The organism is Corynebacterium sp. NPDC104732 (assembly GCF_055583565.1).
This window is the reverse complement of sequence record NZ_JBVJNS010000001.1, coordinates 114517-172187: the sequence shown is the minus strand read 5'-3', so window position 1 is coordinate 172187 and position 57671 is coordinate 114517. Positions and strand designations below refer to the sequence as shown.

Here is a 57671-nt window from a genome sequence, read left to right as displayed (position 1 = left end):
CCCGGTGCTCGACCACGTCACGAACAAGATCTACATCACCTCCCAGAACCACGGCTTTGCCCTGGAAGGTGAGGCCGGGATGGAGTTTGAATCACCATTCGGCCCGGCACACGTCACCCACACCTGCCTCAACGACGGCACCGTGGAGGGCGTGGCGCTGAAATCCGGTCGCGCATTCTCGGTCCAGTACCACCCAGAGTCCGCCGCCGGCCCACACGACGCCAACCCTCTATTCGACCAGTTCCTCGAGCTGCTCGGCTCCAAGTAACACCGATCGACCACGAAAGGAAAAACAATGCCAAAGCGCACCGACATTAAGCACGTTCTGGTCATCGGTTCCGGCCCGATTGTCATCGGCCAGGCCTGTGAGTTCGACTACTCCGGCACCCAGGCATGCCGCGTGCTCAAGGAAGAGGGCCTGCGGGTTACCCTCATTAATTCGAACCCAGCCACCATCATGACGGACCCTGAGTTCGCCGACCACACCTACGTGGAGCCGATTCAGCCGGAATACATCGAGAAGATCTTTGAAAAGGAGATCGCTCAGGGGCACCCTATCGACGCCGTCCTCGCCACCCTCGGTGGCCAGACCGCATTGAACGCGGCCATCCAGTTGGATCGACGTGGCTCACTGAAGAAGTACAACGTAGAGCTGATCGGCGCGGACATCCCGGCTATTCAGCGTGGTGAAGACCGCCAGATGTTCAAGGACATCGTAGCCAAGATTGGCGGCGAGTCTGCCCGCTCCCGCGTCTGCCACAACATGGAGGAAGTCCACGAAACCGTGGCCGAACTGGGCTTGCCGGTAGTGGTCCGCCCATCCTTCACCATGGGTGGCCTCGGCTCCGGCCTGGCTTTTAACGACGAAGACCTCGAGCGCATCGCCGGTGGTGGCCTCGCAGCCTCCCCAGAAGCCAACGTCCTGATCGAGGAGTCCATCCTCGGCTGGAAGGAATTCGAGCTCGAGCTCATGCGTGACGGCAACGACAACGTCGTGGTCGTCTGCTCAATCGAGAACGTTGACGCTCTCGGCGTCCACACCGGCGACTCCGTCACCGTCGCCCCATCCATGACCCTGACGGACCGCGAGTTCCAAGTCATGCGCGACCAAGGCATCGCGATCATCCGCGAAGTGGGCGTGGACACCGGCGGCTGCAACATCCAGTTCGCCATCAACCCGCGCGACGGCCGCATCATCACCATTGAGATGAACCCGCGCGTGTCCCGCTCCTCGGCGCTTGCTTCGAAGGCCACCGGCTTCCCAATCGCGAAGATCGCCGCGAAGCTAGCCATCGGATACACTTTGGATGAAATCACGAACGACATCACGGGTGTTACGCCTGCGGCATTTGAGCCAACGCTGGATTACGTCGTCGTTAAGGCGCCGCGCTTTGCCTTCGAGAAGTTCGTCCGCGCAGACGACACCCTCACCACCACCATGAAGTCCGTGGGTGAGGCCATGGCCCTGGGCCGTAACTACATCGGTGCGCTGGGCAAGGTCATGCGTTCGTTGGAGAACAAGCAGGCCGGTTTCTGGACCATGCCTGACGAATACTTCGCCGGCGACCGCGCCACCGACGTCGACGCCGTCCTGGAAGACCTCAAGCGCCCCACCGAAGGCCGCCTGTACGACGCCGAACTGGCCCTCCGCCTCGGCGCCACCATCGACCAGGTCTACGCCGCCTCCGGCATCGACCCGTGGTTCCTTGGCGAGCTGCAGGTGCTGGTGGACTTCCGCCAGCAGCTTATCGACGCCCCCGTCCTCAACGAACAGCTGCTGCGCAAGGCGAAGTTCCTCGGCCTGTCCGACCGCCAGATCGCAGCCCTGCGCCCAGAGTTCGCAGGTGAAGATGGCATCCGTCGCCTGCGCTGGTCCCTCGGCATCCGCCCAGTGTTCAAGACCGTGGACACCTGCGCCGCGGAATTCGAGGCACAGACTCCATATCACTACTCGGCCTACGAGCTGGATCCGGCAGCCGAGTCCGAGGTCTCGCCACAGACCGAAAAGGACAAGGTCATCATCTTGGGCTCCGGACCGAACCGCATCGGCCAGGGCATCGAGTTCGACTACTCCTGTGTCCACGCCGCCCTGGAGCTCTCCCGCGTCGGATATGAGACCGTGATGGTCAACTGCAACCCGGAGACTGTGTCTACTGACTACGACACCGCAGACCGCCTCTACTTTGAGCCGCTGACCTTCGAAGATGTCATGGAGGTCTACCACGCGGAGTGCCAGTCCGGAAACGTCGCCGGCGTCATCGTTCAGTTGGGTGGTCAGACTCCACTGGGCCTGGCAGAAAAGCTCCGCGACGCTGGAGTGCCAGTCGTGGGCACCAGTCCGGAGGCCATCAACCTGGCCGAGGACCGTGGCGAGTTCGGCGAGGTGCTCCGCGCAGCTCAGCTGCCAGCCCCAGCCTTCGGCACCGCTACCTCCTTCGAGGAAGCACGCTCTGTGGCTACCTCCATCGGTTACCCGGTCCTGGTCCGTCCGTCCTATGTGCTCGGCGGCCGCGGCATGGAGATCGTCTACGACGAAGCCTCCCTGAAGGATTACATTGAGCGCGCTACGGAGATCACCTCTGACCACCCAGTTCTGGTTGACCGTTTCCTGGACAACGCGATCGAGATCGACGTCGACGCGCTGTGCGATGGGGAAGAGGTGTACCTGGCTGGCGTGATGGAGCACATCGAGGAAGCCGGCATCCACTCCGGTGACTCCGCGTGCGCACTACCTCCAATGACCCTCGGTGCCGAGGACATCAACAAGGTGAGGGAATCCACCAAGGCTCTCGCCCACGGCATCGGTGTGAAGGGCCTGATGAACGTGCAGTTCGCGCTCAAGGACGACATCCTCTACGTCATCGAGGCGAACCCACGTGCATCCCGCACGGTTCCATTCGTCTCCAAGGCTACGGGCGTGCCACTGGCTAAGGCTGCCTCCCGCATTTCCCTGGGTGCTACCATCGCTGAGCTCCGCGCTGAAGGCATGATCCCATCCGATCACGACGGTGGCTCCCTGCCACTGGATACCCCAATCGCAGTGAAGGAAGCTGTGCTGCCGTTCAACCGCTTCCGTCGCCCGGATGGCACCATGCTGGACTCCCTGCTGAGCCCAGAAATGAAGTCCACTGGTGAGGTCATGGGTCTGGCTGATAACTTCGGCGCCGCCTACAACAAGGCCGAGGCTGCCGCATTCGGCGAGCTGCCCACCGAGGGAACCGTGTTCGTATCCGTAGCTAACCGCGACAAGCGCACCCTGATCTTCCCAATCCAGCGCCTGGCGACCCTCGGCTTCAAGATCCTGGCCACCTCTGGTACTGCGGGCATGCTGCGTCGTAACGGTGTGCCGTGTGAGACCGTGCTGAAGCAGTCTGAGGCCCGCGGCACCGGCCGCGAGTCGGTGGTGGACATGATCATCTCCGGTCAGATTGACCTGATCCTGAATACCCCGGCAGGGTCCGCCGGTGCCCGCAACGACGGCTACGACATCCGCGCAGCCGCTGTCAACGCCGGTGTCCCCCTCGTCACCACGGTCCAGGGCGTTACCGCTGCTGTCCAGGGCATTGAGGCGCTGCGCGCCGGTGAGCTCGGTGTACGTGCGCTGCAGGAGCTGGATCACTCGGCAGGGGAGAAGTAAGTGGAAACCTTCGGCAGTAAACTCCTGGCCGCGACCGCTGAGCGTGGCAGGCTCTGCGTCGGAATTGATCCGCACCCGTCGCTGCTCACCGCGTGGAACCTCCCGGTTTCTGCCGAAGGTGTGGCAGAGTTCTCCCGTATCTGCGTTGCCGCATTTGGGGACACGGTGGCCGTCGTCAAGCCGCAAGTAGCGTTTTACGAAGCTTACGGCGCGAAAGGATTCGCCATCCTGGAGGAGACCATCGGCGCGCTCAAGGAGAAGGGCACGCTGGTGCTTGCCGACGCCAAACGCGGCGATATCGGGTCCACCATGGCGGCATACGCAATGGCTTGGCTCCACCCAGAGTCAGCCCTCGTCTGCGACGCCGTCACGGTGTCTCCCTACCTGGGGGTCGGCGCCCTGCAACCGGCGTTTGAACTTGCGAACCAGCACGGCAAAGGCGTGTACGTGCTGGCGGCGACCTCAAACCCCGAGGGGCAATCCGTGCAGGGCAATCGCTCCGACGCCGACGTAACCCTGGCACAGCAGGTGGTGGACGAAGTGGCGGCGCTAAACCGCACTACTGCTCCCAGTGGCAAACCCGGCAACTTTGGTGTCGTGGTTGGTGCAACGCTCAGCCAGGCCCCAGACCTCTCGCGGTTGAATGGGTCAGTGTTGATGCCGGGCGTCGGTGCGCAGGGTGGCTCCGCGGCCGATGTGGCCCGATTAGCAGCGGGCGTTGAGCACCTGGCCATCCCGAATATCTCGCGCGCAGTCCTGCAAGCAGGACCTGATGTGGCGGATCTGCGTCACGCCGCGCGGGCGGCCGCCCAGGAATTTCCTGGACTATCGGCGCCCTAAAGCATAGCGATGACCTGGGATTATCCCAGGTCATTTTTGTCTGCTGCCTCCTTTGTGACATGCAGTTATGGTGGTGTCACCACGGCTTTTACGGAAGTAGTGCTAGACTGATCGAAGCTTGCCCGAAAACCAGCTGGAGATTCTCAAATCTTCCCTGGTGGGGCGGCAAGATGAAAAGGGCGATTATCGCCCAGACAATGGACACTTATTAGAATCGGAGGAACCCGTGGCCCTTCCAAAGTTGACCGACGAGCAGCGTAAAGAAGCCCTCGCCAAGGCAGCTGAAGCCCGCAAGGCACGTGCAGAGCTGAAGGAACAGCTCAAGCGCGGTGGCACGAACCTGAAGGAAGTTCTCGACAAGGCTCAGTCTGACGAGATCATCGGCAAGACCAAGGTTTCCGCTCTTCTCGAAGCTATGCCAAAGGTTGGCAAGGTAAAGGCTAAGGAGATCATGGAAGAGCTGGAGATTGCTCAGACCCGTCGCCTGCGTGGCCTGGGCGACCGTCAGCGTCGCGCCCTGCTCGAGCGCTTCGGTTTCTCTGAGGACGACTAAGTCAGATGGCCGGCGATAACCAGCGGGGAAATCTCGTCGTACTGGCGGGGCCCTCCGCCGTGGGCAAATCCACGGTGGTTCATCGCCTTCGGGAAGAAGTTCCCGGACTTTACTTCTCGGTCTCAATGACGACTCGTGCGCCACGACCAGGTGAAGTCCACGGACAGGACTACTTCTATGTCACTCCCGAACAGTTTCAAGAGCACATTGACCGTGGCGAAATGCTCGAATGGGCAGATATCCACGGTGGGTTGCAACGTTCCGGCACCCCCGCCGGGCCGGTGCTGGAAGCACTGGAGGCCGGCAGACCAGTTCTCGTCGAAGTTGACCTGGTTGGTGCCCGCAACGTCGTCGCAGCCCTCCCAGAAACCCAAACGGTGTTTCTTGCACCCCCTTCATGGGAAGTGCTGGTGGAACGTCTGACCGGCCGTGGGACGGAAGCCGAAGATGTGATCGCACGTCGGCTGGAAACCGCACGTGCTGAGCTGGCCGCTCAGGAAGAATTCGACCATATCGTGGTCAACGACAATGTCGATGAAGCTGTGAATGCGATTTCTGCTATCCTGCAAAACCCGCGTTAACGCAAGGGATTAGCGAAACACCCGGTGCGGTCGCTAGAATAGACGACCGCACTGCTTTTATGTACAACCTCAAACCTGGAAAAGGTGTAAGTGACCCAAGTGAGCAACGACAACGCCGCCACTGCTGCCGTATTTGACCAGCCAGTGGGTATTACCGATCCACCGATCGATGAGCTGTTGGACAAGGTTTCTTCCAAGTACGCTCTGGTCATCTTTGCTGCCAAGCGCGCACGCCAGATCAACAGCTACTACCAGCAAGCCGACGAAGGTGTATTCGAGTTCGTTGGTCCGCTGGTAACCCCTGAGCCTCAGGAGAAGCCTCTGTCGATTGCGCTGCGGGAAATCAACCGTGGCATGCTGGATCACGAGGAAGGTTAAACTTCCAGCATATACCGCCTGGCCCTGTCTGGTTCGCTGCCGGCGAATCGGACGGGGCTTTCGCGGGTTAAGGGACAAAATGTGTGTCCGAATTCCACAGTAAAGCCAGGTCAAGGCATGTAAACAGGTGCTATATATTGTTTCGGGCCTGATAAACCCACAAATCTTGTTCAATACCGCTAGTGATACCGCACCTGTGCTAGCAGGTGCGGTTACCTAACTCCGGTGACCCAAAAACGGACCTGATGCCCCGTCTGCCTGGGACAAAAGCAACAACAACGGCACCACCAACACCAAAGCTGATTACACACACGCGGCAAACTTTTCGGGCCTTCCATGCTTATGCTGTCAGCTCAACCGCAAAGACCGATGCTGCAGGCTCGTGAGGTAACTCCCGAAGGAGTCTAGACCGCAGGTTCGCACCCCTTGTGTTACTTAACCCCGCAAAACCCGGGAAGCATTCCCCGGGTTTCGGTGATTTTTAAGGCTTCACACCTGCTATTTCACTGTGTTGGGCCCGAGATCCGGGGAATGCTTCCCGGGTTTTAGTAAGAAACTTCAGGGGCCGTGATCAGAGCCCCCAGGGGTGAGGTAACAACTGACAACACACCGACCGGACACACATTTTGTCCCTTAACCAGCGTTTCGTCCGAAGCATCTTAGCGTTAGGTATCGTGATGGTGTGAATAAACCATTGAACATTGTCGTTGGTGTTGCAGGCGGGATTGCTGCCTATAAGGCGTGCGGGCTGGTCCGCTTTTTTAAAGAGCTGGGGCACGAGGTGACCGTGGTTCCTACGCCCTCCGCGCTGCAATTCGTGGGCGCTGCGACCTTTGAGGCGTTGTCCGGAAACCGCGTCTCCACCACGGTATTTGAGGCCGTTGATGAGGTGCAGCATGTGCGCGTCGGGCAGGAAGCTGACCTAGTGGTGATTGCCCCGGCGACGGCAGATCTCATGGCGCGCCTCGTTGCAGGTCGTGCCGACGACTTGTTGACGGCGACGTGCCTCGTAGCCACATGCCCCGTCGTAGTCGCACCCGCTATGCATACCGAAATGTGGTGGAATCCCGCCACGCAGCACAATGTGTCGGTCCTGCGCGAGCGGGGGATAACGGTGCTCGACCCGGCCCACGGCCGACTGACGGGCAAGGATAGTGGGCCGGGACGGCTGCCGGAGCCAGTACAGATTGGCAATCTAGCGCTGACCGTGGCTGCCCGCGGTGGGTTTAACCGGGATCTGGCAGGCAAGCGGGTGTTGATTACCGCCGGTGGCACGCAGGAAAATGTCGATCCAGTTCGGTTCTTGGGGAACCGGTCGAGTGGCCGTCAGGGGTTTGCGTTAGCTGAGGTGGCTGCGCAGCGGGGCGCCCAGGTGACGGTGATTGCTGGGCATACTGATTTCCTGGAAACACCGTGTGGCGCTGAGGTAGTGCGCGTTGTTTCCGCTCGTGAGATGGCGGAGGCCGTGGCGCAGCGCGCTGGGGGCGCTGACGTGATCATCATGGCTGCCGCAGTGGCTGATTTCCGACCTGCGAGCGAGGCCTCGGCGAAGCTCAAGAAGGGCGTCAACGACTCTGATCTCACCACGATCTCACTGGTGGAGAATCCGGATATTTTGGCGACGACGGTACAGCGTCGCGCTGCGGGCGAGATTGGGGCAAGTGTGATCGTTGGTTTTGCTGCGGAGACGGGGTCAGCAGATCAGGATCCGCTGGAGCTGGCTAAGGCGAAGCTGCAGCGCAAGGGCTGTGACCTTTTGATGTTCAACCACGTGGGACACGGAAAGGTGTTCGGTCAGTTGGATAATTCCGGCTGGTTGCTCGCCCCCGATCGCGCACCGCGTGAGGTACCCAGTGGCAGCAAGTTTGAGGTAGCAGACGCAATCATCGACGCTATTGTAGATCTCACGGTTTTGCCATCTTAGACAGCTTGGTCTATTGTGGTGAATATTCGATGACCACTCTTTTAGTGAAAGAAGCATCTTGACTAACGCGAACTCCGCAGTGCGACTGTTTACCAGCGAATCGGTGACCGAGGGCCACCCGGATAAAATCTGCGACGCTATTTCTGACACCATCCTCGATGCGCTGCTGACCGAGGACCCGCACGCCCGCGTGGCCGTGGAGACCGTGGTGACCACGGGCCTCGTCCACATCGTCGGCGAGGTTCGCACCAGCGGTTATGTAGAGATCCCGAACTTGGTGCGCACCAAGCTGAAGGAGATTGGTTTCACCAGCTCCGAGGTAGGGTTCGATGGCACGACCTGCGGCGTGACGGTAGCGATCGGTGAGCAGTCTCAGGAGATTGGCGCCGGTGTGGACAATTCCCAGGAGGCCCGGGAGCGCACGGATGTTGATGACGATGACCGTGCTGGTGCCGGTGACCAGGGGTTGATGTTCGGCTACGCCTCCAACGAAACTGAGGAATATATGCCGTTGCCGATCGCGTTGGCGCACCGCCTGGCTCGGCGGTTGACTCAAGTGCGCAAGGAAGGCATTGTCCCACATCTGCGCCCCGACGGCAAGACCCAGGTCACGTTCGCTTATGACCAGGATGACAAGCCAAAATTCCTGGATACCGTGGTTATTTCAACTCAGCATGACCCGACGTGCACTCAGGAGTGGCTGGCAGAGCAGCTGCGTGAGCACGTGTTGGACTGGGTGATTGCTGATACCGGGTTGTCTCACTTGGTGACTGACGAACTCACTTTGCTGGTGAACCCTTCCGGGTCGTTCATCCTCGGTGGACCAATGGGCGACGCCGGTTTGACCGGCCGGAAAATCATTGTGGATACCTACGGCGGCATGGCCCGTCACGGTGGCGGCGCGTTCTCCGGTAAGGATCCAAGCAAGGTCGACCGTTCCGCGGCTTATGCCATGCGATGGGTAGCTAAGAACATCGTGGGCGCGGGGCTCGCTGATCGCGCCGAGGTGCAGGTGGCGTACGCCATTGGCCGCGCGAAGCCAGTGGGCCTATACGTAGAGACGTTCGGCACTGCGCGCGAAGGCCTCACTGACGAGCAGATCCAGGCAGCGGTGGCAAAGGTGTTTGACCTCCGACCGGCTGCGATCATCCGTGCGCTGGACCTGTTGCGCCCGATTTACGCGCAAACCGCGGCGTACGGTCACTTTGGGCGTACGGATCTTGATTTGCCGTGGGAGCAACTGAATCGCGTCGAGGAGCTGCGCGCCGCAGCTCTGGGGTAAAATCCTTGGGCATGAAGACCCGCACCGCAGCACCGCATTTGCCTGTGGCGCGGGTTTTGCCGTTGCTGGGGCTGGCTCACCTGGATCGCACCTTCGACTACTTGGTAGACACCGAGCTGGATGAGGTGGCGCAGCCGGGGGTTCGCCTGCGCATCCGGTTTGCGGGCAGGCTTATCGACGCCATCCTCCTGGAACGCCTTCCCAGCAGCGATCACGAGGGCCAGCTCAGCTGGCTGGAACGGATTATTTCTCCCGACGTGGTCTACCCGAAGGAAACCGCCGAGCTGGTGGAGGCGCTGTGTCGTCGTTATGCTGGCACCCGCTCGGATTTGATCCGTTCCGCGATCCCTGCGCGACATGGGGGTGCGGAGTCAGCCGACACGTCCCTGGCATGGGAAGAGCTGGGGTCTACCCAGGAACCTGACTTGTCGGATTGGGCCTGTTATACCCACGGCCAGTCCTTTGTTGATGCCGTGCTGGGTGGCGCGACCGCACGTGGCGTGTGGCAGGTGTGTCCCGGAATACCGTGGTGGCGCTCGCTGGCAGCGCTAGCGGCCAAGACCGCCATCGATGGGGGCGGTGTCCTCATTGTGGTGCCGGATCAGCGTGACGTGGACCGGTTGGAGCGGGCGCTGCGGGAGCACGTCGCGGCAAAGCAGGTCACTACGCTTACCGCGGCGTTGGGACCGCAGGCCCGGTACCGGCGGTTCCTTTCTGTGGTGCATGGCCAGGCCCGCATTGTGGTTGGCACCCGTAGCGCGGCATTTGCCCCAGTGGCAGACCTCCGCCTCGCGGTAGTGATGTTCGATCAGGATGATAACCTGGTTGACCCCCGCGCTCCGTACGTGCATGCCCGGGAGGTGCTCACCACGAAGAGTCAGCAGCAGGGGTGCGCCTTCCTCATTGGCGGCCATTCTCGCAGCGCGGAAGCCCAGTTGCTGGTGGAGACGGGATGGGCGCATGACATCGTGGCACCACGGGAGACAATTCGGCAGGCAATGCCACGCGTGACCGGTATCGGTGACCACGAGTTGTCCCGGGACCCGCTGGCACACCAGGCGCGCATTCCCCACGTCGCGTTCACCGCGGCGCGCGCTGCGTTGGAGCGGGGCACCCCGGTGTTGGTGCAATCACCCCGAAAAGGGTATCTGCCGACGCTGAGTTGTGGCACCTGTCGCACCCCAGCCCGCTGTCGCGCGTGCAATGGTCCGCTGGGGATTCCGGCTGATGAGGGCAACGCCCCTGGCGTGGTGAGTTGCCAGTGGTGTGGCCGGCCGGAAACGCATTTTCGCTGTTCGTCGTGCGGATCACCGAAGCTCCGCGCGGTGGTCTTTGGTAGCGGTAGGACCGCTGAGGAGCTTGGTCGGGCGTTCCCGGGAGTACGCATTATCATCTCCGGAGGGGCCACTGTGATCGATGAAGTGCCGAGTGAGCCGGCAATAGTCGTCGCAACGCCCGGCGCAGAGCCGGTCGGCGAGTATGGAGCGGCACTGCTGCTGGACCCCTGGGCGCTGCTCACCAGGGCAGATCTGCGGGCCACGGAGGATACGTTAGCGAAGTGGTTCCACGCAGCCTCGCTGGTGCAGTCGCATCGGGCGGGTGGGGAAGTTGTCGTCACAGCAGAATCGCGCGTGCCCGCGGTCCAAGCCTTGGTGCGGTGGGACCCCGTGTGGGCGGCCCGAGGGGAGCTGTATCAACGCAAGGAAGTCTCGCTACCTCCGACGGTGCACATGGCCGTTATCGACGGACCCGTCCGCACCGTGGAGAAGTACCTGGAGCTGCTAGAACTTCCCGAGCAGGCTGAGGTGTTAGGCCCGGTACCGTTGCCGAGCGGCGTGACTTTGCCCGGCGAATACGATACGGACGCCTTGGGGCCTCCACAACGTTTCTTGGTTCGTGTCCCGCTCGGCCCACGCGACGAACTAGGTACCGCACTGCGCACCGGGTTGATTCGGCGCGCCGCGATCAAGGACTCCGCGCCACTTAGAGTACAGGTAGATCCGGTGAATATTGGGTAGTGGCTAAGATAGCCAGTATTAATGCAACCGGTTGAAAAGAAGTGAGGTTTCATGACTATTCGCGCCGTCCGCATCTTCGGCGACCCCGTCCTGCGCACCCGCGCCGAGGAGGTTACCGAGTTTGATGAGACCCTCGCGACGCTCGTCGACGACATGCTGGACACCATGGACGACGCCGACGGCGTCGGACTGGCTGCGAACCAAATAGGCGTCACCCGCCGAGTCTTCGTCTACGACTGCTCCCATGAAGTAACAGGCGCCCGCGGACACATCATTAACCCAGTATGGGAGCCAGTAGGCGAGGAAAAGCAGGTTGGGCCGGAGGGGTGCCTGTCTATCCCGGAGATCTCTAAAGATACTGAGCGGTACCAGAAGGTAGTGGTTCGGGGCGTCGATAAGCAGGGCGAGCCTATCGAGTTCGAGTGCGATGGCCTGCTCGCACGGTGCGTACAACACGAGACCGATCACCTGGATGGCGTGCTGTTCCTGCAGCGCCTCGCCCCAGCGCTCCGGAAGGAAGCCATGGCAGAAATCCGCAACTCGGAGTGGTTTAACGCATGAGAATCATTTTTGCTGGTACACCAGAACCCGCCGTCGTCGCGCTGCAGCGCCTGCTGGAATCCGACCATGAGGTCGTCGCGGTGCTCACCCGTCCAGATGCGCGGAAAGGGCGCGGCCGGACATTGCACCCATCACCCGTTGCAGCGTTGGCGCAGGAGCACGGAATTGAGGTGCTGAAGCCACAGTCGCTGAAACTTGACACAGAGGACGGCCAAGCAACGAGGGCGCGGCTAAAGGAACTGGCCCCGGACTGCATACCCGTCGTCGCATACGGCAACCTGGTACCAAAGGACCTGCTGGACATCGCGCCCCACGGCTGGGTGAACCTGCACTTTTCCCTGCTGCCTGCTTGGCGTGGCGCAGCCCCGGTGCAGGCGGCCTTGTTCGCAGGCGATGACATCACCGGCGCTACCACCTTCCGCATTGAAGAAGGCCTGGACACCGGCCCAATCCTGGGCACCCTGACCCACGCCATTGCGCCCACCGATACCGCGGACACCCTGCTGACCTCGCTGGCGCATGCGGGCGCAGAGTTGCTCGTGGCCACGATGGATGGTCTTGAAACCGGCGCGCTCGTCGCCGAGCCACAGCGGGGTGAGCCGAGCTACGCTGCGAAGATCACCAAAGAAGATGCGAAAATTATCTGGTCCCAGCCCGACTTTGCCATCGACCGTCTGATCCGCGCCTACACTCCAGCGCCCGGCCCCTGGACCGAGCTCGGCGGTCAGCGATTCAAGATCGGCAAGGTAGCGCTCACTGACCAAGACACTCTTGCACCCGGCGCCTTGGCCATCGGCAAGAACCAGGTGCTGGTCGGCACCGCCAGTAATGACCTGGAAATCGTCCAGCTGCAACCGCCGGGAAAGAAAATGATGGCAGCAGCTGATTGGTCACGGGGCGCGAACCTAGCCGAAGGTGCGGAGTTTACGTCATGAGTCTCAACGAAAGTGGTGGATTCCGGTCCCGTAGCAAGCGGGGCAACGCCCCGAAACGCCCAGCTCAGCCCCCGAAAAAGCAACAGCAACCGCGGCAGCGCCAGGCGAAGCTGCGACTGGAGGGCGTCGATAAGCCACGTGCGGTGGCGTTTGAGGTGCTCACCGCCGTCGCTACGCAGGATGCCTACGCCAACCTCGTGCTGCCTAAAACCCTCCGCGAGGCGCGCTTGTCTGGACGTGACGCGGCCTTCGCTACTGAGCTAACCTACGGCAGTCTGCGAACTCAAGGGGTGCTCGACGAGGTCATTGCTGCGGCGTCCTCCAGGGCGTTGAGCGACGTCCACGTCGATGTCCTCACTGCGCTGCGCCTCGGGGCATACCAGGTGCTGTACACCCGCGTGGAGCCCCATGCGGCCGTAGATACTACCGTGCGGATCGTGGGCGCTGCCGGGCAACCGCGGGCGAAAGGCTTCGCCAACGCAGTCATGCGCACCATCACGCGCAAAACGCCCGAGCAGTGGCTGGACCAGCTCACTCCTGCCGGTGAAGTGGCGGCCATGGCGTTTCGGACCGCGCACCCACAGTGGATCGCGGAAAGCTTCGCGCGGCACATGCCCACCGAGGAACTTGCCAGGGCGCTCGAGGAAGATTCCGCGCGTCCGATTGTGCACCTCGTTGCCCGTCCGGGGGAGATTTCCGCGGAGGAGCTCGCCCTCATCTCCGGGGGCGAGGAGGGTGCTTATTCGCCATATGCGGTGTACCTATCCAGCGGTGACCCCCGTGACGTGGAACCTGTGAAGCAGGGCCTGGCAGCGGTGCAGGATGAAGGCAGTCAGCTCATCGCGCGGGCGGTGACCATCGCCCCCATCGACGGTCAGGATCAAGGAAAATGGCTTGACCTTTGCGCCGGGCCGGGTGGAAAAGCAGCGCTGCTAGGGGCACTCGCGCGTATCGACGGCGCACACGTCGACGCCGTCGAAGTAGCCCCGCACCGGGCCAAACTGATTCAGAAAGTGACCGGAGACCTGCCCGTTACTGTGCATGTTGCGGATGGTCGCGAACCTGGCCTGGAACCGGGTTTTGACCGGGTCCTCGTGGACGCGCCATGTTCCGGGTTGGGTGCGCTGCGCCGACGCCCGGAGGCGCGGTGGCGTAAATCAGAATCCGACATCGCTGAGCTCAGCCAATTGCAGCGACAGCTCCTCGCCTCGGCGGCGAAGCTCGTGCGTCCGGGTGGCGTGATCGTGTATTCCACGTGTTCACCAGACCTGCGGGAGACGCGTGAAATCGTTAACCACGCCGTCGCTCACCTCGGGTTGGAAGAGCTCGATGCCCACGATCTAGCCTGCGGAATGGATAACGTAGGCACCGACAAATCCGTCCAGATGTGGCCACACCGCCACGGCACGGACGCTATGTTTTTCGCCGTTTTGAAGCGACCAGCTGACCTAGGATAAGACCATGACTTCTTACACTCGCCCGATCATCGCCCCGTCCATCCTGGCTGCCGACTTTTCCAAGCTGGGGGAGGACATCGCCGCCACCAGCAACGCAGACTGGATCCACGTGGACATTATGGATGGGCATTTCGTGCCTAACCTCTCCTTCGGCGCGGACATCACCAAGGCCGCCGGCCGGTGCACTGACAAGGAATTGGATGTGCACTTGATGATTGAGCACCCTGAGAAGTGGGTAGATAACTACATCGACGCTGGTGCCGCGTGCGTCATCTTCCACGTCGAGGCCACCAACGATCCGCTGTCGCTGGCTCGTTACCTCAAGGGCAAGGGGGTGAGGGCTGGTTTCTCGCTCCGCCCGGGCACCCCGATTGAGGATTACCTGGACATCGTCCCTGAGTTCGACCTCGTATTGGTGATGAGCGTGGAGCCTGGTTTTGGTGGTCAAAGCTTCATGCCAGAGCAACTGGAGAAGGTCCGCACGCTTCGCGCGTTGATTGATGAGAAGCAGCTGGAATGCTTCATTGAGATCGACGGCGGTATCAACGCAACGACCATTCGGCAGGCAGCGGAGGCCGGGTGCGACGCGTTCGTCGCCGGTTCGGCCGTTTACGGCGCCACTGATCCGGCAGCCGCGGTCGACGAGCTGCGAGCACTCGCGACGCTAAATTAATGGAGTGTTCGGAAGCCGTCCGCTCGGCCGCGTGGAATGCCGCCATCGCTGCCGGTGACAGCGTTCGCGGCACGACCTGGCCCAACCCTTCAGTGGGGTGCGCGATCGTCGCACCTGACGGGCGGATTGTGGGGGTGGGCGCGACTCAGCCCCCCGGCGGGACAGGCGAGCACGCTGAAGTGATGGCGCTGCGTCAGGCCGGTGAGCTCGCGCGCGGCGCGACAGCCTTTGTCACCCTCGAACCGTGCAACCACACCGGGCGCACCGGACCCTGCTCGCACGCGCTTTACGACGCCGGTATTGCAGCAGTCCACTACGCCACCCCGGATCCCAACCCCACCGCCTCCGGAGGCGCAGACTTTTTGCGCCAGCACGGGATACCCGCCACCCATGAGCCGCGGGAGGTTTCGGCCTTGGAACCGTGGCTGCACGGTGTACGCCATAGGCGTCCGTTTGTCACGGTGAAGATGGCGCACACCTTGGATGGGTTTTCCGCAGCGCAGGACGGCTCGTCCCAGTGGATAACGGGGGAGCAGGCCCGAGCGCATGCGCACGAGATCCGGGCGAGCCGGGATGCGATCATCGTCGGCACGGGCACGGTGCTCGCCGATAATCCGCGCCTCACCGCGCGCAGGCTGGACGGGTCGCTGTACCCGCACCAGCCGCAACCGGTCATCATTGGTTCGCGCCCGATCCCCGCTAAGCTGCACCTAGGACAGGGCGGGGAGCTGCGCTACTCGAGTATTTCGGAGGCCCTGTCTGACCTGTTTGCCCGCGGCTACCGGGACATTTTGGTGGAAGGTGGACCTGGTCTGGTCGGAGCGTTTGTGTCCGCCGGGCTTGCCGACGCCATCCACAGTTACATTAACCCCTCCCTGCTCGGGGCGGGACTGAATCCGGCCCGACTCGTGCTTGATGAACCGACGAGTATGAAGGACATTAGACGTTTTCACATTCACCAGTTAAGACAGCTGGGAAACGATATCTTTATAGAATCACGACTGAGCTAAAGGAGTTAACGGGTGTTTACCGGAATTATTGAAGAATTGGGCTCGGTGAGCGACATCACCGCATTGGACGATTCCATCCGGTTGCGCATCTCGGCGAAGCAGGTGCTCAGCGACGCGCAGCTCGGCGATTCCATTGCCGTCAACGGAGTGTGCCTCACCGTAGCGGAACGTACCGAGGACAGCTTCGTCGCAGACTGCATGCAGGAGACCCTGGATCGGTCAAGCTTGGGGACCTTGTCCGTAGGCGACGCGGTGAACTTGGAGCGCGCTGCTCGGGTGGATTCCCGACTCGATGGGCACATCGTGCAAGGACATGTGGATGCGACCACTACGTTGCTCTCCCGGGAACATTCCCAAAACTGGGACGTGCTTCGCTTCGCGCTGCCCGCGCATCTGGCCCGATATGTGGTAGAGAAAGGCTCCATCTGTATCAACGGCACCTCGCTGACAGTGTCTGCGCTGGGCCCGGACTATTTTGAAGTGTCCCTCATACCGGTCACATTGCGGGAGACGGTCTTTGGTGAACTACCCGTGGGGGGCGTGGTAAACCTCGAGGTAGATGTGATCGCGAAATATGTCGAACGGATGTTAGGTCAACGGACGTAGCCTCCCGCAAAGGGGGCAATGACTCAATCACCAACAATGCAAGATTAGGCTAGGACAGCGTGGCTCAAACAGATTCTGACAAGCAGGGCGTTCAGGTTCGCCTGGACAGCGTCGAAGACGCAATTCTCGATATCGCTGCCGGCAAAGCGGTAGTGGTGGTGGATGACGAAGATCGAGAAAACGAAGGGGATCTTATCTTCGCTGCTGAGAAAGCCACCCCCGAGCTGGTGGCATTCATGGTGCGGTATTCCTCCGGTTATGTGTGCGCGTCGCTGACGGAAGCAGACGCGGACCGGCTGCAGCTGCCACCGATGATCTCTCACAACGAGGATGCCCGCGGCACCGCGTACACCGTGACCGTGGATGCCAACACCGGCACAACTGGTATTTCCGCCACCGCCCGCGCGGAAACCCTGAAGCGACTGGCATTCCCAGAATTCGGACCGGGCGATTTCACCAGGCCAGGCCACGTGGTTCCGTTGCGTGCACGTGAAGGCGGCGTCCTGGTGCGGGCTGGGCACACGGAAGCGGCGGTGGACTTGGCCCGGATGGCGGGCCTGCGCCCCGCAGGCGTGCTGTGTGAGGTGGTCAGTGAGATTGATCCCACGGACATGGCGCGTGGCCCCGAGCTGCGCGATTTCGCTGACAAACACGGCTTGAAGATGATCTCCATCGAGCAGCTCATCGCGTGGCGTCGCCTCAACGAGGTTCAGGTAGAACGGGTCGTCGAAACGCGGCTGCCCACCGACTTCGGCGAGTTCCGTGCTGTCGGCTACCAGAGCACGATCAACGGCGTGGAGCATGTCGCCTTGGTGGTCGGCCACCCCGAGGACGATGGGGGAGAAAACGTGCTAGTCCGCGTGCACTCGGAGTGCTTGACCGGCGACGTGTTCGGTTCTCGTCGCTGTGATTGCGGCCAACAGCTGCACGCCTCGATGAGGATGGTGCAGGAAGCTGGCCGCGGCGTGATTTTGTACATGCGTGGACATGAGGGTCGTGGTATTGGGTTGCTCGCCAAGCTCAAGGCCTACCAGCTGCAGGATTCCGGGGCGGATACGGTGGACGCCAACCTGGCGCTCGGGCTTCCTGCCGATGCCCGGGAGTTTGGCACCGGCGCCCAAATCCTGCACGACCTGGGTGTAAAGACGATGAATTTGATCTCCAACAACCCTGATAAGCGCGCGGGACTCACGGGGCATGACCTTCGGATCGTGGGACGCACCGCCATCAACGTGGACATCCATGAGGACAACATCAAATACCTGCAGACCAAACGAGACCGCATGGGGCACACCGTCCCAGGTCTGGACGAAGCGTTAGGAGCAACCCATGAGTAGTGACGGCCGCCCCGCACTGCAGCTTGTCGACGCCACCGGCCTCCGCGTCGCCGTGGTCACCGCAACGTGGAACGCGGACATCTGCGATCAGCTGCACGCTCGCGCGGTATCCGTGGGCAAAGAATGCGGCGCGCAGGTGTCCGAATACCGCGTGGTGGGGGCGCTGGAACTGGGCGTCGTGGTCCAAGAACTTGCCGAGCATTTCGACGCCGTCGTGGCACTCGGCTGCGTAATCAAGGGCGGCACCCCGCACTTTGACTACGTGTGTGACTCGGTTACGCAGGCGCTGACCCAGATTTCCTTGGCCACTCGCACCCCCATTGGTAATGGGGTACTCACCACGCTCACGCATGAGCAGGCAGTAGATCGCAGTGGCGTACCAGGCGCAATGGAAGACAAAGGTGGCGAGTCTATGGTGGCGGCGCTGAATACGGCGGTGCTGCTTTCTCGGATTCGGCAGGAGCAGGGTTAGACTTGGAAGTTGATTCTGCTAGCACAAAGGATGATGTGAACGTGACGGACCTGGAACGGGAGCGCGAGCACCTCGCGGCGCTTAATTCAGTAACAACTACCACCAAACCGTGGGAGTTTGAGCTTCGCTCAAAGTACTTGGCCCGCATGTCCTGGGTGGCGATCGCAGTGGTCATGGCGGTGCACATCTTCATGGCTGCTGTGGTGGGCATTGACTTTACCGGCGCTGCTGTGACCTTGATTGACAAGCTTGCGTTCGTCGGCATCGGCCTGGTGATCTCCTTCTTCGCGTTCCACCTGCGTCGCCCGCGGGTGCGTGCCAACGAGGATGGGGTAGAGGTCCGCAACTTTATCGGTACCCGCTTTTACCCATGGTCCGTGGTGTACGGCCTGTCCTTTCCAAAGAATGAGCGGATGGCTCGCCTGGAGCTTCCCGAATTCGAGTACGTTCCGATGTGGGCGTTTCAGTCTGGGGATTCCGCCCGAGTCGTCGCTGCGGTCGCGGACTTCCGCAAGCTTGAAGATAAGTACATGCCGGAAGATTAAGTTGTGGCTGATCCAACCACCTACCGCCCGGCTGCCGGAACCATTCCGACCCAGCCGGGCGTCTACCGCTTTCGGGACCCATCCTCGCAGGTCATCTATGTAGGGAAAGCGAAGAACCTGCGGGCTCGGCTATCAAACTACTTCCAGGATCTCACCCAGCTGCACCCGCGCACCCGCCAGATGGTGCAAATCGCGTCCAGTGTGGAATGGACCGTAGTGGGCAGCGAAGTGGAAGCGCTGCAGCTGGAATACACGTGGATCAAAAAGTACGATCCGCGGTTTAACGTGAAGTACCGGGATGATAAGTCCTACCCGTATCTAGCGATCACGATGAACGAGCCCTTTCCACGCGCCTACGTTTACCGTGGCCCGCAGCGTAAGGGCGTGCGCTATTTCGGCCCGTATTCTCACGCATGGGCAATCCGCGAAACATTGGACCTGCTCACGCGGGTGTTTCCGATGCGGACCTGCTCTAAAGGGGTGTTTAATCGGCATGCGCAGCTCGGGCGCCCCTGCCTGCTCGGGTACATCGACAAATGCGCCGCGCCATGCGTGGACAAGGTCACGGCACCCGAGCACCTCGCCATCGTGCGCGACCTCATCTCGTTTCTCTCCGGCAACACCAGCGCGGTGACCAAGAAACTGGAGCAGGACATGATGGCGGCCGCGGAAGAACTCGATTTCGAACGAGCAGCCCGATTGCGTGATGACCTCGCTGCCGTCAACAAAGTGATGGAGCGCCAATCGATCGTTTTCACTGATGGCACCGACGCGGATGTCGTCGCCACCGTGACCGACGAATTGGAAGCGGCGATTCAGCTGTTCCACATCCGCGACGGTAGGGTGCGGGGACAGCGGGGATTTGTCGTCGAAAAGCCTGCTCGTGCGAGCGAGGAGGACGGCGACGGTGCGATCATCGCTGATTTCCTCATGCAGTTCTATCACGACGATCCCACCGCCATCCCACGGGACATCCTGGTGTCCGCGCAGCCGCAGGACGCTGAGATCGTGTCCGAACTACTTGCGGAGATGCGCCACGGCCCCGTGCACATTCGCGTCCCGCAGCGCGGAGAGAAACGTGAGCTCATGGAGACCGTCACTGGCAACGCCACCGAAGCGCTGCGGCAGCACAAGTTAAAGCGCCAAGGCGACTTAACGACGCGCTCGGCTGCACTCCAAGAACTGCAAGAAGCCTTGTTTTTGGACACCGCGCCCCTGCGCATCGAATGCACGGATATTTCGCACATTCAGGGCACCGATGTGGTGGCATCACTGGTGGTCTTTGAGGATGGTTTACCCAAGAAGTCGGACTATCGGCGCTACCGCATTAAGGAAGCCGCGGGGGATGGGCACTCTAACGACGTCGCCTCCATCGCGGAAGTCACCTACCGGCGGTTTCTTCGTCATACCCAAGACAGCACGGCCGTACCGGATGACTCCGAGTTCGACGGCACTAGGTTTGCCGATGAAGCAGTAGTGGAAGAGTCAGCTGGTGGCAAGCGCTTTGCGTATCCACCGCAACTGTTCATCGTTGATGGTGGTCTGCCGCAGGTCAACGCAGCTCAGGCGGTATTTGATGAGTTGGGTGTACATGATGTCGCGCTCATTGGCTTGGCGAAGCGTCTGGAAGAAGTCTGGCTACCTGGAGAAGAAGATCCTCTTATCCTGCCGCGCAACTCCCAGGCGCTGTACCTGCTGCAGCATGTTCGCGACGAAGCACACCGTTTTGCTATCACCTACCATCGGCAACAGCGTTCCAAACGGTTGCGGGTATCTGAACTTGATGGTGTGCCCGGCCTGGGAGATCAGCGGCGGGCTGAGCTGGTCAAGCACTTCGGTTCCGTGAAAAAGCTTCGGGCAGCATCTTTGGAAGAGATTCAGGCGGTCAAGGGCTTTGGGCCTTCGTTAGCGGGGAAAGTTTACGACCACCTTCATCGCTCGGAGCCATAACTGGTCAGGGCGCGTTAGACTGAGGTGCATGACGCGCAACGACATTGTGGTTACACCTGAGTCCGATGACGAGCTAATCCGCGGTGCCGTGGTATCCACTGCACGCTCCGGGAGCACTACCGACGCTCCCGTTTTGATCACTGGCATGTCTGGGGCCGGCCTGAATTCCGCCGCCCGCGTGCTGGAAGATATGGGCTGGTATGTGGCTCAGAACCTGCCCTCCGCGTTGTTGTTGCAGATGGTGGAGATGGCGACCGCCCCAGATTCTCCTATTGCTCGTCTCGCGCTGGTGTCTGACGTGCGTTCCTTGCCGTTTAACCATGACCTCGTCCAGGTCATTGACGAGCTCGATGCTCGCGGGCACCGTCCAGTCATCCTGTTCATGGAAGCCCGGGACGACATCCTGATTCGTCGATTTGACTCCGTGCGCCGCACACACCCGATGCAGGGCCCTGATACCTTGCAGCATGGCATTACCCGGGAGCGGCGCGCGCTGTTCGAGGTCAAGGAACAAGCGGATATCGTGATCGACACCTCGGAGCTGTCGATCCATGACCTACGGCGTGCGATTGAATCCAGCTTTGAAAGCGTCGCGGAAAACAAGGAGCACGTCACGGTGCAGTCCTTCGGGTTCAAGCGAGGCGCACCGCACGATACTGACCTGCTGCTGGATGTCCGATTCTTACCGAACCCATATTGGGTTGGGGACCTGCGCAAATTCCGTGGCACTGACGCACCGGTGTCTGACTACGTTCTCGCGCAGAAAGGCGCGCGGGAGTTTATTGATAGCTTCGTTGCGATGTTCCGCACCATGATCAAGGGATACCGTCGGGAAGGCAAGCGGTTTATCACGGTGAGCGTCGGCTGCACCGGGGGCCACCATCGCTCCGTGGCAATTGCCGAAGAGATTGGGCGGATCTTGCAAGAAAACGGTGAGCTGGAAGTGGCGGTGATTCACCGCGACATCAAGCGCAGCTAACCCATTTTCGCTCCCCGTCACTTTAAGGTTTTCACATGACTTCCGATCTCTGGACCGTGCCTGAACATATCAAGTCGATGGTGTGTTTGGGTGGCGGCCACGGCCTGTTTCAGACTCTCCGCGCGGCCCGTGCCCTTCGCATTCCCGATATCAATGCCATTGTTACTGTCGCTGACGATGGTGGTTCCTCCGGCCGGATTCGGCGCGAACTAGGGCAGATTCCTCCTGGCGACCTGCGCATGGCTCTCAGCGCTCTTGCGCGCGACGATGCCGAAGGCGAAATGTGGGAGACGCTGCTACAACACAGGTTCGGTGGCACGGGGGCGTTGGCGGGCCACGCGGTGGGCAACCTGCTGCTCGCGGGGCTCACGGACGTTTTGGGGCATGAGGTGGCGGCGCTGGATGTTGTCGCAAAGCTGACGCGTTCCTACGGACGGGTGCTTCCTGTGTGCGCGCAACCACTCAATATTGAGGCGGAAGTCGCTGGGCTTGCCGACGACCCCCGCATCATGCGCATGATCCGCGGCCAGGTCGCGATTGCTACTACGCCGGGTGAGGTTCGGCGGGTACGACTCATGCCGGAGCATCCTCCCGCTGCACCGGAAGCGGTGGAAGCTATTCGTGGAGCGGACCTGCTCACGCTTGGCCCCGGTTCGTGGTTCAGCAGCGTGATCCCGCACCTGCTGGTCCCGGAGGTGGTGGACGCGATCAATGAATCTAACGCGTTGCGCGTGGTGATCCTCAATCTCTCGAACACGCAGCTAGAGACCACTGGGTTTTCCATGGAGCGGCACGTCCACATGTTGCAGCAGCACGCACCGACGCTTCGGGTGGATCGCTTCTTGGTGGATCGGTCCTCGCCGATCGATAGCACTGATCTCACCCACCTGGAGCGGGCGGCCGCAGCGATGGGGGCTATGGTTGTGGTTGATGACGTGCGGTTGTTCGCCGAAGACGGCACGATGACGGAACGTCACAGCCCCGATAAGCTCGCCCGGTCGTTGGTACAGCTATGCCAAACCCGCTAATATAGTCGCAATTTGCTCCTCAAGAAGAAAAGGACATTCGTGTCTCTCACTGCACAGGCCAAAACGGAACTCGCGGAAACGACGATGACGCGTGCCACTGCTCGTACTGCCGAGGTCGCCGCTATTGTCCGCTTTGCCGGCCAGCTAGATACGGTGGCGGGCCGCCCGGTGCTGGAGATTGAGCTGGACTCGCATGCAGCTGCACATCGCTTCTGTGAGGCCATCGATGAGCTGTTCCACAAGAAAGTCCAGCTCAACGTCATTGGGCCAGGGGGGATGAGCAAAAACACCAGGTATGTGCTGCGGCTTACCGACGGCGTCCCCGACATCATCCGCAGGCTCGGCCTCGTCACTCGTTCCGGGCACGCTGTCCGTGGCCTTCCCCCGGCGATCGTGTCCGGTACCGTGTCCGATGCTGAGGCGGCGTGGCGGGGTGCGTTCCTCGCGGCCGGCACGTTAACGGAACCGGGCCGCACCTGCACCTTGGAGATTGAATGTCCCTGCCAGGAAGCCGCATTGGCGCTGGTGGGATGCGCCCGTCGCATGGGTATTGCTACCAAAACCAAGGAAACCCGCGGCGTGGAGCGGGTTCTCGTTCGGGACGGGGACACCATCGGTGCGTTACTGACCCGGATGGGGGCGATGAGCACCCGGATCGAGTGGGAAAAGCACAGGGAGCGTAAGCAGCAACAACAAGGCGGGCACCGCCTAGCCAATTTTGATGACGCTAATTTGCGTCGTTCCGCGCGCGCCGCCATTGCCGCTGCTGCCCGCGTCGAGCGTGCCCTGGAAATCTTGGGTGATGACATTCCGCCACATCTTGCCGAAGCCGGCAATCTGCGTATCGTGCACCGGCAGGCGTCGCTCGAGGAGTTGGGTCGGCTCGCTGACCCACAGATGACAAAGGACGCGGTGGCCGGGCGCATCCGCCGGTTGCTATCGATGGCGGACACTCGAGCTGCCGAACTGGGCATTCCGGATACCAACGCGGCCGTTACTGAGGATCTTCTCGACGACGTGTAAATATGGTTTTTCTCACATGGCCCGGTGTTTTAAGCACAGCGCACTGTGCCATGTGGGGGTGCTGTTCACCCAGGTGTTAGCGCATATGCAGCTCTTTGCGACGACGTATGCCGAAAACCAAAAACACACCACATCCACATGTTGTTTAATGTCTGATTATGTTGCTTTTTGAGGGTAGGGGTAGCGGTAGCGCAACATCTCCTCCTGCACAGTCCACAAACCGTAGGTACGCTAAGAGGCATACGCGGATGCATCAACGCCAGCTCAATGACTGGACTAGAGAGCTTGCAGCATCCTCGGTGCATATAACGTCTACTTTGAGGAGAAAACTCGTGACCATTCGTGTGGGAATCAATGGCTTTGGCCGCATCGGACGTAACTTCTTCCGTGCTGTCCTGGAAAACGGATCTGACATTGACATCGTCGCCATCAACGACCTGACGGACAATGGCACCCTGGCACAGCTGCTCAAGTACGACTCGATCCTGGGTCGCCTGGGCAAGTCCGTTGAGTTCGACGACGAGTCCATCACCGTCGACGGCAAGAAGATCACCGTCTCCGCAGAGCGCGAGCCAAAGAACCTCAAGTGGGGCGAGCTCGGTGTGGACATCGTAATCGAGTCCACCGGCTTCTTCACCAAGAAGGAAGACGCTCAGGCACACATCGACGCTGGTGCTAAGAAGGTCATCATCTCCGCCCCAGGTAAGGGCGTGGACGGCACCTTCGTTGTTGGTGTGAACCACACCGACTACGACCCAGAGTCCATGACCATCATCTCCAACGCATCCTGCACCACCAACTGCCTGGCACCAATGGCGAAGGTCCTGAACGATAAGTTCGGCATCGTCAAGGGCCTGATGACCACCATCCACGCCTACACCGGTGACCAGCGCCTCCACGACGCTCCGCACCGCGACCTGCGTCGTGCCCGCGCCGCCGCTGTCAACATCGTCCCAACCTCCACTGGTGCTGCTAAGGCAGTTTCCCTGGTTCTCCCAGAGCTCGAGGGCAAGCTGGATGGCTTCGCAATGCGTGTCCCAGTGATCACCGGTTCTGCAACGGACCTCACCTTCGAGGCTTCCCGTGACGTCACCGTCGAAGAGGTTAACGCAGCTATGAAGGAAGCTGCTGAGGGCGAGCTCAAGGGCGTCCTGCTGTACTCCGAGGATCCACTGGTGTCCTCTGACATCGTCACCGATCCACACGCTTCCATCTTCGACTCTGGCCTGACCAAGGTCATGGGCAACCAGGTGAAGGTTGTGTCCTGGTACGACAACGAGTGGGGTTACACCAACCAGCTCATCAAGATGACCGAATACGTCGGCGAACGCCTCTAATCTTTCGCTAGACTTGATCAGTAGTGGCCCGCGCCTTCGACAGGCTGCGGGCCAGCTGCCTGTTTAGCCCAATTTCAGGAGAATTTAACACATGAAGAACCTCAAAGACCTGCTTGCCGAAGGCGTTGAAGGCCGCAACGTCCTCGTCCGCTCCGACCTCAACGTTCCTCTCAACGACGCCGGCGAGATTACCGACCCAGGCCGTATCAACGCCTCATTGCCCACCATCAAGGCTCTCGCAGAGGCGGGCGCCCGCGTCATCGTCATGGCTCACCTGGGTCGCCCAAAGGGCGAGGTGAACCCTAAGTTCTCCCTGGCTCCTTGTGCCGAGGCACTGTCCGAGGCCCTCGGTCAGTATGTAGCCCTGGCTGGCGATGTGGTAGGCGAGGACGCTCACGAGCGTGCGAACGGCCTTAACGACGGCGACGTGCTCCTCCTGGAGAACGTCCGCTTCGATGCCCGGGAAACCTCCAAGGATGAGGCAGAGCGTGGTGAGTTCGCAGACCAACTGGTTGCCCTGACCGGTGATAACGGCGCATTCGTGTCCGACGGCTTCGGCGTGGTCCACCGCGCTCAGGCATCCGTCTTCGACGTAGCCAAGCGCCTGCCGCACTACGCCGGTGGCCTCGTGGAAACCGAGATCGACGTGCTGAAGAAGATCGCCGACGAGCCACAGGCGCCATACGTGGTGGTGCTGGGCGGTTCTAAGGTCTCCGACAAGCTCGGCGTAATCGAAGCACTCGCACCAAAGACTGACGCCCTGATCATCGGTGGCGGGATGTGCTACACCTTCCTCGCAGCTCAGGGCTACAACGTCCAAAAGTCGATGCTGCAGGAAGAAATGCTCGAGACCTGTAAGGATCTGCTGGCACGCTACGGCGACAAGATCAACCTGCCAATCGACCTTGCCTGGGCTCCTGAGTTCTCCGCTGACGCTCCTAAGACCATCACCGGTCTGGAAGACACCCCTGAGGGTCAGCTGTCTCTGGACATCGGACCAAAGTCCGTGGAGAAGTTCGCAGCTGTTCTGGGTTCTGCTAAGACCATTTTCTGGAACGGCCCAATGGGCGTGTTCGAGTTCGAAGCATTCTCTGACGGTACCCGTGGCGTCGCACAGGCAATCATCGATGCCACCGCTAACGGCGCGTTCTCCGTTGTCGGCGGTGGCGATTCTGCTGCATCTGTCCGCGTTCTCGGCCTCGACGAGGACGGCTTCTCCCACATTTCCACCGGCGGTGGCGCTTCCCTCGAATACCTTGAGGGCAAGGAACTGCCAGGCGTCGCGGCGCTGGCATAGAAAGGTAAGAAACACATGTCCCGTAAGCCACTGATCGCTGGCAACTGGAAGATGAATCTGACCCACCTGCAGGCAGTAGGAAGCGCGCAGAAACTCGCCTTCAAACTGCCTAAAGACCGCTACGAAAAGGTTGACGTTGCCCTTATGGTTCCGTTCACCGACATTCGCAGCATCCAGACCCTCGTCGACGGCGACAAACTGGAGTTCACCTACGGTGCTCAGGACGTCTCCGTGCACGAGTCCGGCGCCTACACCGGCGAGGTCTCTGCCGAGATGCTCAAGGCCCTGGGCTGCACCTGGGTGGTCGTCGGCCACTCCGAGCGCCGTGAGTACCACGGCGAGTCCGACGAACTCGTCGCAGCCAAGGCCGCGATCGCCATCAAGCACGAGATAACCCCAATCGTGTGCGTGGGTGAGAAGCTGGATGTCCGTGAAGCGGGCAACCACGTCTCCTTCGTGGTGGAGCAAACCAAGGCATCCCTGGCTGGCATTGCGGACCTGTCCAAGGTCGTTATTGCCTACGAGCCTGTGTGGGCGATCGGCACCGGCAAGGTCGCCTCAGCAGCGGACGCTCAGGAAGTATGCGCCGCCATCCGAGGTGCCATCGAAGAGCTCGCTGGCGCTGAGGTCGCGGAAGGAATCCGTATCCTCTACGGTGGCTCCGTCAAGACTGATTCCGTCGGAGAGCTGGTTTCCCAGCCGGACGTTGACGGTGGTCTGGTTGGTGGCGCTTCGCTGGACGGCGAGCAGTTCGGTGAACTGTGTGCCGCAGCGGCAGCAGCTGTCTAAACTCTCCGCGCGTTAGTTAACTTCAGCCAAAGTGCCTCGTGTACAATGGCTGAAGTTAATTGCTTTTTACATTTAGAAGGAACCGTTCATGGCCCTCGCACTTCAGATCATTCTTGTTGCAGCCAGCATCATCATGACTATCTTGGTCCTGCTGCATAAAGGCAAGGGTGGCGGCTTGTCCAGCCTGTTCGGTGGCGGTATGCAATCCAACCTCGCTGGTTCCACCGTGGTGGAAAAGAACTTGGATCGTTTCACCATCATTACCGCGATGATCTGGATTGTCTGCATCGTAGGCCTGAACTTGCTGCAGGCGTACAGCTAGCCTAAAATGACATCGAGCCCCTCGGATACCGAGGGGCTTTTCCATCGGAATCTAGCGTACCGATGGGATTTCTGATGCTGAAATCGTCCCAACCGCACGCTAAATCCGGGGTGCTACCGCTATTTCGCCAAATACAGGCGCGTATCACGGCGACCGATAGCGCCAGCGGCCGGCCACTCGCGGTAGTCCGCCCCTTCGATCACGTGGCGGGCTGCCTCGGCTTTTTCCGCACCGGCAACAAGCAGCCACACGGCGTCTGCCTGCCGGATTGCTGGCATCGTCAAGGACACGCGCTCGGCGGGTGGCTTCGGGGAGTCAGTGACTGGCACGACCAACGCCTCGTTCTCATTCACGGCGGAGGTGTGGGGGAAGAGGGAATTGATATGGCCTTCTCCGCCCATGCCAAGTAAGTGCAGGTCAAATCCTTGCGGTGCCCAGGTTTCGATCTCTTGGCTGTACCACTTTGCGGATTCGGCTAGGGACAGTTCACCAAGCTGGTAGGAGTGCACGAAGTCGTCGGTGACAGCAACGTGGTCCAGCAGCGCTGCCCGGGCCTGGCCTTCGTTGGAGTCAGGGTGGTCGACTGGGACTGCGCGCTCATCGCCAAAAAAGATGTGGACGCGGGACCAGTCGATCCGCAGCGCTGGGAAGTCGGGTTGCTGCTGGGCAGCCCAGTCAAGTTCCCGTAGGCGGCTGAGCAGCCCAATACCGGCGCCACCGCCGGTGAGGACGATTCGGGCCACACCGTCGTCGTAAAGTCCTGCACCGGCCTGCGCCCGAGTGACAACGTCGATGACGTCGGACGCTGCGCGGGCGACGAGAGCGTCCAGATCGGCGACGGGGACAACGTTCACGCTCATGACATCTCCTGTACACGGTAGAGGCCACGCAGGGCCTTGGCATAGGCATTGTCGGGGTCGAGGTGGCGCAGCTCTTCAGCGAGGCTGTCAGAAAGCGCACGTCGCCCGATAGCCACGAGCGACGGCGGACAGTGCGGCAACTGTACCGACATAGTGTGCGCGTCCGCCACCTCGACGACGACCGGCCCCGACTCCCGGTGCAGCTCGATCTTGGAAATCGGGTGGCACAGCTCGCCGTTGGAATCCACGCTTTCGCAGGCGTCAGAGGTGCGGTGCAGCCTGATTGGGCATGCCAGCCGGTCCGCCAACCAGCCAGCTGCGATGTTAACCGCCGGGTCTTTAGGCCCATAGATGTCCACGGAGGTCACCTGCTCGTGTGGCGGTTGATCCAGAGCGGAAGCAAGCACCCCACGCCATGGGGTCAGGCGGGACCAGCTCAAGTCCGAATCACCGGGAGCGTAGTGGTTACGGCGGGCCAAAGCTGCCGTGGGGCTCGGATCGTGCGCGACATCGGTGATGCGGCGCTGCGCGATCTGACCGATTGGATCATGGGCCAGCTGCTTCGGCGCGCTCGTCGGCCACCACGCGACGATCGGGGTGTCCGGCAGCAACAGGGGAGTGACCACGGAAGCGAGGTGTTCCACGATCTCGCCGGTGACCTGCATGATGATCACTTCGGACGCACCGGCGTCGCCACCGATCCGAATCTGAGCGTCAAGCTGGGTTGGGGCCGTAACGTCGCCGGTGACCAACACCAGCACACGGGCTGGGTGTTCCCCGGAAGAGTCGTTGATCGAATGGAGGATGTCCTCCAAATCGGTGGCGCCGTCGGTGACCACAATCAACGTCAGGACACGACCGGTGGTGACCTGGTTGCCCATCTCACGGATCGCCACTAGTTGCTTGGCGATGTCCCGGGTGCTGGTGTTTTGCAGTTCAAAAATCATCGTTGCTCCTTGGGCCTGCTAGGGACGACGCCAGGTGCGACCGTCGCGGGCCATCATGCGGTCAGCGCTTTCCGGCCCCCACGTACCTGCCGGGTAATCTTCGGGCTTGCCACGGTTCTCCCAATACTCCAGGATCGGATCGAGGATCGCCCAGCTGAGCTCGACTTCCTCGTTGGTGGGAAAGAGGGAGTTTTCATCCAGCAGTGCGTCCAGGATGAGGCGTTCGTAGGCCTCCGGGGATTCCTCGGTAAACGCCTCGGAGTAGGCGAAGTCCATGTTCACATCACGAACCTCCATGGTGGAGCCTGGAACCTTCGAACCGAAGCGCATGAGCACGCCTTCATCAGGCTGCACCCGGATCACCAGCGCGTTTGGTCCCTGCGCGGAGGTCATCTGCTCATCGAAAGTCAAGTGTGGCGCTTGTTTGAACACCACTGCGATCTCCGTGACGCGACGGCCGAGGCGCTTGCCGGTGCGCAGGTAGAAGGGCACGCCGGCCCAGCGACGAGAATTGATCTGGAGCGTGCAGGCGGCAAACGTCTCGGTGTTCGATTCCGGATCAAAGCCATCCTCGTCGCGCAAGCCCACCACGCGCTCCGAGCCTTGCCAGCCCGCAGTGTACTGGCCTCGGGCCGTGGACTTGGACAGTGGGTACACCGGGGCGGTGGCGCGCAGCACCTTGATTTTTTCGGCGCGCAGCTCCCGCGGGTTGTAGATAATCGGCTCTTCCATCGCCACGAGGGCGAGGAGCTGCAGCAGGTGATTCTGGATGACGTCCCGGGCGGCGCCGATGCCGTCGTAGTAGCCAGCGCGCCCGCCAAGGCCAATGTCTTCAGCCATGGTGATCTGCACGTGGTCCACAAAGTTCGCGTTCCACAGCGGATCAAAAAGCTGGTTGGCAAAGCGCAGCGCCATGATGTTCTGCACCGTTTCTTTGCCCAGGTAGTGGTCGATGCGGAACACCGAGTCCTCCGGGAACACGGAGTTGACCACCCGGTTGAGGTCACGGGCCGTGGCTTGATCGTGGCCGAAGGGCTTTTCAATGATGACGCGGCGCCAGGACCCGTCGCTGCCTCGTGCCATTTCGGAGCGGTCCAGTTGGTGAACGACGTCGTCGAAGAAGTTAGGGGGCACGGACAGGTAGAACGCCCAGTTACCTGCGGTGCCGCGTGAGGCATCCAGGTCTGCGAGTTGTTGGGCTAGGGCGTCGAAGGCTGCGTCGTCGTCAAAGTTTCCGGAGACAAAATGCATGCCCTCGGCTAGGCGTTCCCACACGTTGGCGCGGTATTCGGTGCGCGCACCGGCGCGGACGGCCTCGTGGACGTAGTCTTCGAAGTCTGCTTTGGACCAGTCGCGCCGTCCGAAGCCGACGAGAGCGAAACCGGCAGGCAGCAGTCCGCGATTGGCGAGGTCGTAGATAGCGGGGAGCAATTTTCTGCGGGCTAAGTCGCCCGTCACTCCGAAGATCACCATGCCGGAAGGCCCAGCGATTCTTGGCAAACGTTTATCTTGTGGATCCTTGAGGGGATTCACCCAGTGCTTGCTCATGTAGGGTACGCCTTAGCCTTTCCGGTGGTGGTGACAATGCCAACCAGCTATCTTAGGCTAGTTGACCTTCCATCGAAGTTAGCAGGTCATTCCAGCTGCTAATAAATTTCTCCACGCCCTCGCGTTCCAGCACCGTAAACACGTCTTCGGTGTCGATGCCCACCGCCAGCAGCTGGGTGAACAGCTCAGATGCGGCCTCACCCTGATCGGTCAGGGTGTCGGAGGTGACGTCGGTGCCGTCGAGCACAGCGCGTAGCGTCGGCTCCGGCATGGTGTTCACCGTGTTCGGTCCGGCGAGCTGCGTGACGTACATCGTGGCGGGGTAATCGGGGTTTTTCACGCTTGTCGACGCCCACAGCGGCCGTTGCACATGTGCCCCTGCCGGCAATTCGGCATCCGCAAACAACTCCTCGAATGCCGCGTAAGCCAGGTGGGCATTCGCAATGCCGGCCTTGCCCTTCAGCGCGAGTGCTTCCTCCGTGCCAATCGCATCCAGGCGCGCATCGATCTCGGAATCCACGCGGGAGACAAAGAAGCTAGCCACCGAGTGGATGCGGGACACATCGTGGCCTGCTTCGTGTGCGCGGGTAATGCCGTCGATAAACGCGGCGATGACCTCTCGGTAGCGCGCGACCGAGAAAATCAGCGTGACGTTGACGCTGATCCCTTCGGCCAGCGCGTCGGAGATTGCTGGCAGGGATTCCGGGGTGGCCGGAATCTTGATCATGACGTTTTCGCGACCGACCCGCTCATAGAGTTCGCGGGCTTGGGCGAGGGTGGCGTCGCGGTCCGCGTGCAGGCGCGGGTCTACTTCGATGGAGACCCGGCCGTCTACACCGCCAGTGCGCTCGTAGATTTCGGCGAACTCGTCGCAGGCTGCGCGGACGTCGTCGATAGCCATGTCGTACACCGCGGTATCCACCGTGGCACCGTTGCTTTTCAGCTCGGCGATCTGGGCGTCGTAGGCAGTGCCGGCAGTCATGGCGGAGGCGAAAATTGCCGGGTTGGTGGTCACTCCCACGATCCCGGTGGTGGCGATCATGTCGCGCAGGTTGCCGGAGGTGAGTCGGTCGCGGGACAGATCGTCCAGCCACACGGAGGTACCAATCTGAGCGAGCTTATCTACTTGAGTCATGGGTTATCCCTTCAAGGTTTCGAGGGCAGCGGCGACGACGGCCTCGGTGGTGATACCGAATTCGCGGTACAGGGTGGCAAAGTCCGCAGAGGCACCGAAGTGCTCCAGGGAGACGGCCTTGCCTTGAGAACCGAGGAAGCGGTGCCATGGCATAGCGATGCCAGCTTCGACAGATACCCGAGCGGTGACCGCAGAAGGCAGCACCTGCTCGCGGTAATCCGCGTCTTGCGCCAGGAACCACTCCATACACGGCATGGACACGACGCGCGCCTTGGTGCCCTCGGCGGCGAGCTCGGCCGCAGCGGCGACGGCGAGCTGCACTTCGGAGCCGGTGGCGATGATGATGACGTCAGGAGTGCCGTCGGTGTCGACGAGCACATAAGCGCCCTTAGCGACGCCCTCCAGCGCCTTCTCCTTGGTCCCCTCAAGAACGGGAACATTCTGGCGGGTGAGCGCCAGTCCCTTAGGTCCTGCTGGCGCTTCGATCGCGCACTTCCATGCCGCTGCGGTCTCATTGGCGTCGGCTGGGCGCAACACGGTCATCTGTGGGATGGCACGCAGCGCAGCGAGCTGTTCGACAGGCTGGTGGGTAGGACCGTCCTCACCAAGGCCGATGGAGTCGTGGGTCCACACATAATAGGTGTCGATGCCCATGAGGGCGGCTTGGCGCACGGCTGGACGCATGTACTCAGAGAAAATCAGGAACGTGCCCCCGTATGGCAGATTACGGCCATGCAGCGTCATGCCGTTCAGGATCGCTCCCATAGCGTGCTCACGGATGCCGAAGTGCAGGTTACGGCCATACGGGGAAGTGGACCACATATCGGTGGAAATTTCTCCCGGACCGAAGGACTTCTCTCCCTTGATCACGGTGTTGTTGGAACCAGCCAGATCGGCGGAACCGCCCCACAGCTCCGGCAGGGTAGCGCCAAGTGCCTGGAGGGTGGCCTCGGATGCCTTACGCGTTGCAAGGCCCTTGGCATCAGCGTCCCAGGTGGGGAGCTCATCGGCCCAGCCTGCGGGCAGTTCGCGATCCTGGGTACGGTCGAAGTAAGCCTTGCGCTCCGGGTACTGGGCAGCCCAGGCGTCGAAACGCTCTTGCCACTCGGCCTGCAGCTTGGCACCGCGGTCGGCGGCCTTGCGGGTGTGGGCGAGGACCTCGTCTTCGATGAAGAAGTCCTGCTCCGGGTCAAAGCCCAGTTCGCGCTTGGTCGCGGCGACCTCCTCCGCACCGAGAGCTGCGCCGTGGACCGCACCGGTATTCATCATGGTGGGGGCAGGGTAGCCGATGATGGTGCGCACCCGGATGAAGGTCGGGCGCTGCGTCTCTGCCTTAGCCTTCTCGACGGCATCGAGGATCGCCGAAACGTCTTCGCCACCCTCGATCTCCAGCACCTGCCAGCCGTAGGCGCGGTAGCGGGCGCACACATCTTCGGTGAACGCGATGTTGGTGTCGTCCTCGATGGAGATGCGATTGTCATCCCAGAACACGATCAGGTTACCCAGCTGCTGGGTGCCGGCGAGGGAGCAGGCTTCCGAGGTGACGCCTTCCTGAACATCGCCGTCGGAGGCGATGACGTAAATGAAGTGATCCCAGATGGACTCACCAGGGGCAGCCTCAGGTTCGAGCAGGCCACGTTCGCGGCGGGCTGCCATCGCCATGCCGACGGCGGAGGCCAGGCCCTGTCCGAGTGGACCGGTGGTGATCTCCACGCCCTTGGTGTGGCCGTACTCCGGGTGGCCTGGGGTAAGGGCGTCCCAAGTGCGCAGGGCCTTTAAGTCATCCATTTCCAGGCCGAACCCTGCCAGGTACAGCTGGATGTATTGGGTGAGTGAGGTGTGACCGCAGGAAAGCACGAAGCGGTCTCGGCCCACCCACTCGGCGTCATTAGGGTTGTGGTTGAGCACACGCTGGTAGAGGGTGTACGCCAGTGGGGCCAGACTCATGGCGGTACCTGGGTGACCGGAGCCCACCTTCTGCACGGCGTCGGCAGCGAGGATGCGGGTGGTATCAATCGCCTTGGTATCCAGATCAGTCCAGTCAGATGGGTAGTTTCGCGCGGTGAGAGCTTGGAGTTCAGGCGACAGTGCCACGGTTTTTCCTCGACTTTCGGGTCGGTGACAAGGGTGCACGACGACTGTTACGTGTCGCGTACAGATAACGAGGACTAGTTTAGTGAAAAGTGCCGGAGGGGTAAGACGATTCGTCAGAACTGGTGGGATGGGGCTACCATGTTCCAGTTGACATTTCTACCCCCGGGAACTTTTTATAGTTGCGACACGACTAATTCTAGTGGCGTTCATGTCCACAACTGGCGTAGCGTCGACATGCGACTACACATACTTAAACAAATACACTGCTGGAGGAAGTCCCTTGGAGACAATCAAGGCTTATATCGCTCTGACAAAGCCCAAAGTGATTGAACTCCTTTTGGTTGCCACTATTCCTGCAATGCTGCAGGCTGACCGAGGTGAAAACCACGCCCTGCTCATCCTGCTGACGGTCGTCGGTGGCTGGATGGGTGCCGCGGCAGCCAACACCTTCAACATGGTTGCGGACTCGGACATTGACAAGCTGATGGGCCGCACCCGGAAACGACCACTCGCGAAGGCGACGGTTTCCAACCGCGCCGCCACCATCTTTGCGTGGACGCTCACCGTCGTGAGCTTCCTGTGGCTGTGGCTGCTTTGCCATTCACTGCTGGCCGCGGTCTTTGTGATGGCCACCATCGCTTTCTACATCTTCGTCTATACCAAGTGGCTCAAGCGCTCCACTCCGATGAACATCGTCTGGGGTGGCGCCGCCGGCTGTATGCCCGTGATGGTCGGCTGGGCAGTGATCAAGGACAATCTCCCTGCTGGCACCGCCTATGAGTGGTGGCAACCACTCGTGCTCTTCCTCGTCATCTTCTTCTGGACGCCACCGCACACCTGGGCGCTGGCGATGAAGTACCGAGAAGACTACAAGGCCGCCGGGGTCCCGATGTTGCCCGTCGTCAAGCCTGCCCATGAGGTAACCCGCCAAATCCTCTGGTACACCTGGGGCACTGTGATCGTATCGTTGCTGCTGGTTCCCGCAGCCGGCTGGCTCTACGCCGCTGCCGCGCTGCTTGCTGGCCTGTGGTTCATCGTCATGGCTACCCGCCTGCACGGCAAGGTATCCCGAGGTGAGGAGACCAAGCCGCTAGCACTGTTCATCCTCTCCAACAACTACCTGGCCGCACTGTTCGTGGCGCTGTCCGTCGACGCCCTCCTGGGCCTGCAGACGATCGGCAGCTTGTTCTAGCTCAACAAATAAAAAGCCGGGCCTGGCGTTGAACCAGGTCCGGCTTTTGGGGTTAGGGGACAAAAGCGTGTCTGGTCAGCATTTTGCGTTGCTACTTCACCCGCTGGGGCTTCGGCCACGGCCCCGACGTTTCTTACTAAAACCCGGGAAGCATTCCCCGGATCTCGGCCCCAAAACAGTGAAATAGCAGATGTGCAGCCTAAAAAATTACCGAAACCCGGGGAACGCTTCCCGGGTTTTGTGGCTATCCGATGCTGTGTTGGCACTCGGCTGGGCTAGCGTTGTCACAACAGGACTGGTCGGCCTGTTTCCCAGCTTGCTTTATTCTCGATTGCTTCCAGCCATGCCAACATCAGCTCTCTAACCCGCCACTGGGCATGGACGGTGCAGCGTCGAATCCTGGTTCTGGCCCAGCACCCACTGGGCAGGAGGGTCGGTTTTGTTCACCGCCACACCCCACCACAAGCGCAAAACGCGGTATCGAAGGACACCGACTGGAATAAACACAGGTTTTAGGGCTCCTACGCTGCGGAAATCACGAATCAGAGACACACTTGACTCTGAAAACAGGTTAAGTAACAAATCGAGCGTACGGATGGGAGGTTTAACGGCCGAAAATCCCATCGGTACGCTCGATTTCCCCCTCGCTTAGGAACGAACGCGTCCCGCTGCGTAGAGCAGGGCAGTGTACGCGGTCACAACACCAGAAAGACCGACGTGGAGTGGAACGGTCCACCGCGGGATACCGAACCAGTACTGGATGATTCCCACGGCTGCTTGCACCACGATAAACGCGATGAGGAGGTAGCCGAGCTTCATAGCCTTCTGGGAAGCCTTCACAGTGAGAAGAGCGACCACCAGGCCGATAGTGAGACCGAGGTAGAGGTACATGAAGTGGGCGTGAATGTGCGCCATTTCAGCGATGTCCACTTCGAGGCGACCTTCCATGCCGTCCCCGGCATCACCGGAGTGGACGCCAGCGCCGGTGACCATGGTTCCAGTGGTGAGAACGGCAGCTAGAGCGACGGCGGAGCCGACGGCGAGGAGGCGCAGTGGGCGTGGGTAGTGCCACTCGTCCACCCCCTCGTCTGGTGCCTTAACGTGCTCGTACAGGAGCACGGCCAGCCAGATGAGGATCATCGATGGCAGGAAGTGCAGGGCAACTGCCCACCACTTCAGGTCGAGGTGCACAGAAATACCCCCGATCACGCCCTGGATGACCACACCGATTACCTGGTACCAGGCGTGAAGTTTGATCAGTGAGTGGCGTTTGCCGGCGTAGACAGCGACCAGGAGGGCGACGGTGATGAGGCCCAGGACGATGGCCAAGCCACGGTTACCAAATTCGATAGCCTGGTGGAGCGCTGGAGCTGCACCTTGCACTGGAACCAGTGAGCCGGGGTGGCAGTTCGGCCAGGTATCGCAGCCGAGGCCGGAACCGGTCACGCGGACAATTGCGCCAGTGACGGTGATAGAGATCTGTCCGATGAGAACCGCAAGTGCCAGTGCGAGCTGGGTTTTCATCGGCTTGTTATCTTTTGGCAAGGGAGTATACACGCTTGCTTATCTTATCTGGTGTGGCTGGAAAACCGCCCATCGGATCAGGGAGCCACCGCGTAACTCTCACCACATTTGGGTTAGCTGAATCGGAACAGCTTGGTGGCAGCCGCCATACCCGCGATCGCCCAGAAACTTAACAACAGCAGATTCAGCCACGCGATGCTGCCGGTTAGCGCCTGCTGCAGCGCATCGGCGAAGGACACTGATGGGATGATAAGCGCGGCGGTCGGAATCGGCCCGCTGGCCCGCAACACGAAGTAGGCGGCTGAACCGAGCAGCAGGAACCACAGGGTGTTGGCCACAGCGAGGACCACCTCAGAGCTGCAGGTACCACCGAGCAGCAGGCCGACAGCGGTGAACGTGCCCACACCGAACAACATCACAACCGCGGCCGGAAGGATCCCGCTCAGGGGCATCGTCCAGCCGATAGCCAGCGCAATGGCACCCAGAATAAGTGTTTGGACGATCGATACGCCCACCACGGCCACCACTTTTCCGAGGATGATAGTCCACGAAGGCACCCCTGAGGCCCCGATCCGTTTTAGGGCACCGTAGCGCCGGTCGAAAGCTACCGCGATGGCTTGGCCAGTGAATCCGACGCTCATGCCCGCAATGGCGAGCGTGAACGGGAACACGGTGTGGACGGGGGAGTCCAGGCCCAGGACGTCGGTAAGCGACAGCCCAATGAGCAAGGCAGCGGGGATGATCAGAGACAGCAGCTGCTGCTCGCCGTGGCGAAGGAATAGTGTGGCCTCGATGCGAGCCTGCGCCGCGATCATCACCGGCACGCTGGCGTGGCGCGGGTCCGGGGTGAAGGTGCCATCGCTAAAGGTGTGGTTCTTGGTCATGTCAATTTACCTCCGCATATCCCGTCCGGTGAGGTCCAAAAAGACTTCTTCTAGGGATCCGGCATCGACCCCGATTGATCGAATCAGCACGCCCTGCCGCGCGGCCTCGGCGGTCAGCGCAGCGAGCAGCGCAGGGGTTACCTCGCCGAGGAGACGATAAGAGTGCGGTTTCACGGCCTCTACCTGCGCGCCGAAGGAAACGAGCTCTCGCTGCAGTACATCGACGTCCAGCGCGTCCACGGTATCCACGTGGATCCGCATAATCTCCGCGTCGCGCGCCTTCATCAGCTGCGCGGGAGTGCCACTGGCAACCACGCTGCCTTGGTCAATGATGACCACGTTGTCGGCTAGTGCCTCCGCCTCGTCCATCAGGTGAGTAGTGAGGACGGTGGTTACGCCGTCGGCCCGCAGCTGGTTGATCAGATCCCACACCAGTAGTCGCGATTGGGCGTCCATCCCGGCGGTCGGTTCGTCCAAGAACACCAGCTCCGGACGGCCGACCAGGGCAAGCGCCAGCGAGAGTCGCTGCTGCTGCCCGCCGGAGAGACGTCGATAGGCGGTGCGACGGTGCTCGGCCAGCCCAACAAGGTCCAGCAGCCAATCGGAGTCGAGGGGGCGCGCGCTATACGACGCCACCAGCCGCATCATTTCGCCCACCCGGATTCCTGGATACGCGCCCCCACCTTGCAGCATGATCCCGATTCGGCGGCGGACCTGGCCGGCCTGCGTCACCGGGTTTAGGCCCAGCACCGAAATAGTCCCGCTGTCCGGACGTTGGAAACCCTCGCACATTTCAATCGTCGTGGTTTTGCCCGCACCATTGGGACCGAGGAGGGCAACGACGGAGGCCGCGGGAACCTCGAAGGAAAGATTATTGACGGCGGTGTGCGTGCCGAACTTTTTGGTCACGTTGCGCAGCGAAAGCGCAGATTCTTGGGCAGTCACAAGCACTCAGTTTAGGCCAATGATTCCGCGTTTTTGGAAAAGCCACCCAAAAGCGAGGAGCAACACGATGAACAGCAGCGCAGCTCCCACGTAGATGCTGAGCACGGTATCAGCTGGGAGCCTCAGTCCACGAGGAAGGACGAAAAAGCTCATGATCGCAGAATATCCGGCCGCCAGCACACGAAACAGCGGGCGGTTCGCCCACGCGGCGAGAGGCAGGATCGCCCACAGCAGGTACCAGGGGTGCACGACGGGGAAGAGCACCACCATCACGAACAAGGACACCCCCAGACCGCCGACAGGGTGGATGCGCCCCCACCAGGTGGCGAGCAGCATACGAAGCATAAACGCGCCGGCCACCGCGAGCCCTACCGCGCGGGTCACGGAGAGCATCCGTTCCGTGTGGTCACCGATCTGGAGCCAGTTGCCGATCACCCCAGCGATAATGCCGACGTCGGTGGTCACCGACATCCAGCTGCGGATCGTGGCCGCACCGCCTTGCCCGGTGATCCACCCCAGGCCGATCCCGGAAATGGCGGTGACAAGCGCGGTGACCGCCACCAGGACGGTAGCTGGCGCCACGACAGCAACGCCCAAAGCAACGAACGGCCGACTGCCCCGCTGCTGCAGAGCGCGCGCCAACGCCATCCCCAGGAAACCCAACGCGATAAACCCAGTGACTTTCACCAGACCCGCGCAGGTAATGAGAGCGCTACCGAAGGCGAACAGGGCCCAGCCGGGTACGCCACGCTTATCGACGCCCCGCAGCCCGAACTCAAGGCCCGCCAGCAAGAACCCGAGCAAAACAGCCTCGTTATGGATGCCACCGATCAGGTGCAACAAGGAAAGCGGGTTGAGCGCGCCCAACCAGAGCGCGGTTTGTTTGGACACCTGGCAGCGCTGTGCGAGCTTGACCAAGGCCCACGCTGCGCACACCAGACCGATTACGGACACGAGTCGGTGCCCGAGCACCCCGAATAAGATGCTGTTGTTCGTGACAGTGCTAATTGCGGAGGCTATCGCAAGAGCCACCGGGCCATACGGGGACGGGGAGTGCGCCCAAATGAATGGCACGCTCCGCGCAAGCACGTGATCCGGCCCCAACAGATCAACGGGCCCGCCGGAATACGGATCCATCCCGCTGGCCACTATGGCGCCTTGGGCGAGGTAGGAGTAAATGTCCTGGGTAAATAGCGGAGCGGTGAGCGCGATCGGGAAAACCCAAGCAATAAAAGTGCGGCGCAACATCGGCAGGGACACGCGAGCGGCGTTTCCTGGCCGCAAGGAAAACGGATTCGCCAAGGTAGTACTGACGAAGGGAGCCATGAGCACCCACGCGAGCACCAGGCACCCGACGCCCAGCAACGTGACGATCGACGAGGTCGTGAGCATCCTGGCCATGACAGCGCCAGCCGGGAACTGTGGATATGGGTTGCCCACCACCGGAAATGCCCCAGCCCCGAGCGCGCCAATTCCCATCATGAAGGCGCCGAGAGTGCCAATCCAGCGCAGCGCGACGAAGCGGCGCAGCTCGAAATAGTTGAGGTCCCGGGCTTCCAGGCTGTGGTCGTCGTGAAGCTCAGCAGAGCGCGAACCGGGTGCCCCAAGCCGTGGCAGGGCATCCTTTAGCCAGGTCAGAGGGCGGGCGTTGCTGGATACGGTCACGTTCCCACATCCTACTAGAGGGCTTGCTAAGCACGGGTTCGGCGTGTCGCTGGTGTAGAGCTGGACAAAGCGCACGAATTACGGAACACTTATGTTGTCTAATAGCAATGTTGGACGTTAGCGCCAGTACAGTACACGAGCGGAGGTGACAACCTACGATGACGCATTCAGATAACGCCGATGGGCGCACCAGGAGCGAAATCATGGTCACGCTGCTGCGCAGCGGCCCGTGCAGCGCCTCGTTCCTCGGCCAGCACCTCGGAATTTCAGCCGCCGGAGTCCGCCGGCACCTGGACATTCTGGAAGCCGAGGGCCTCGCGGAAGTCGCTCCCGCTCGCAGCAGTGCACAGCGGGGCCGAGGCCGTCCGGCAAAGTCCTTCGTTCTCACAGATCGGGGACGAAGCCAGTTCGGTCACGACTACGACACTCTCGCAGCCTCGGCGCTCGAAGCACTCCGGGAGACCGGTGGGGAAGAAGCCGTCCGGGCCTTTGCCCGCAAACGCATCGAAAAGATCGTCGCCGGCATCACCCCCGCGGACGCATCGGAGGATTCCGTCAAACAAACCACCGAGCAGATCGTCGCTGCGTTCGCCAAAAGTGGCTACGCCGCGTCGACCAGCGAGGCCGGTGGCGGAGTGCAACTGTGCCAGCACCACTGCCCAATATCGCACGTGGCCTCGGAATTTCCTGAACTATGCGAGGCCGAACACCGCGCGATCGCGGAACTGCTCGGGCAGCACGTGCAGCCATTGGCGACCATTGTGGATGGCCACGGCATCTGTACTACTAACATTCCACTGACACCTATTAACAACTCACCTAAGGCACCACGTGTAACAAAGGAAGGAGCGGCTAATGACGCAGGCAACTCATGACCGCGACGTCAAACCCCAGCTCACTGACGAAGAGATCATCGATTCCATCGGTGCATACCAATTCGGCTGGCATGACCCAGACGTAGCCGGCGCTTCCGCCAAGCGCGGTCTGTCCCGCGAGGTCGTGGCAGACATTTCCCGCATGAAGAGCGAACCCGAATGGATGCTCGAACGCCGACTGAAGTCCCTGGACATCTTCGAAAAGAAGCCCATGCCAACCTGGGGTGCCGACCTTTCCGGCATCGACTTCGACAACATCAAATACTTCGTCCGCTCCACCGAACAGCAGGCCACCACCTGGGACGACCTGCCGGAAGACATCAAGAACACCTACGACAAACTGGGTATTCCAGAGGCCGAGAAGCAGCGCCTGGTCGCCGGTGTGGCCGCGCAGTACGAGTCCGAGGTGGTCTACCACCAGATCCGTCAAGACCTGGAAGAAAAGGGTGTCATCTTCGTCGACACCGACACCGCACTGCGCGAGCACGAGGAGCTGTTCAAGGAGTACTTCGGCACCGTCATCCCTGCCGGTGACAACAAGTTCTCCGCACTCAACACCGCCGTGTGGTCTGGTGGTTCCTTCATCTACGTGCCGAAGGGCGTCCACGTGGACATACCGTTGCAGGCTTACTTCCGTATCAACACGGAAAACATGGGCCAGTTCGAGCGCACCCTGATCATCGTGGACGAGGATGCTTACGTCCACTACGTGGAGGGCTGTACCGCGCCGATTTACAAGTCCGATTCCCTGCACTCCGCGGTGGTGGAGATCATCGTGAAGAAGGGTGGCCGCTGCCGCTACACCACCATCCAGAACTGGTCCAACAACGTCTACAACCTGGTGACCAAGCGCACCAAGTGTGAAGAGGGCGCCACTATGGAGTGGGTCGATGGCAACATCGGTTCCAAGGTAACCATGAAGTACCCGGCAGTGTGGATGACCGGACCATACGCTAAGGGTGAGGTGCTCTCCGTCGCTATGGCGGGCGAAGGCCAGTTCCAGGACACCGGCGCAAAGATGGTGCACATGGCGCCGTACACGTCCTCCAACATCGTGTCCAAGTCTGTCGCCCGCGGCGGTGGCCGCGCCGCTTACCGTGGCCTGGTGCAGGTCAACAAGGACGCCCACCACTCCACGTCGAACGTCGAATGTGATGCGTTGCTGGTGGACAATATCTCTCGTTCGGACACCTATCCTTACAACGACATCCGCAATGACCACGTCTCTCTCGGACATGAGGCGAAGGTGTCACAGGTGTCTGAGGACCAGCTGTTCTACCTGATGTCCCGTGGTATTGGCGAGGACGAGGCGATGGCGATGATCGTCCGTGGCTTCGTGGAGCCGATCGCCAAGGAGCTCCCAATGGAGTACGCGCTGGAGCTCAACCGCCTGATTGAACTGCAAATGGAAGGATCTGTGGGTTAATGACCGCCCCTGTGAAGAACGCTACTTACCACAACAACAAGGGCGACCTGTTTACCTCCTTCAACGTTGAGGATTTCGAGGTTCCCCACGGCCGTGACGAAGTGTGGCGCTTCGTACCACTGCGTCGCCTTCGGGGTCTGCACGACGGCAGCTTTACGACGGCCACCACCCCAGACATCCAGGTGACCGTACCGGACACCGCCACTGGGGTCACCGTCGAGACTGTTTCCAAGGATGATCCGCGGCTCGGCCAAGCTGGCGCACCGGTAGACCGCACCTCGGCTCAAGCATGGTCCGCAATGGCTGAAGCCACCATCGTCACCTTTGCCCAGGACAGCGTGAACTCCGACGCGGTGGAGATCACCGTCACCGGCCGGGGCGACGATGTCACCTCATTTGGCGCGATCACCATCATCGCCGAAAGTGGCGCGGAAGCGCTGGTGAACCTGCACTTCTTTGGTTCCGGAACCCACAGCGACAACCACGAGTTCATCGTTGGCGACAACGCTCGCCTGTCTGTGGTTGTTCACGAGGACTGGAACGATGACGCCGTCCACCTGGCGCACGAACGCGCAGCTCTCGGGCGCGATGCCACCTTCCGCCACGCCGCAGCCGTGTTCGGTGGATCCTTGGTCCGCCTGGTGCCACAGGTGAAGTTCACCGCTCCGGGTGGTGACGCAGAAATGCTCGGCGTGTACTTCGCCGATGACGGCCAGTTCTTCGAACAGCGCCTCCTCGTAGACCATGCACAGCCAAACTGCCGGTCAAACGTGCTCTACAAGGGCGCGCTTCAGGGCGACGCAAGCTCCGAACGCACCGAGGCCCGCACCGCCTGGGTGGGCGACGTGCTCATCCGTGCAAATGCACAAGGCACGGAAACCTACGAGGCAAACCGCAACCTGGTTCTCACTGAGGGTGCTCGTGCGGACGCTGTTCCGAACCTGGAAATCGAAACCGGCGAGATTGCCGGCGCTGGCCACGCAGCCACCGTCGGACGCTTCGACGACGAGCAGCTGTTCTACCTGCTCTCTCGCGGCATCAACGCCGAAGATGCCCGCCGCCTCATTGTGCGGGGCTTTTTCTCGGAAGTAATCAACCGTATTCCGGGGGCTACCACCCGCGAACTCCTTGAGTCCAAGATCACCGAAGAACTTGACGGCACCGAACTTTAAATAACGAAGGAAAACTACATTGAGCACTCTCGAAATCCGCAACCTCACCGCGCAAGTTCTCCCTACCGATGACTCTGGCGAGCCAAAGCAGATCCTTAACGGGGTGAACCTGACCATCAAGTCCGGCGAAACCCACGCGATTATGGGTCCGAACGGTTCCGGTAAGTCCACCTTGGCGTACACCCTCTCCGGGCACCCTCGCTACGAGGTCACCGGCGGTGAAGTCCTTCTCGATGGCGTAAACATCCTCGACCTTGAGGTAGACGAGCGCGCCCGCGCCGGCCTGTTCCTGGCTATGCAATACCCAGTTGAGGTTCCTGGCGTGTCCATGGCCAACTTCCTGCGCACCGCAGCAACCGCAGTGCGTGGCGAAGCCCCGAAGCTGCGTGACTGGGTGAAGGAAGTAAAGACGGCTCAGGAAGAGCTGTCTATTTCCAAAGAGTTCTCCGAGCGGAGCGTGAACGAGGGCTTCTCCGGTGGCGAGAAGAAGCGCCACGAGGTGCTGCAGCTGGGTCTGCTGAAGCCAAAGTTTGCTGTGCTGGACGAGACTGACTCCGGTCTGGACGTCGACGCGCTGCGCGTGGTCTCCGAAGGCATCAACCGTTACCAGGAGCGCGAAAACGGTGGCGTGCTGATGATCACCCACTACAAGCGCATTCTGAATTACGTCAAGCCTGACTACGTTCACGTGTTTGCCAACGGCCAGATCATCACCACTGGTGGCCCTGAGCTTGCTGATGAGCTCGAGGCAAACGGCTACGACCAGTACCTGTAATGGCTTGTCTCGTTCATTCCGACGGATCGCTCAATGTTGACGCGATCCGCTCGGAGTTTCCTATTCTCCACCGAAAGGTACGCGGTGATCAGCCACTGACGTACCTTGACTCCGGGGCCACCTCGCAACGGCCCGAGCGGGTGTGGCGAGTAGAAGAGCAGTTCGTGCTGCACACCAATGCCCCCGTGCACCGTGGCGCCTACTCTCTGGCAGAGGAGGCAACCGACGCCTACGAAGGTGCCCGAAACGCGATCGCCGCGTTTGTTGGTGCGCACCCGGATGAGCTGGAGTTCACCAAGAACGCCACCGAGGCCCTGAACCTGGTGGCCTATGTTCTAGGTGATGATCGCGCAGGCGAGCTGCAGGTCAAGGCGGGCGACACGGTTGTCGTCACGGAGTTGGAGCATCACGCGAACCTGGTGCCGTGGCAGGAGCTGTGCCGTCGGACCGGCGCCACGCTCAAGTGGTATGGCACCACGGACGACGGCCGGATTGACCTGGACTCTCTGGAGCTGGATGAGACGGTGAAGGTGGTTGCCTTCACCCACCAATCCAACGTGACCGGTGCGATCGCTGATGTGCCGGAGATGGTGCGTCGTGCCCAGGCTGTTGGGGCGGTCACGGTGTTGGATGCGTGCCAGTCGGTGCCACACATGCCAGTGAATTTCCGTGAGCTGGGCGTGGATTTCGCCGCGTTTTCCGGGCATAAGATGTGTGGTCCGTCCGGTGTCGGTGCGCTCTATGGGCGACTGGAGCTGCTGCAGCAGCTGCCGCCATTCCTCACCGGCGGCTCCATGATCGAGCTAGTGAAGATGGAAGGGTCCACCTACGCGCCGCCGCCGCAGCGCTTCGAGGCCGGCACGCAGATGACCTCTCAGGTGGTTGGCCTGGGCGCTGCCGTCGATTTCCTCAACGAGATCGGCATGGACAACATCGCCGCGCACGAGCATGACCTGGTGGAATACGCCCTGGAACAACTGCAGCGCATCCCTGGGCTCTCGTTGCTGGGCCCCGCGACAGCGGAGAATCGTGGCAGTGCGATCTCCTTCGCCGTGGCGGGCATCCACCCGCACGATTTGGGTCAGGTCCTCGACGACCAAGGCGTGTGCATCCGCGTAGGACACCATTGCGCGTGGCCGATTCACCGGGCGAAGTCGGTTCAGGCGTCGGCACGTGCCTCGTTCTACCTGTACAACACGCGTGAGGAAATTAACCGCCTCGTGGCTGCAATTAAGCACGCCCAAGAGTTCTTTGGAGTGGCATAGATGAAACTGGAACAGATGTACCAAGAGGTCATTCTCGACCACTACAAGAACCCGCAGCACGCCGGACTCCGGGAGCCGTACGAGGCCGAGGTTCATCACGTGAATACCTCCTGCGGCGATGAGCTGACGCTCCGCGTCCATTTGTCAGCCGACGGCACCACGGTGGAGGACATCTCCTACGAGGCAGAGGGCTGTTCTATCAGCCAGGCGTCGACGTCCGTGATGGCTGAGGAGATCGTCGGTCGTCCTGTGGCAGAGGCAATGGAGACCCTGGCAGCTTTTGAAGAGATGGTCACCTCTCGCGGCCAGGTTGAGGGCGACCCAGAGGTCATCGGTGACGGCGTCGCCTTTGCTGGCGTTGCGAAATATCCGGCCCGCGTGAAATGCGCCCTGCTGGGCTGGAAAGCGTTCCAGGCAGCGACCGCTGAAGCTTTGGAAGGAAAGAAAGACTAGATGTCGGAAGAGAACGTAACTGAGGAAAAGGATTCGGTACCACCAAAACCGGAGCAAACCGAGGCCGACCTGGCCAAGGCGTCCGATGTTGAAGAGTACATGCGCGACGTGATCGACCCCGAGCTGGGCATCAACGTCGTTGACCTGGGTTTGGTGTACGACATTTACATGGTCGACGGCACGCACGCCGTGGTGAACATGACGCTCACCTCACCGGCCTGCCCGCTCACCGATGTGATCGAAGAGCAGGCCGAGCAGGCCGTGGTCGGTTCCGGTACCGCCGAGAAACTGACGCTGAACTGGGTGTGGATGCCCGCGTGGGGGCCACACATGATCACCGAAGACGGTCGCGACCAGCTACGCGCCCTGGGCTTTTCGGTTTAAATCAGCGCCCGCAGGATCGCTGCTTTCGTAGACAGCGGCACGCGGGCGAACACCCAGGCCATCCCGGCAAGCGTGCCGGGCAGGTCACCCAACTTTAGAAAGCGGGGGTGAAACGGCGATAGCAGCAGCGCCTTCAGCAGGTGATGCACCTGCACCGGCTCAAGTTTGAGCAGGACGCGCTGTAGGCGGTGGGCGAGCGCCACGTCAGCGCGGAATGTCCGAGTGCGCCACGGAAGCTGCCCACCGCGCCACAGGGCGTCCAAGATGGCGTCCGCCAGGCTTATCGACGTCCCCAGGCTGAAGCCACTGATAGGATTAATAAACCCGGCCCTCGCACCATAGGGCAGAGCGGGACCATCATAGTGCTGCGGTCCCATCGGGATGAGCACTTTTTCTTCCCCCGTATTCTGCTGCTGAGGCAGTGTGCTTGCCAGTTGCTCCCACGGCCTCTCGGTGGCAGTGACCAGGAGGGTTTCCTCCACTAAGTGTCCGCGGGGAGTGGGGAAGCTGTACTGGAAAGTCTCGCCATGGAAGTCCATCCAGGTCACGGGGCCGCTGTCCAGGAACACACCGAATGCTTGTTGGTAGGGCGGTTGTGGCGTGGCGCCACGGGCGTCGATAAGCACCTGCGTCTGATATTCCACCCCGGCCACCCGCACCGAGTACGCCGAGGTGATCTCCGCGGACTCCTGCAGCACCTCGAAGTTCAGGAGACGCTCCCGCCACGAGTTATCAATGATCCCGTACTCCCGGTCCAGCTGGTAGCCCAGGCCGCCAAAGCGCACGCTGGGAAATCCGCGCCAAAACAGGGGAGCGTCGGCAAGTTCGTCCACCCAACCGCCATACGTGGCGGTCCACTGCGCGGCCGGATCGATGCCGAGCACTTTCAGTCCCCGCGCGGTAGCCCGATGCCCCAGGTAGGCGCCTGCCGGGCCGAGGCCAAGGATGATCATGTCGAAGGTGCTCATACCTCACACGCTATACCGGCCTACGGCGGATGTCACCAGGGGCGAAACCGTGGTTAGGAGCTCAGGCCACCGGAGAGGAGATCCTGCTTTGCTGCCGGCGTTTCGGCTGGCTCGTGCGGGGCGCGTGGCTCGGGGGAGCCGGGCATACTGTCAATCTGACGCGGCGCCGGCATATCCGGCTGAGTTGCCGTTGGACCATCGGCAGCCACGGTATCTTCCATTCCCGCACAGGCCAGTTTTGCTGCAACGCTGTCGCCGGTTTCCCCGGTAGCAACAATGTTGAACTGCAGTGGGTAGCTGACGGAGTAGTCCATCATGCGGGTGTCAAAGTTGAGCATCCCAGGACGGATGAAGAAGTGGGAGGTGCCTTTGCGCACCGCGTGAGACTTCACCACCACATCCGGCACTGATGCCACGAAGCTATCCGCCGTCTCCTGCAGCGCAAGATCACTGGTATCGATGGTGACGGCTTCCATGCCGTGAACCTCGGTGAGCGAGATTTTCGCCTTGGTTTGTTCAGTGAATTCAGCCGAGTCTACTTTCAAGGTCAGTGGAACGCTGATATCGAGTCGCAGATTGCTCAGCTCGGTCACTTGCAACTGGTTGGCACCGTTACGCAGCGACTTTGGAATGACGATGTCATCAATTCGGATCTGGTGCGAAGCGGAGTCACCAAGCTCCACCCAATCCGGTCCCCACGAGCGGGCCTGAACCGAGACCCCATTGTCACCGCGGTACACACCAGCTGCTGGGTGAGCATCATCCTTAGGTGTGGTGGTGAGGTAGCAGTGCATGGGCGCTATAGCAGTGCCGGGTGCGGTTTCAGCCGCACCTGCAAGTGTGCTGCTGCCGAACAAGACTCCTGCCAGAGCAGCGCAAGTAATCCGGGTAACGCGTACCATGTTCCGAGAAGATGCCGTCTTCACTTTTGCTCCAGTTTCTTAAGACAGATCGATCACGCCAGGTGCTGGCACGACCGTGCGAATGGCTGGCCTTGTGACCAACCTGACACAGCACGATAGCGGTTAAATTAAACAGCTTTCAATCGCAAAACTTCTTTATCTTCTTGGGAACTTTTCTAAGTAAATTCCTACCTCGAGGGCATAAAAAGAGCCGATATAACCGGTAAAAGCACCTATTTACCAGGTGTTTTCCGAAAGAAGTTGCACTAACATCGCAGTCCACTGCTGAGCTAGCTATCACAGCGAGACTCCACCGAAAGTTTCCGCCCGCCGGGTACAGTCATCTGGGGGACAGCAAGAGTTCCCAGCACAGCTATTTTCTGATGCAACACATAGCTGAGCCCCGCTGACGACTAAGGACAATGGGCACCCGGCTATACTGTCCTGCTGTGATTGTCACCGAAGATTTCGAAGTGCACGTCGGCGCCCGCACCCTCCTCAACGCCCCTGGCCAACACCTCCGTGTCCAACCGGGGGACCGCATCGGCCTCGTTGGCCGCAACGGTGCCGGCAAAACCACAACCATGCGCATCCTCGCAGGCGAGAGCGAACCGTACGGTGGCAAAGTGATCCGCTCCGGTGAAATTGGCTATCTGCCACAGGACTCCCGCGAAGGAAACATCGAGCAAACCGCCCGCGACCGGGTGCTCTCAGCCCGGGGCCTCGACCGGATTAAGGTGTCAATGGAACGCCAGCAGGAAATCATCGAAAGCGGTACCGACGCGGAACGCAACCGCGCCGTAAACAAGTACTCCCGCCTGGAAGAGCAGTACTATTCGCTCGGGGGCTACGAAGCCGACTCCGAGGCCGCCCGCATTTGCGACGCCCTCGGCTTGCCCGCACGAATCTTGGACCAGCCGCTGAAAACGCTCTCCGGCGGTCAGCGTCGGCGCATAGAACTCGCTCAGATCCTGTTCGCAGCCACAGCCGGTTCCGGCCGCTCGAAGGTCACGCTGCTTCTCGACGAACCAACCAACCATCTCGACGCCGACTCCATTACCTGGCTGCGTGAGTTCCTGAAAAAGCACGAGGGCGGCCTCATCATGATCTCTCACGACGTCAAACTGCTGGAAGCCGTCTGCAACAAGATTTGGTTCCTCGACGCCGTCCGAGGGGAAGCTGATGTGTACAACATGGGCTGGAAGAAATACCTGGACGCCCGCGCCACCGATGAACAGCGCCGCCGACGCGAACGCGCCAATGCAGAAAAGAAGGCTGCGGCGCTCAAGCAGCAGGCCGCCAAGCTCGGCGCCAAGGCCACGAAGGCCGCCGCGGCGAAGCAGATGCTGGCGCGTGCGGAAAAGATGGTGGCCGCCACGGACGAACTGCGCGTCGCGGATCGGGTAGCGCACATTCAGTTCCCGGAACCGGCGCCATGTGGCAAAACCCCTTTGAACGCCAAGGGACTTACCAAGATGTACGGATCCTTGGAAGTCTTTGCCGGGGTGAACCTCGCAATTGACAAGGGCTCGCGTGTGGTCGTGCTCGGCTTCAATGGTGCAGGTAAGACCACCCTGCTCAAGTTACTCGCCGGAGTGGAACGTACCGACGGCGAAGGCGGCATCGTCACTGGCCACGGCCTCAAGATCGGCTACTTCGCCCAGGAACACGACACCATCGACCCTTCCAAAAGCGTTTGGCAAAATACCATCGAAGCCTGCCCGGATGCAGGGGAGCAGGACCTGCGGTCCCTGCTGGGCGCCTTTATGTTCAGCGGCGAACAGCTCGACCAGCCAGCAGGAACCTTGTCAGGTGGTGAGAAGACCCGCCTCGCGCTTGCGTCGCTGGTGTCCTCCCGCGCCAACGTTCTGCTTCTCGACGAGCCGACCAACAACCTCGACCCACAATCCCGAGAACAAGTGCTCGATGCCCTGCGCACGTACACCGGCGCCGTCGTCCTCGTCACTCACGACCCCGGCGCCGTCAAGGCTTTGGAGCCGGAGCGCGTGATTGTCTTGCCTGATGGCACCGAGGATCTGTGGTCGGAGGACTATATGGAGCTGGTGGAGCTAGCTTAGGGGTGTCGAATTTGGGGTTCTGATTGGTGATGGCGGGGGTAGCTTTTGGCTAGATCGAGCCAGTATTTCGACGGCTGCACACAGCTTTATCAGCTACGAAAACCGCATAGCCACAAACGGCGACGAGACAAATCACGGGGATGTTGAGCGCTAATATCGGGTTAACATGAATTAGTTCGAGAATAACGGCGATTATGTTTGTTACCACCTGAAGAAAAACATTCAACTTAACCACAGGTTTCGCTGCAGAATGCCCGGTTTTCCACTGATCAATACCCGCGGTGGTAGCAGACGTTCGCAACCCCGGATTCCCAGGCAGCGACTCTCCATTTGCTGCCTTATTCGTGATGTGCAGCAGGTAAAACGCCATCACGATTAATGAAATATGCACCAAAATGAGCACTTCCATATGAAATCCTTTTTCTCCAAAAACCAATTACCAAGGAATCTTCTTTTTCACTGCTGGATGAATAATATTGAGCTAGCCTAGCAGCTGATTGTAGTGTTTTTTGGAGAATAGAATTGTGGGGGGGGGAGGGCTAGTTCTAACCATTCCACCTGCACAGATTGCTTTCCATACGGGGGTACTTTGTTTCGAAAGTTAACATTGGCCACACCGCAGTAAATACCCAAACAGTGTGGCCTAGAACATGAAGCCGGCGACAAGCCTAGCTAGTTACATCAGAACCGCTAGTTCCTAAACCCATGCACCGGCGCCGGAATGAATCCGCCACGGGCGATAAAGGAAGAGTTGCCCACCTTGTTGACCGGGATCACCGGTGCATAGCCGAGCAGACCACCGAAGTTGACTTCGTCGCCAGGTTCGGTGCCCGGAACTGGGATGACGCGGACTGCGGTGGTCTTATGGTTCATGATGCCGATGGCGGCCTCGTCCGCGATCATGCCGGCAATGAGCTCGGCGGAGGTGTCGCCTGGGATGGCGACCATGTCGAGGCCGACGGAGCAGATAGCGGTCATCGCTTCGAGCTTGTCGATAGAGATCGAACCAGCGCGTACAGCGTCAATCATGCCCTTGTCCTCGGAGACCGGGATGAAGGAACCGGACAAGCCACCGACGCGAGAGCAGGCCATCATGCCACCCTTCTTTACGGCGTCGTTAAGCAGCGCGAGCGCAGCGGTGGTGCCATGCGTGCCAACCTGATCCAGCCCCATCGCCTCCAGGATGTTCGCCACAGAGTCGCCAATTTCGGCGGTCGGTGCCAGCGAGAGGTCGACGATGCCGAACGGGACGCCTAGGCGCTCGCTCGCCATGTTGCCGACCAACTGACCGGCACGGGTGATCTTAAACGCCGCCTTCTTAATCTCTTCTGCGATCGCGTTGAGGGAGGCGTCGTGAGGCATGCGCTCCAGCGCGCGGGCCACCACGCCAGGACCGGACACGCCGACGGACACGACGCAGTCCGGCTCTTCGATGCCGTGGAAGGCACCCGCCATGAACGGGTTGTCACCCACGGAATTAGCGAAGACCACCAGCTTGGCGCAGGCGATGGCGCTGCGATCCTTGGTCAACGTCGCGGCGTCCTTGATCACCTGCCCCATCTGGGCGACTGCATCCATATTCAGGCCCGCCCGGGAGGTGCCCACGTTCACGGAGGAGCACACGGCCTCGGTGATGGTGAGGGCCTCCGGGATAGATTCGATCAGACGGCGATCGCCGGAGGACATCCCCTTTTCCACCAGTGCAGAATAACCGCCGACGAAGTTCACGCCGGTTTCCTTCGCCGCGCGATCCAGTGCCTGGGCCAGCTCAACCGGGTTGCCCTGAACAGAAGCGGCCAGCAAGGCAATCGGGGTGACCGAGATGCGCCGGTTCACAATCGGGATACCCAGCTCACGTTCGATGCCCTCGCACGTGCTGACCAGGTCCTTAGCCTGAGTGGTGAGACGATCATAAACAGCATCACAGGTTTCCGCCATGGACCCGCGGACACAGTCGAGGAGGCTAATGCCCATTGTCACGGTACGAATGTCCAGGCGGTATTCCTGGATCATCTCGATGGTGTCCCAAATGGCTTGGCTTCGCTGCGCAAAACTCATGACAGCCCCTAAATCTCGTTGGTGGCGGTAAACAGCGCTTCGGATTGGACCCGAATAGCGAGGTTTTCCTTCTCACCCACAGCAGACATCCGGTCCTGCACGGTAACGATGTCGAGTTTCGACTCATCGAAAGCAACGTGCAGGATCATGGTGAAGTAGCCTTCCATAATCGTTTGGGAGACGTTCTGGATGTTGACGTCCAGGGCAGCCAGTTCGGTGGCGACTGCTGCGATGATGCCCGAGTGGTCAGGGCCGGTAACAGAGATAATTGCGTACATGACTCTCACTTTAGCGCGACTAAGATTGTCCTCATGAGCAGAAACGACAAACTACAGTGGTCTGATCTCGATCCTTCGGCTAAAGGCTGGATTATCGGGCTCGGAGCCTACGAAATCCTCGAAAAACTCATCGTCTGGCACTTCATCTACCACACTCCCCGCAGCAAGACCCGGGGCTCAAAGTGGCTGTGGTTCGGGCTGAGTTTTATTAACTTCTTTGGGCCGCTGGCATACGCAGTGTGGGGTCGGAAAAAATAGTGGCGTAGGACACGAAGTTTCGCATGATCTGTCGCACCGGCGCAACGTCCACCGAAGAAATATGCGCGACGATCTCGTCGTATTCTTCCGGCGCGAAATACCCATTGTGGAGGTATTCCTGCATCCGGGTGGCTAGCCCTTGTGCATCCAGCTCCGGGTGGAATTGGGTCGCCCAGGTGGTGTCGTTGATCCGGAACATCTGCACGGGGCACGTTGGCCCCGTTGCCAGCAACGTTGCCCCGGTTACCAGCTCTTCCACGCTTTCCGCATGACCGGTCAGCGCATTAAAACGTGATGGCACGCCCTGCAGGAGCGGATCCATTGTTCCTTCCTGGGTGAGCTCAACCACCGACGATCCAGCGGTCTCGGAGTAACGGTCGCCAACAACGCCGCCACGGAAGTGGGTGAGGAGGCTGGATCCGAAGCACGCGTAGAACGCTGGAATGTCGGCATCGACCATCGTGAGGGCTTCCTGCTGCACCCACAGCTGCTCAGCCGTGGGCTGAGCGTCGGTGACATTGAAAGGGCTGCCGCCTAGGAACACCCCGGCGTACTGGCTCACATCACCGATGCGAGCGGTTTCTGAATCCAGGACAACTTGGTCCAGTTCAGTCGGCCGCAAACCGGAACTTACCAGGAAATCGCGATATTCCGCAGCAAGAACCTCTGCACCATGGCGGATGGACACCAACAAAAACTTAGACATACCACTTAGTCTAGTATGGTTGCTATGGCTCCTGTCACATATCCGCAGAAATACATCGGAATTTCTCGAAACCTCTCCACCCATCAGGGTCTATTAGAGGCTGCGGGTTGGCACTGCTTCCGTATCAGGAGCCGCATTGGTACAGGAAAAGCCGCTTTCGAAACGGCGTGCGGGCGCCTCATGGCGTGGGAGATGCAACGCCACGCAGGGCTGAGGCCGCTTATCGACGACCACACCGTCACCCTCCATCTCGGCCCCATCAAACATCGCTGTTTTATAGTCCACGCCGAGCAAACGGCCGAATCTGCGTGCGCTTCCTATGGCACCATGCCGGGCCACTGGGAAAGTGGGGAAGAGTCCTTCCGCGTCTGGATGGAAGCAGATGCCGTGTGGGCAGAATGCGCAGCCTTTTCCCGGCCACAGTCCTGGGTCACCAAAATAGGTGGCCCAGTGGCGCGCCTAGGACAGCGGATCATGGCCCGCCGCTACTTAGGCGCGCTAGTCACGTCGGACTGAAGCCTCCACTAAGTCCAGCACTGGGCTGAACTGGGCTGTTTCTGCGCCAGAGGCTAATTTCGCTGTGAGACCATCGAACATCGTCTCCAGGAACAGGTACAGCACTTCCGGGTCCACGTCGGTTCGCATCGTTCCCGCGTCGGCGTTAGCTTTCAAGCGTCGGCGGACGGCGTCGTCAAGCACGGCTTGCTGTTGCTGCCAGCGATCACGGAACGCGGCGTCGGTACGCAGAAGGCGAGTGATCTCCAAGCGGGTGGAGAGCCATTCGAAGCGGTCCGGGTCTGCGAGCATATCCCGCATTACCTGCACCAAGCCTTCCTCCGCTACGGTCTCAGCCATCTGGAGCGCATCCTGGCGGCCGATTTCGAGGAATAAGGTTTCCTTATCCGCAAAGTGGTGGAAGATCGCGCCGCGGGATTTCCCCGTCGCTTCCTCCAGCAACCGGACAGTGGCTCCTTCGTAGCCATGCTCGGCAAAACATTTGCGGGCCCCCACGAGGATCTCACGGCGCCGCTCATTGAGGTCCGCGTCACTCACTCTAGGCATGGGTTCTCCTTGTAGAGGTGTGAAAGACAACTGGGGCTGACCGCCCGCCGCTAGCGGGAACTAGTCAGCCCCAGTCGAGATGATCACAGTGGCAATTAGCCCTTGATCATGTTGCGCAGCACGAACTGCAGGATGCCACCGTTACGGTAGTAATCGGCTTCACCCGGGGTGTCGATGCGCACAACTGCATCGAATTCGACCTTGTCGCCGGACTCCTTGGTTGCGGTGACCTTCACGGTCTTAGGGGTCACACCGTTGTTCAGCTCCTCGATGCCCTCGATGTCGAAGGTCTCGGTGCCGTCCAGGCCCAGGGAAGCGTGGGATTCACCAGCTGGGAACTGCAGTGGGATAACGCCCATGCCGATCAGGTTGGAGCGGTGAATACGCTCGAAGGACTCGGTGATGACGGCCTTCACGCCGAGCAGGTTGGTGCCCTTAGCAGCCCAGTCACGGGAAGAACCGGTGCCGTATTCCTTACCAGCCAGAACGACCAGTGGGATGCCAGCAGCCTTGTAGTTCTCGCAGGCGTCGAAGATGAAGGCCTGCTCGCCGCCCTTGGTGAAGTCGCGGGTGTAGCCACCAGCGATGTCCACCAGCTGGTTCTGGAGGCGGATGTTGGCGAAGGTACCACGCATCATGACCTCGTGGTTACCACGACGGGAACCGAGGGAGTTGTAGTCCTTGCGCTCAACGCCATTGGCATCCAGGTACTGAGCAGCTGGGGTGCCCGGCTTGATGGAGGAAGCAGGGGAGATGTGGTCAGTGGTGACCGAGTCGCCCAGCTTAGCCAGGACGCGTGCGCCCTTAATGTCCTTGACAGGAGCTGGCTCAAGCTCCATGCCGTCGAAGTACGGAGCCTTGCGGATGTAGGTGGAGTTCTCATCCCACTCGAAGGTCTTGCCCTCTGGGGTTGGGAGGTTCTGCCACTGCTCGTCTCCCTTGAATACGTCGGCGTAATCAGCTTCGTACAGCTCACGGGAGATGGACTGCTCGATGGTAGCCTCGATCTCCTCGGTGGATGGCCAGATGTCCTTCAGGAAGACGTCGTTGCCGTCCTGGTCTTGACCCAGCGCCTGGGTTTCGAAGTCGAAGTCCATGGTGCCGGCAATGGCGTAAGCGATGACCATGATTGGCGAAGCCAGGTAGTTCATCTTTACGTCAGGGGAGATGCGGCCTTCGAAGTTACGGTTACCGGACAGAACTGCGGTAGCTGCCAGGTCAGCCTCGTTGATGGCCTTGGACACCTCGGTTGGCAGTGGGCCGGAGTTACCGATACAGGTGGTGCAGCCGAAGCCGGAGAGGTAGAAGCCGAGAGCCTCGAGGTCCTTCCACAGGTCAGCGCGCTTGTAGTAGCCGTCGACAACCTGGGAGCCAGGTGCACAGATGGTCTTGACCCATGGCTTAGCCTTCAGGCCCTTTTCAGCGGCCTTGCGTGCGATCAGGCCAGCGCCGATCATCACAGATGGGTTAGAGGTGTTGGTGCAAGAGGTGATGGACGCAATCGCAACCATGCCGTGGTCGAGGGTGTACTCGCCGCCCTTAGGGGAGGTCACGGTGATTGGGTTGGATGGGCGACCAACGCGGCCAACAGCAGCGGACTCGCCGTTGCCAGCCTGGGAGACGTTGAGGTCGGTGACCTGTGCGGAGGTCTCCTCCAGGGCCTCACCTTCAGCCTCCATGCGCTTTGCAGGAAGGGACTCGTCGGTGCAGACTTCGTCGTTGGTGTAGTTGGCCAGGTCCTTGCGGAACTGCTCCTTGGCCTCGGACAGCAGGATGCGGTCCTGTGGACGCTTCGGGCCAGCGATGGAAGGAACAACGGTGGACAGGTCCAGCTCGAGGTACTCGGAGTAGGTTGCCTCTGGGGCGTCCTGCTCCAGCCACATGCCCTGAGCCTTAGCGTATGCCTCGACCAGTGCGCACTGCTCTTCGGAGCGGCCGGTGAGGTGCATGTACTTGACGGTCTCCTCGTCGATCGGGAAGATCGCACAGGTGGAGCCGAACTCTGGGGACATGTTGCCGATCGTGGCACGGTTAGCCAGTGGGATAGCCTTCACACCGTTGCCGTAGAACTCGACGAACTTCTGAACCACACCGTGCTCACGCAGCATCTGGGTGATGGTCAGAACGACGTCGGTAGCGGTAACGCCCACTGGGATCTCGCCGGTCAGCTTGAAGCCGACGACGCGAGGGATGAGCATGGACACTGGCTGGCCGAGCATTGCGGCCTCAGCCTCGATGCCACCCACGCCCCAGCCCAGGATGCCCAGGCCGTTTTCCATGGTGGTGTGGGAGTCAGTACCGATGCAGGTGTCTGGGTATGCCAGGCCGTCGTTGTCGAAGACGACGCGAGCCAGGTTCTCAATGTTCACCTGGTGGACAATGCCGGTTCCTGGAGGCACAACGCGGAAGTTGGAGAAGGCCTTGGAGCCCCAGCGCAGGAACTTGTAGCGCTCTTCGTTGCGCTCGTACTCAATGTCAACGTTGGTCTTCAGTGCTTCCTTAGAAGCAAAGGCCTCAACGATAACGGAGTGGTCGATGACCATCTCAGCAGGGTTGAGTGGGTTAACCTTGTCCGGGTCGCCACCGAGGGTCTTGACAGCTTCGCGCATGGTTGCGAGGTCAACGACACAAGGAACGCCGGTGAAGTCCTGCATCAGCACACGTGCTGGGGTGAACTGGATTT

At 60.7% G+C, this 57671-nt stretch carries 54 protein-coding genes (2 of these 54 only partly in view); 37 read left to right on the top strand and 17 right to left on the bottom strand.

What is annotated here, in order from left to right:
• The 26 genes from carA to secG all read left to right on the top strand — a co-directional run.
• A protein-coding gene (gene carA, locus ACZ6ZO_RS00805; protein ID WP_182386209.1) for a glutamine-hydrolyzing carbamoyl-phosphate synthase small subunit crosses the window boundary here: on the top strand, positions 1-268 show its final stretch. The gene continues 860 nt to the left of window position 1, outside the view; only the last 268 of its 1128 coding nucleotides appear in the window; its start codon lies beyond the left edge, outside the window; its stop codon occupies positions 266-268.
• A gap of 27 nt (positions 269-295) precedes the next feature.
• Entirely contained in the window at positions 296-3637 is a 3342-nt protein-coding gene (gene carB, locus ACZ6ZO_RS00800) for a carbamoyl-phosphate synthase large subunit (RefSeq protein WP_465289854.1), read from the top strand.
• Entirely contained in the window at positions 3638-4477 is an 840-nt protein-coding gene (gene pyrF, locus ACZ6ZO_RS00795; RefSeq protein ID WP_465289852.1) for an orotidine-5'-phosphate decarboxylase, read from the top strand.
• A 226-nt stretch (positions 4478-4703) separates the two neighbouring features.
• Positions 4704-5030 carry an integration host factor, actinobacterial type gene (mihF, locus tag ACZ6ZO_RS00790; RefSeq protein WP_182386206.1) on the top strand — a complete coding sequence of 109 codons (327 nt, stop codon included), beginning with the start codon at positions 4704-4706 and terminating at the stop codon, positions 5028-5030.
• Between the two features lie 5 nt (positions 5031-5035).
• Complete coding sequence (gene gmk / locus ACZ6ZO_RS00785; protein WP_182386205.1) at positions 5036-5611, top strand: guanylate kinase; 576 nt, start codon at positions 5036-5038, stop codon at positions 5609-5611.
• Between the two features lie 90 nt (positions 5612-5701).
• Complete coding sequence (rpoZ, locus tag ACZ6ZO_RS00780) at positions 5702-5989, top strand: DNA-directed RNA polymerase subunit omega (protein ID WP_208767434.1); 288 nt, start codon at positions 5702-5704, stop codon at positions 5987-5989.
• A 682-nt stretch (positions 5990-6671) separates the two neighbouring features.
• Complete coding sequence (coaBC, locus tag ACZ6ZO_RS00775; protein WP_465289849.1) at positions 6672-7913, top strand: bifunctional phosphopantothenoylcysteine decarboxylase/phosphopantothenate--cysteine ligase CoaBC; 1242 nt, start codon at positions 6672-6674, stop codon at positions 7911-7913.
• A gap of 79 nt (positions 7914-7992) precedes the next feature.
• Complete coding sequence (gene metK / locus ACZ6ZO_RS00770) at positions 7993-9195, top strand: methionine adenosyltransferase (protein ID WP_465289988.1); 1203 nt, start codon at positions 7993-7995, stop codon at positions 9193-9195.
• A gap of 11 nt (positions 9196-9206) precedes the next feature.
• Positions 9207-11213 carry a primosomal protein N' gene (locus ACZ6ZO_RS00765; RefSeq protein ID WP_465289847.1) on the top strand — a complete coding sequence of 669 codons (2007 nt, stop codon included), beginning with the start codon at positions 9207-9209 and terminating at the stop codon, positions 11211-11213.
• A 51-nt stretch (positions 11214-11264) separates the two neighbouring features.
• On the top strand, positions 11265-11774 hold the full coding sequence (gene def / locus ACZ6ZO_RS00760; protein ID WP_465289845.1) for a peptide deformylase: 510 nt from the start codon (positions 11265-11267) through the stop codon (positions 11772-11774).
• Positions 11771-12709, top strand: coding sequence for a methionyl-tRNA formyltransferase (fmt, locus tag ACZ6ZO_RS00755; protein WP_465289843.1), 939 nt, complete (start codon positions 11771-11773; stop codon positions 12707-12709). The genes def and fmt overlap by 4 nt, the downstream gene beginning before the upstream one ends.
• Positions 12706-14166, top strand: coding sequence for an RsmB/NOP family class I SAM-dependent RNA methyltransferase (locus ACZ6ZO_RS00750; RefSeq protein WP_182386199.1), 1461 nt, complete (start codon positions 12706-12708; stop codon positions 14164-14166). The genes fmt and ACZ6ZO_RS00750 overlap by 4 nt, the downstream gene beginning before the upstream one ends.
• A gap of 4 nt (positions 14167-14170) precedes the next feature.
• Positions 14171-14839: a ribulose-phosphate 3-epimerase gene (gene rpe, locus ACZ6ZO_RS00745; RefSeq protein WP_465289841.1), complete on the top strand. Its 669-nt coding sequence runs from the start codon at positions 14171-14173 to the stop codon at positions 14837-14839.
• Positions 14839-15849, top strand: coding sequence for a bifunctional diaminohydroxyphosphoribosylaminopyrimidine deaminase/5-amino-6-(5-phosphoribosylamino)uracil reductase RibD (ribD, locus tag ACZ6ZO_RS00740; protein WP_465289839.1), 1011 nt, complete (start codon positions 14839-14841; stop codon positions 15847-15849). Before rpe ends, ribD begins: the two co-directional genes overlap by 1 nt.
• Before the next feature lie 12 nt (positions 15850-15861).
• Positions 15862-16455: a riboflavin synthase gene (locus tag ACZ6ZO_RS00735; RefSeq protein WP_465289837.1), complete on the top strand. Its 594-nt coding sequence runs from the start codon at positions 15862-15864 to the stop codon at positions 16453-16455.
• A gap of 59 nt (positions 16456-16514) precedes the next feature.
• On the top strand, positions 16515-17792 hold the full coding sequence (locus tag ACZ6ZO_RS00730) for a bifunctional 3,4-dihydroxy-2-butanone-4-phosphate synthase/GTP cyclohydrolase II (protein ID WP_182386195.1): 1278 nt from the start codon (positions 16515-16517) through the stop codon (positions 17790-17792).
• Positions 17785-18264 (top strand): 6,7-dimethyl-8-ribityllumazine synthase, encoded by a 480-nt coding sequence (gene ribH, locus ACZ6ZO_RS00725; RefSeq protein ID WP_182386194.1) that lies wholly within the window; start codon positions 17785-17787, stop codon positions 18262-18264. The genes ACZ6ZO_RS00730 and ribH overlap by 8 nt, the downstream gene beginning before the upstream one ends.
• Before the next feature lie 35 nt (positions 18265-18299).
• Positions 18300-18809 (top strand): PH domain-containing protein, encoded by a 510-nt coding sequence (locus ACZ6ZO_RS00720; protein ID WP_331251775.1) that lies wholly within the window; start codon positions 18300-18302, stop codon positions 18807-18809.
• 3 nt (positions 18810-18812) lie between these two features.
• On the top strand, positions 18813-20759 hold the full coding sequence (gene uvrC / locus ACZ6ZO_RS00715) for an excinuclease ABC subunit UvrC (protein WP_465289834.1): 1947 nt from the start codon (positions 18813-18815) through the stop codon (positions 20757-20759).
• Between the two features lie 28 nt (positions 20760-20787).
• On the top strand, positions 20788-21738 hold the full coding sequence (rapZ, locus tag ACZ6ZO_RS00710; RefSeq protein WP_182386191.1) for an RNase adapter RapZ: 951 nt from the start codon (positions 20788-20790) through the stop codon (positions 21736-21738).
• Positions 21739-21773: 35 nt separating this feature from the next.
• On the top strand, positions 21774-22766 hold the full coding sequence (locus ACZ6ZO_RS00705) for a gluconeogenesis factor YvcK family protein (protein ID WP_407926254.1): 993 nt from the start codon (positions 21774-21776) through the stop codon (positions 22764-22766).
• Positions 22767-22805: 39 nt separating this feature from the next.
• Positions 22806-23789: a DNA-binding protein WhiA gene (gene whiA, locus ACZ6ZO_RS00700; protein ID WP_182386190.1), complete on the top strand. Its 984-nt coding sequence runs from the start codon at positions 22806-22808 to the stop codon at positions 23787-23789.
• 332 nt (positions 23790-24121) lie between these two features.
• The gene (gene gap, locus ACZ6ZO_RS00695; RefSeq protein ID WP_182386189.1) at positions 24122-25126 is read left to right on the top strand and encodes a type I glyceraldehyde-3-phosphate dehydrogenase; all 1005 of its coding nucleotides are present in this window, start codon (positions 24122-24124) and stop codon (positions 25124-25126) included.
• A gap of 91 nt (positions 25127-25217) precedes the next feature.
• A complete protein-coding gene (locus ACZ6ZO_RS00690; RefSeq protein WP_182386188.1) occupies positions 25218-26423 on the top strand; it encodes a phosphoglycerate kinase in 1206 nt (401 codons plus the stop codon).
• Between the two features lie 15 nt (positions 26424-26438).
• A complete protein-coding gene (gene tpiA, locus ACZ6ZO_RS00685; RefSeq protein ID WP_182386187.1) occupies positions 26439-27212 on the top strand; it encodes a triose-phosphate isomerase in 774 nt (257 codons plus the stop codon).
• An 88-nt stretch (positions 27213-27300) separates the two neighbouring features.
• Positions 27301-27534 (top strand): preprotein translocase subunit SecG, encoded by a 234-nt coding sequence (secG, locus tag ACZ6ZO_RS00680; RefSeq protein WP_182386186.1) that lies wholly within the window; start codon positions 27301-27303, stop codon positions 27532-27534.
• 119 nt (positions 27535-27653) lie between these two features.
• Here secG and pgl read toward each other — a convergent pair whose 3' ends face one another.
• Genes pgl through tkt form a run of 5 tightly spaced genes read right to left on the bottom strand, consistent with a single transcriptional unit; the run spans position 27654 to position 34118 of the window.
• A complete protein-coding gene (pgl, locus tag ACZ6ZO_RS00675; RefSeq protein ID WP_465289829.1) occupies positions 27654-28394 on the bottom strand; it encodes a 6-phosphogluconolactonase in 741 nt (246 codons plus the stop codon).
• Positions 28391-29341 carry a glucose-6-phosphate dehydrogenase assembly protein OpcA gene (locus tag ACZ6ZO_RS00670; protein ID WP_465289827.1) on the bottom strand — a complete coding sequence of 317 codons (951 nt, stop codon included), beginning with the start codon at positions 29339-29341 and terminating at the stop codon, positions 28391-28393. Before ACZ6ZO_RS00670 ends, pgl begins: the two co-directional genes overlap by 4 nt.
• Before the next feature lie 18 nt (positions 29342-29359).
• Positions 29360-30889, bottom strand: a complete 1530-nt coding sequence (gene zwf / locus ACZ6ZO_RS00665) for a glucose-6-phosphate dehydrogenase (RefSeq protein WP_182386183.1) — start codon at positions 30887-30889, stop codon at positions 29360-29362.
• Between the two features lie 52 nt (positions 30890-30941).
• Positions 30942-32024, bottom strand: coding sequence for a transaldolase (tal, locus tag ACZ6ZO_RS00660; RefSeq protein ID WP_465289825.1), 1083 nt, complete (start codon positions 32022-32024; stop codon positions 30942-30944).
• 3 nt (positions 32025-32027) lie between these two features.
• Positions 32028-34118, bottom strand: coding sequence for a transketolase (tkt, locus tag ACZ6ZO_RS00655; RefSeq protein ID WP_465289823.1), 2091 nt, complete (start codon positions 34116-34118; stop codon positions 32028-32030).
• A 280-nt stretch (positions 34119-34398) separates the two neighbouring features.
• On the opposite strand from tkt, the gene ACZ6ZO_RS00650 reads away from it, so the two are divergent.
• On the top strand, positions 34399-35310 hold the full coding sequence (locus ACZ6ZO_RS00650) for a heme o synthase (protein ID WP_182386180.1): 912 nt from the start codon (positions 34399-34401) through the stop codon (positions 35308-35310).
• Positions 35311-35958: 648 nt separating this feature from the next.
• On the opposite strand, the gene ACZ6ZO_RS00645 is transcribed toward ACZ6ZO_RS00650, so the two are convergent.
• The 4 genes from ACZ6ZO_RS00645 to mptB all read right to left on the bottom strand — a co-directional run bounded on the left by ACZ6ZO_RS00645 (position 35959) and on the right by mptB (position 40328).
• On the bottom strand, positions 35959-36867 hold the full coding sequence (locus tag ACZ6ZO_RS00645; protein WP_465289821.1) for a COX15/CtaA family protein: 909 nt from the start codon (positions 36865-36867) through the stop codon (positions 35959-35961).
• 80 nt (positions 36868-36947) lie between these two features.
• Positions 36948-37718 (bottom strand): ABC transporter permease, encoded by a 771-nt coding sequence (locus ACZ6ZO_RS00640; protein ID WP_182386176.1) that lies wholly within the window; start codon positions 37716-37718, stop codon positions 36948-36950.
• A gap of 6 nt (positions 37719-37724) precedes the next feature.
• Complete coding sequence (locus tag ACZ6ZO_RS00635) at positions 37725-38663, bottom strand: ABC transporter ATP-binding protein (RefSeq protein ID WP_465289819.1); 939 nt, start codon at positions 38661-38663, stop codon at positions 37725-37727.
• A 6-nt stretch (positions 38664-38669) separates the two neighbouring features.
• Positions 38670-40328: a polyprenol phosphomannose-dependent alpha 1,6 mannosyltransferase MptB gene (gene mptB, locus ACZ6ZO_RS00630; protein ID WP_465289817.1), complete on the bottom strand. Its 1659-nt coding sequence runs from the start codon at positions 40326-40328 to the stop codon at positions 38670-38672.
• Between the two features lie 158 nt (positions 40329-40486).
• On the opposite strand from mptB, the gene ACZ6ZO_RS00625 reads away from it, so the two are divergent.
• From ACZ6ZO_RS00625 to ACZ6ZO_RS00595, 7 genes are read left to right on the top strand one after another with little or no spacing between them, the layout of a single operon-like run.
• The gene (locus ACZ6ZO_RS00625; protein WP_182386175.1) at positions 40487-41203 is read left to right on the top strand and encodes a helix-turn-helix transcriptional regulator; all 717 of its coding nucleotides are present in this window, start codon (positions 40487-40489) and stop codon (positions 41201-41203) included.
• Positions 41184-42629, top strand: a complete 1446-nt coding sequence (sufB, locus tag ACZ6ZO_RS00620; RefSeq protein ID WP_182386174.1) for a Fe-S cluster assembly protein SufB — start codon at positions 41184-41186, stop codon at positions 42627-42629. The genes ACZ6ZO_RS00625 and sufB overlap by 20 nt, the downstream gene beginning before the upstream one ends.
• Positions 42629-43801 carry a Fe-S cluster assembly protein SufD gene (sufD, locus tag ACZ6ZO_RS00615; protein WP_465289815.1) on the top strand — a complete coding sequence of 391 codons (1173 nt, stop codon included), beginning with the start codon at positions 42629-42631 and terminating at the stop codon, positions 43799-43801. Before sufB ends, sufD begins: the two co-directional genes overlap by 1 nt.
• Positions 43802-43820: 19 nt before the next feature.
• Complete coding sequence (gene sufC, locus ACZ6ZO_RS00610) at positions 43821-44576, top strand: Fe-S cluster assembly ATPase SufC (protein ID WP_182386172.1); 756 nt, start codon at positions 43821-43823, stop codon at positions 44574-44576.
• Positions 44576-45841: a cysteine desulfurase gene (locus tag ACZ6ZO_RS00605; protein ID WP_465289813.1), complete on the top strand. Its 1266-nt coding sequence runs from the start codon at positions 44576-44578 to the stop codon at positions 45839-45841. Before sufC ends, ACZ6ZO_RS00605 begins: the two co-directional genes overlap by 1 nt.
• Positions 45842-46294, top strand: coding sequence for a Fe-S cluster assembly sulfur transfer protein SufU (gene sufU / locus ACZ6ZO_RS00600; RefSeq protein WP_208767459.1), 453 nt, complete (start codon positions 45842-45844; stop codon positions 46292-46294).
• The gene (locus ACZ6ZO_RS00595) at positions 46295-46678 is read left to right on the top strand and encodes a metal-sulfur cluster assembly factor (protein WP_465289811.1); all 384 of its coding nucleotides are present in this window, start codon (positions 46295-46297) and stop codon (positions 46676-46678) included.
• On the opposite strand, the gene ACZ6ZO_RS00590 is transcribed toward ACZ6ZO_RS00595, so the two are convergent.
• Positions 46675-47646, bottom strand: a complete 972-nt coding sequence (locus ACZ6ZO_RS00590) for a lycopene cyclase family protein (protein ID WP_465289809.1) — start codon at positions 47644-47646, stop codon at positions 46675-46677. The genes ACZ6ZO_RS00595 and ACZ6ZO_RS00590 overlap by 4 nt on opposite strands.
• Positions 47647-47699: 53 nt before the next feature.
• Entirely contained in the window at positions 47700-48548 is an 849-nt protein-coding gene (locus ACZ6ZO_RS00585) for a hypothetical protein (RefSeq protein ID WP_465289807.1), read from the bottom strand.
• A 449-nt stretch (positions 48549-48997) separates the two neighbouring features.
• Between ACZ6ZO_RS00585 and ACZ6ZO_RS00580 the strand changes: the two genes are divergently transcribed.
• Positions 48998-50626: an ABC-F family ATP-binding cassette domain-containing protein gene (locus ACZ6ZO_RS00580; protein WP_465289805.1), complete on the top strand. Its 1629-nt coding sequence runs from the start codon at positions 48998-49000 to the stop codon at positions 50624-50626.
• Positions 50627-50675: 49 nt separating this feature from the next.
• Here the strand turns inward: ACZ6ZO_RS00580 and ACZ6ZO_RS00575 are convergent, their stop codons facing one another.
• The 3 genes from ACZ6ZO_RS00575 to ACZ6ZO_RS00565 form a co-directional block, all read right to left on the bottom strand.
• Entirely contained in the window at positions 50676-51035 is a 360-nt protein-coding gene (locus ACZ6ZO_RS00575; protein ID WP_465289803.1) for a hypothetical protein, read from the bottom strand.
• 281 nt (positions 51036-51316) lie between these two features.
• Entirely contained in the window at positions 51317-52684 is a 1368-nt protein-coding gene (locus tag ACZ6ZO_RS00570; protein ID WP_182386164.1) for a PFL family protein, read from the bottom strand.
• A gap of 8 nt (positions 52685-52692) precedes the next feature.
• Positions 52693-52962, bottom strand: coding sequence for an ACT domain-containing protein (locus ACZ6ZO_RS00565; RefSeq protein WP_182386163.1), 270 nt, complete (start codon positions 52960-52962; stop codon positions 52693-52695).
• A 33-nt stretch (positions 52963-52995) separates the two neighbouring features.
• Between ACZ6ZO_RS00565 and ACZ6ZO_RS00560 the strand changes: the two genes are divergently transcribed.
• Positions 52996-53220: a PLDc N-terminal domain-containing protein gene (locus tag ACZ6ZO_RS00560; protein WP_182386162.1), complete on the top strand. Its 225-nt coding sequence runs from the start codon at positions 52996-52998 to the stop codon at positions 53218-53220.
• Here ACZ6ZO_RS00560 and ACZ6ZO_RS00555 read toward each other — a convergent pair.
• Complete coding sequence (locus ACZ6ZO_RS00555) at positions 53171-53926, bottom strand: glutamine amidotransferase (protein WP_465289802.1); 756 nt, start codon at positions 53924-53926, stop codon at positions 53171-53173. The two genes, ACZ6ZO_RS00560 and ACZ6ZO_RS00555, sit on opposite strands and share 50 nt — an antisense overlap.
• Before the next feature lie 24 nt (positions 53927-53950).
• Between ACZ6ZO_RS00555 and ACZ6ZO_RS00550 the strand changes: the two genes are divergently transcribed.
• Complete coding sequence (locus ACZ6ZO_RS00550) at positions 53951-54442, top strand: DUF1990 domain-containing protein (RefSeq protein WP_182386160.1); 492 nt, start codon at positions 53951-53953, stop codon at positions 54440-54442.
• On the opposite strand, the gene ACZ6ZO_RS00545 is transcribed toward ACZ6ZO_RS00550, so the two are convergent.
• A complete protein-coding gene (locus tag ACZ6ZO_RS00545; RefSeq protein WP_182386159.1) occupies positions 54425-54988 on the bottom strand; it encodes a TetR/AcrR family transcriptional regulator in 564 nt (187 codons plus the stop codon). The genes ACZ6ZO_RS00550 and ACZ6ZO_RS00545 overlap by 18 nt on opposite strands.
• A gap of 95 nt (positions 54989-55083) precedes the next feature.
• Positions 55084-57671 carry the 3' portion of an aconitate hydratase gene (can, locus tag ACZ6ZO_RS00540; protein WP_182386158.1) on the bottom strand. The gene runs 223 nt beyond the window's last position, so only the last 2588 of its 2811 coding nucleotides appear in the window; its start codon lies beyond the right edge, outside the window; the stop codon is at positions 55084-55086.

What these genes read in the sequence shown, in the direction of transcription:
- carB (WP_465289854.1), top strand. Translation starts at nt 296, where the DNA reads ATGCCAAAGCGCACCGACATTAAGCACGTTCTGGTCATCGGTTCCGGC.
- gmk (WP_182386205.1), top strand. Translation starts at nt 5,036, where the DNA reads ATGGCCGGCGATAACCAGCGGGGAAATCTCGTCGTACTGGCGGGGCCC.
- ACZ6ZO_RS00765 (WP_465289847.1), top strand. Translation starts at nt 9,207, where the DNA reads ATGAAGACCCGCACCGCAGCACCGCATTTGCCTGTGGCGCGGGTTTTG.
- def (WP_465289845.1), top strand. Translation starts at nt 11,265, where the DNA reads ATGACTATTCGCGCCGTCCGCATCTTCGGCGACCCCGTCCTGCGCACC.
- fmt (WP_465289843.1), top strand. Translation starts at nt 11,771, where the DNA reads ATGAGAATCATTTTTGCTGGTACACCAGAACCCGCCGTCGTCGCGCTG.
- ACZ6ZO_RS00750 (WP_182386199.1), top strand. Translation starts at nt 12,706, where the DNA reads ATGAGTCTCAACGAAAGTGGTGGATTCCGGTCCCGTAGCAAGCGGGGC.
- rpe (WP_465289841.1), top strand. Translation starts at nt 14,171, where the DNA reads ATGACTTCTTACACTCGCCCGATCATCGCCCCGTCCATCCTGGCTGCC.
- ribD (WP_465289839.1), top strand. Translation starts at nt 14,839, where the DNA reads ATGGAGTGTTCGGAAGCCGTCCGCTCGGCCGCGTGGAATGCCGCCATC.
- ribH (WP_182386194.1), top strand. Translation starts at nt 17,785, where the DNA reads ATGAGTAGTGACGGCCGCCCCGCACTGCAGCTTGTCGACGCCACCGGC.
- rapZ (WP_182386191.1), top strand. Translation starts at nt 20,788, where the DNA reads ATGACGCGCAACGACATTGTGGTTACACCTGAGTCCGATGACGAGCTA.
- ACZ6ZO_RS00705 (WP_407926254.1), top strand. Translation starts at nt 21,774, where the DNA reads ATGACTTCCGATCTCTGGACCGTGCCTGAACATATCAAGTCGATGGTG.
- ACZ6ZO_RS00690 (WP_182386188.1), top strand. Translation starts at nt 25,218, where the DNA reads ATGAAGAACCTCAAAGACCTGCTTGCCGAAGGCGTTGAAGGCCGCAAC.
- tpiA (WP_182386187.1), top strand. Translation starts at nt 26,439, where the DNA reads ATGTCCCGTAAGCCACTGATCGCTGGCAACTGGAAGATGAATCTGACC.
- secG (WP_182386186.1), top strand. Translation starts at nt 27,301, where the DNA reads ATGGCCCTCGCACTTCAGATCATTCTTGTTGCAGCCAGCATCATCATG.
- pgl (WP_465289829.1), bottom strand. Translation starts at nt 28,394, where the DNA reads ATGAGCGTGAACGTTGTCCCCGTCGCCGATCTGGACGCTCTCGTCGCC.
- ACZ6ZO_RS00670 (WP_465289827.1), bottom strand. Translation starts at nt 29,341, where the DNA reads ATGATTTTTGAACTGCAAAACACCAGCACCCGGGACATCGCCAAGCAA.
- zwf (WP_182386183.1), bottom strand. Translation starts at nt 30,889, where the DNA reads ATGAGCAAGCACTGGGTGAATCCCCTCAAGGATCCACAAGATAAACGT.
- tal (WP_465289825.1), bottom strand. Translation starts at nt 32,024, where the DNA reads ATGACTCAAGTAGATAAGCTCGCTCAGATTGGTACCTCCGTGTGGCTG.
- ACZ6ZO_RS00640 (WP_182386176.1), bottom strand. Translation starts at nt 37,718, where the DNA reads ATGACCAAGAACCACACCTTTAGCGATGGCACCTTCACCCCGGACCCG.
- ACZ6ZO_RS00625 (WP_182386175.1), top strand. Translation starts at nt 40,487, where the DNA reads ATGACGCATTCAGATAACGCCGATGGGCGCACCAGGAGCGAAATCATG.
- sufB (WP_182386174.1), top strand. Translation starts at nt 41,184, where the DNA reads ATGACGCAGGCAACTCATGACCGCGACGTCAAACCCCAGCTCACTGAC.
- sufD (WP_465289815.1), top strand. Translation starts at nt 42,629, where the DNA reads ATGACCGCCCCTGTGAAGAACGCTACTTACCACAACAACAAGGGCGAC.
- ACZ6ZO_RS00605 (WP_465289813.1), top strand. Translation starts at nt 44,576, where the DNA reads ATGGCTTGTCTCGTTCATTCCGACGGATCGCTCAATGTTGACGCGATC.
- sufU (WP_208767459.1), top strand. Translation starts at nt 45,842, where the DNA reads ATGAAACTGGAACAGATGTACCAAGAGGTCATTCTCGACCACTACAAG.
- ACZ6ZO_RS00595 (WP_465289811.1), top strand. Translation starts at nt 46,295, where the DNA reads ATGTCGGAAGAGAACGTAACTGAGGAAAAGGATTCGGTACCACCAAAA.
- ACZ6ZO_RS00590 (WP_465289809.1), bottom strand. Translation starts at nt 47,646, where the DNA reads ATGAGCACCTTCGACATGATCATCCTTGGCCTCGGCCCGGCAGGCGCC.
- ACZ6ZO_RS00585 (WP_465289807.1), bottom strand. Translation starts at nt 48,548, where the DNA reads ATGGTACGCGTTACCCGGATTACTTGCGCTGCTCTGGCAGGAGTCTTG.
- ACZ6ZO_RS00575 (WP_465289803.1), bottom strand. Translation starts at nt 51,035, where the DNA reads ATGGAAGTGCTCATTTTGGTGCATATTTCATTAATCGTGATGGCGTTT.
- ACZ6ZO_RS00570 (WP_182386164.1), bottom strand. Translation starts at nt 52,684, where the DNA reads ATGAGTTTTGCGCAGCGAAGCCAAGCCATTTGGGACACCATCGAGATG.
- ACZ6ZO_RS00565 (WP_182386163.1), bottom strand. Translation starts at nt 52,962, where the DNA reads ATGTACGCAATTATCTCTGTTACCGGCCCTGACCACTCGGGCATCATC.
- ACZ6ZO_RS00560 (WP_182386162.1), top strand. Translation starts at nt 52,996, where the DNA reads ATGAGCAGAAACGACAAACTACAGTGGTCTGATCTCGATCCTTCGGCT.
- ACZ6ZO_RS00555 (WP_465289802.1), bottom strand. Translation starts at nt 53,926, where the DNA reads ATGTCTAAGTTTTTGTTGGTGTCCATCCGCCATGGTGCAGAGGTTCTT.
- ACZ6ZO_RS00550 (WP_182386160.1), top strand. Translation starts at nt 53,951, where the DNA reads ATGGCTCCTGTCACATATCCGCAGAAATACATCGGAATTTCTCGAAAC.
- ACZ6ZO_RS00545 (WP_182386159.1), bottom strand. Translation starts at nt 54,988, where the DNA reads ATGCCTAGAGTGAGTGACGCGGACCTCAATGAGCGGCGCCGTGAGATC.